The organism is Burkholderia sp. BCC0044 (assembly GCF_902832955.1).
GTDB lineage: Bacteria > Pseudomonadota > Gammaproteobacteria > Burkholderiales > Burkholderiaceae > Burkholderia.
In genome coordinates this window covers 448567-505979 of record NZ_CADFDO010000003.1, presented here as the reverse complement: position 1 = coordinate 505979, position 57413 = coordinate 448567, and the positions used below count along the sequence as shown (strand labels likewise).

The 57413-nt window shown below is 65.0% G+C and carries 52 protein-coding genes and 2 riboswitches (2 of these 54 only partly in view); of the genes, 32 read left to right on the top strand and 20 right to left on the bottom strand.

The genetic code is table 11. The features are described from left to right. The 5 genes from HWX14_RS19305 to HWX14_RS19285 all read right to left on the bottom strand — a co-directional run. Nucleotides 1–371, bottom strand: the 5' portion of a protein-coding gene (locus HWX14_RS19305; RefSeq protein WP_175884019.1) for a GNAT family N-acetyltransferase. It extends 220 nt beyond the left edge of the window; only the first 371 of its 591 coding nucleotides appear in the window; the start codon lies at nt 369–371; its stop codon lies beyond the left edge, outside the window. A 134-nt stretch (nt 372–505) separates the two neighbouring features. After that, nucleotides 506–1390 (bottom strand): helix-turn-helix transcriptional regulator, encoded by an 885-nt coding sequence (locus HWX14_RS19300; RefSeq protein ID WP_175884018.1) that lies wholly within the window; start codon nt 1388–1390, stop codon nt 506–508. 404 nt (nt 1391–1794) lie between these two features. After that, complete coding sequence (locus tag HWX14_RS19295) at nt 1795–3186, bottom strand: MFS transporter (RefSeq protein ID WP_175884017.1); 1392 nt, start codon at nt 3184–3186, stop codon at nt 1795–1797. A 211-nt stretch (nt 3187–3397) separates the two neighbouring features. Continuing rightward, complete coding sequence (locus HWX14_RS19290) at nt 3398–3766, bottom strand: hypothetical protein (protein WP_175884016.1); 369 nt, start codon at nt 3764–3766, stop codon at nt 3398–3400. 22 nt (nt 3767–3788) lie between these two features. Next, entirely contained in the window at nt 3789–4169 is a 381-nt protein-coding gene (locus HWX14_RS19285) for a helix-turn-helix domain-containing protein (protein WP_175884015.1), read from the bottom strand. A gap of 136 nt (nt 4170–4305) precedes the next feature. On the opposite strand from HWX14_RS19285, the gene gstA reads away from it, so the two are divergent. From gstA to HWX14_RS19255, 6 genes are all read left to right on the top strand, one after another. Next, a complete protein-coding gene (gene gstA / locus HWX14_RS19280) occupies nt 4306–4938 on the top strand; it encodes a glutathione transferase GstA (RefSeq protein ID WP_175884014.1) in 633 nt (210 codons plus the stop codon). 87 nt (nt 4939–5025) lie between these two features. Next, the gene (locus HWX14_RS19275) at nt 5026–5412 is read left to right on the top strand and encodes a hypothetical protein (protein WP_175884013.1); all 387 of its coding nucleotides are present in this window, start codon (nt 5026–5028) and stop codon (nt 5410–5412) included. Between the two features lie 91 nt (nt 5413–5503). After that, nucleotides 5504–6796, top strand: coding sequence for a TolC family protein (locus tag HWX14_RS19270; protein ID WP_175884012.1), 1293 nt, complete (start codon nt 5504–5506; stop codon nt 6794–6796). Between the two features lie 11 nt (nt 6797–6807). Further along, on the top strand, nt 6808–8349 hold the full coding sequence (locus tag HWX14_RS19265) for an efflux RND transporter periplasmic adaptor subunit (protein WP_175884011.1): 1542 nt from the start codon (nt 6808–6810) through the stop codon (nt 8347–8349). Continuing rightward, nucleotides 8346–11552, top strand: coding sequence for an efflux RND transporter permease subunit (locus HWX14_RS19260; protein WP_175884010.1), 3207 nt, complete (start codon nt 8346–8348; stop codon nt 11550–11552). Before HWX14_RS19265 ends, HWX14_RS19260 begins: the two co-directional genes overlap by 4 nt. After that, nucleotides 11549–11923 carry a copper-binding protein gene (locus HWX14_RS19255; RefSeq protein ID WP_175884009.1) on the top strand — a complete coding sequence of 125 codons (375 nt, stop codon included), beginning with the start codon at nt 11549–11551 and terminating at the stop codon, nt 11921–11923. Before HWX14_RS19260 ends, HWX14_RS19255 begins: the two co-directional genes overlap by 4 nt. A gap of 100 nt (nt 11924–12023) precedes the next feature. Here the strand turns inward: HWX14_RS19255 and HWX14_RS19250 are convergent, their stop codons facing one another. After that, the gene (locus HWX14_RS19250; protein WP_175884008.1) at nt 12024–13034 is read right to left on the bottom strand and encodes a sodium:calcium antiporter; all 1011 of its coding nucleotides are present in this window, start codon (nt 13032–13034) and stop codon (nt 12024–12026) included. 63 nt (nt 13035–13097) lie between these two features. Beyond that, nucleotides 13098–13271, bottom strand: a riboswitch (yybP-ykoY riboswitch). 116 nt (nt 13272–13387) lie between these two features. Between HWX14_RS19250 and HWX14_RS19245 the strand changes: the two genes are divergently transcribed. The 4 genes from HWX14_RS19245 (at nt 13388) to HWX14_RS19230 (ending at nt 16178) form a co-directional block, all read left to right on the top strand. Then, nucleotides 13388–13663, top strand: a complete 276-nt coding sequence (locus tag HWX14_RS19245; RefSeq protein ID WP_011548394.1) for a metal/formaldehyde-sensitive transcriptional repressor — start codon at nt 13388–13390, stop codon at nt 13661–13663. An 11-nt stretch (nt 13664–13674) separates the two neighbouring features. Further along, the gene (gene dmeF, locus HWX14_RS19240) at nt 13675–14682 is read left to right on the top strand and encodes a CDF family Co(II)/Ni(II) efflux transporter DmeF (protein WP_175884007.1); all 1008 of its coding nucleotides are present in this window, start codon (nt 13675–13677) and stop codon (nt 14680–14682) included. Nucleotides 14683–14684: 2 nt separating this feature from the next. Beyond that, the gene (locus HWX14_RS19235; protein WP_006479855.1) at nt 14685–14870 is read left to right on the top strand and encodes a DUF1289 domain-containing protein; all 186 of its coding nucleotides are present in this window, start codon (nt 14685–14687) and stop codon (nt 14868–14870) included. Between the two features lie 99 nt (nt 14871–14969). Beyond that, a complete protein-coding gene (locus tag HWX14_RS19230; RefSeq protein ID WP_175884006.1) occupies nt 14970–16178 on the top strand; it encodes an MFS transporter in 1209 nt (402 codons plus the stop codon). Between the two features lie 23 nt (nt 16179–16201). Here HWX14_RS19230 and HWX14_RS19225 read toward each other — a convergent pair whose 3' ends face one another. Beyond that, a complete protein-coding gene (locus tag HWX14_RS19225; RefSeq protein ID WP_175884005.1) occupies nt 16202–17611 on the bottom strand; it encodes a heavy metal sensor histidine kinase in 1410 nt (469 codons plus the stop codon). Next, a complete protein-coding gene (locus HWX14_RS19220; protein ID WP_175884004.1) occupies nt 17608–18279 on the bottom strand; it encodes a heavy metal response regulator transcription factor in 672 nt (223 codons plus the stop codon). The genes HWX14_RS19225 and HWX14_RS19220 overlap by 4 nt, the downstream gene beginning before the upstream one ends. A 232-nt stretch (nt 18280–18511) precedes the next feature. On the opposite strand from HWX14_RS19220, the gene HWX14_RS19215 reads away from it, so the two are divergent. The 10 genes from HWX14_RS19215 to HWX14_RS19170 all read left to right on the top strand — a co-directional run bounded on the left by HWX14_RS19215 (nt 18512) and on the right by HWX14_RS19170 (nt 28788). After that, nucleotides 18512–18868 (top strand): hypothetical protein, encoded by a 357-nt coding sequence (locus HWX14_RS19215; RefSeq protein ID WP_175884003.1) that lies wholly within the window; start codon nt 18512–18514, stop codon nt 18866–18868. Between the two features lie 89 nt (nt 18869–18957). Beyond that, complete coding sequence (locus tag HWX14_RS19210) at nt 18958–19239, top strand: hypothetical protein (protein ID WP_175884002.1); 282 nt, start codon at nt 18958–18960, stop codon at nt 19237–19239. Next, nucleotides 19236–20738, top strand: a complete 1503-nt coding sequence (locus HWX14_RS19205) for a TolC family protein (RefSeq protein WP_175884001.1) — start codon at nt 19236–19238, stop codon at nt 20736–20738. Before HWX14_RS19210 ends, HWX14_RS19205 begins: the two co-directional genes overlap by 4 nt. Before the next feature lies 1 nt (nt 20739). Beyond that, nucleotides 20740–22035: a copper oxidase gene (locus tag HWX14_RS19200; RefSeq protein WP_034175003.1), complete on the top strand. Its 1296-nt coding sequence runs from the start codon at nt 20740–20742 to the stop codon at nt 22033–22035. Nucleotides 22036–22101: 66 nt separating this feature from the next. Beyond that, the gene (locus HWX14_RS19195) at nt 22102–22449 is read left to right on the top strand and encodes a copper-binding protein (protein ID WP_175884000.1); all 348 of its coding nucleotides are present in this window, start codon (nt 22102–22104) and stop codon (nt 22447–22449) included. Between the two features lie 14 nt (nt 22450–22463). Then, on the top strand, nt 22464–22844 hold the full coding sequence (gene copC, locus HWX14_RS19190; RefSeq protein WP_175883999.1) for a copper homeostasis periplasmic binding protein CopC: 381 nt from the start codon (nt 22464–22466) through the stop codon (nt 22842–22844). Continuing rightward, nucleotides 22841–23782: a CopD family protein gene (locus HWX14_RS19185; protein WP_175883998.1), complete on the top strand. Its 942-nt coding sequence runs from the start codon at nt 22841–22843 to the stop codon at nt 23780–23782. The genes copC and HWX14_RS19185 overlap by 4 nt, the downstream gene beginning before the upstream one ends. Nucleotides 23783–23951: 169 nt before the next feature. After that, on the top strand, nt 23952–25766 hold the full coding sequence (locus HWX14_RS19180) for an ExeM/NucH family extracellular endonuclease (protein ID WP_175883997.1): 1815 nt from the start codon (nt 23952–23954) through the stop codon (nt 25764–25766). A gap of 699 nt (nt 25767–26465) precedes the next feature. Continuing rightward, a complete protein-coding gene (locus HWX14_RS19175) occupies nt 26466–28313 on the top strand; it encodes a peptidase S10 (RefSeq protein WP_175883996.1) in 1848 nt (615 codons plus the stop codon). 82 nt (nt 28314–28395) lie between these two features. Beyond that, nucleotides 28396–28788: a 2-oxoglutarate dehydrogenase gene (locus tag HWX14_RS19170; RefSeq protein WP_244130266.1), complete on the top strand. Its 393-nt coding sequence runs from the start codon at nt 28396–28398 to the stop codon at nt 28786–28788. 157 nt (nt 28789–28945) lie between these two features. Here HWX14_RS19170 and HWX14_RS19165 read toward each other — a convergent pair whose 3' ends face one another. Then, nucleotides 28946–30025, bottom strand: a complete 1080-nt coding sequence (locus tag HWX14_RS19165; protein WP_175883994.1) for a zinc-binding alcohol dehydrogenase family protein — start codon at nt 30023–30025, stop codon at nt 28946–28948. 110 nt (nt 30026–30135) lie between these two features. On the opposite strand from HWX14_RS19165, the gene HWX14_RS19160 reads away from it, so the two are divergent. Then, the gene (locus tag HWX14_RS19160) at nt 30136–30927 is read left to right on the top strand and encodes a helix-turn-helix transcriptional regulator (RefSeq protein WP_175883993.1); all 792 of its coding nucleotides are present in this window, start codon (nt 30136–30138) and stop codon (nt 30925–30927) included. A 93-nt stretch (nt 30928–31020) separates the two neighbouring features. Here HWX14_RS19160 and HWX14_RS19155 read toward each other — a convergent pair whose 3' ends face one another. The 7 genes from HWX14_RS19155 to HWX14_RS19125 all read right to left on the bottom strand — a co-directional run bounded on the left by HWX14_RS19155 (nt 31021) and on the right by HWX14_RS19125 (nt 41198). Further along, complete coding sequence (locus HWX14_RS19155) at nt 31021–32499, bottom strand: aminotransferase class V-fold PLP-dependent enzyme (protein WP_175884622.1); 1479 nt, start codon at nt 32497–32499, stop codon at nt 31021–31023. Nucleotides 32500–32665: 166 nt separating this feature from the next. Continuing rightward, nucleotides 32666–32980 carry a TrfB-related DNA-binding protein gene (locus HWX14_RS19150; protein WP_244130265.1) on the bottom strand — a complete coding sequence of 105 codons (315 nt, stop codon included), beginning with the start codon at nt 32978–32980 and terminating at the stop codon, nt 32666–32668. A gap of 18 nt (nt 32981–32998) precedes the next feature. Further along, nucleotides 32999–33256, bottom strand: a complete 258-nt coding sequence (locus HWX14_RS19145) for a PAAR domain-containing protein (RefSeq protein ID WP_175884621.1) — start codon at nt 33254–33256, stop codon at nt 32999–33001. A 216-nt stretch (nt 33257–33472) separates the two neighbouring features. Next, the gene (locus tag HWX14_RS19140; protein ID WP_175883991.1) at nt 33473–34474 is read right to left on the bottom strand and encodes a hypothetical protein; all 1002 of its coding nucleotides are present in this window, start codon (nt 34472–34474) and stop codon (nt 33473–33475) included. 171 nt (nt 34475–34645) lie between these two features. Continuing rightward, nucleotides 34646–35989, bottom strand: a complete 1344-nt coding sequence (locus HWX14_RS19135) for a virulence factor (RefSeq protein ID WP_175883990.1) — start codon at nt 35987–35989, stop codon at nt 34646–34648. 134 nt (nt 35990–36123) lie between these two features. Beyond that, entirely contained in the window at nt 36124–38295 is a 2172-nt protein-coding gene (locus tag HWX14_RS19130; protein ID WP_175883989.1) for a hypothetical protein, read from the bottom strand. A gap of 140 nt (nt 38296–38435) precedes the next feature. Continuing rightward, on the bottom strand, nt 38436–41198 hold the full coding sequence (locus tag HWX14_RS19125; protein ID WP_175883988.1) for a type VI secretion system Vgr family protein: 2763 nt from the start codon (nt 41196–41198) through the stop codon (nt 38436–38438). Between the two features lie 700 nt (nt 41199–41898). On the opposite strand from HWX14_RS19125, the gene HWX14_RS19120 reads away from it, so the two are divergent. From HWX14_RS19120 to HWX14_RS19085, 8 genes are all read left to right on the top strand, one after another. After that, complete coding sequence (locus tag HWX14_RS19120; protein WP_347879844.1) at nt 41899–42651, top strand: hypothetical protein; 753 nt, start codon at nt 41899–41901, stop codon at nt 42649–42651. A gap of 199 nt (nt 42652–42850) precedes the next feature. Next, a complete protein-coding gene (locus HWX14_RS19115; RefSeq protein ID WP_175884620.1) occupies nt 42851–43666 on the top strand; it encodes a MipA/OmpV family protein in 816 nt (271 codons plus the stop codon). A gap of 8 nt (nt 43667–43674) precedes the next feature. Further along, a complete protein-coding gene (locus HWX14_RS19110; protein ID WP_069618994.1) occupies nt 43675–44349 on the top strand; it encodes a response regulator transcription factor in 675 nt (224 codons plus the stop codon). Between the two features lie 51 nt (nt 44350–44400). Further along, nucleotides 44401–45753, top strand: a complete 1353-nt coding sequence (locus HWX14_RS19105) for an ATP-binding protein (protein WP_175883986.1) — start codon at nt 44401–44403, stop codon at nt 45751–45753. A 169-nt stretch (nt 45754–45922) separates the two neighbouring features. Beyond that, nucleotides 45923–46026: riboswitch (SAM-I-IV-variant riboswitch) on the top strand. 42 nt (nt 46027–46068) lie between these two features. Then, nucleotides 46069–46425 carry a hypothetical protein gene (locus HWX14_RS19100; protein WP_175883985.1) on the top strand — a complete coding sequence of 119 codons (357 nt, stop codon included), beginning with the start codon at nt 46069–46071 and terminating at the stop codon, nt 46423–46425. Nucleotides 46426–46913: 488 nt separating this feature from the next. Next, nucleotides 46914–48080: a dsDNA nuclease domain-containing protein gene (locus HWX14_RS19095; protein WP_175883984.1), complete on the top strand. Its 1167-nt coding sequence runs from the start codon at nt 46914–46916 to the stop codon at nt 48078–48080. Beyond that, nucleotides 48077–48556, top strand: a complete 480-nt coding sequence (locus tag HWX14_RS19090; RefSeq protein WP_175883983.1) for a hypothetical protein — start codon at nt 48077–48079, stop codon at nt 48554–48556. Before HWX14_RS19095 ends, HWX14_RS19090 begins: the two co-directional genes overlap by 4 nt. Continuing rightward, entirely contained in the window at nt 48553–50355 is a 1803-nt protein-coding gene (locus tag HWX14_RS19085) for a hypothetical protein (protein WP_175883982.1), read from the top strand. The genes HWX14_RS19090 and HWX14_RS19085 overlap by 4 nt, the downstream gene beginning before the upstream one ends. A 301-nt stretch (nt 50356–50656) precedes the next feature. Here the strand turns inward: HWX14_RS19085 and glmS are convergent, their stop codons facing one another. Continuing rightward, nucleotides 50657–52486 (bottom strand): glutamine--fructose-6-phosphate transaminase (isomerizing), encoded by a 1830-nt coding sequence (glmS, locus tag HWX14_RS19080; protein WP_175883981.1) that lies wholly within the window; start codon nt 52484–52486, stop codon nt 50657–50659. Nucleotides 52487–52642: 156 nt separating this feature from the next. Here glmS and HWX14_RS19075 point away from each other — a divergent pair, with 156 nt between their 5' ends. Beyond that, nucleotides 52643–53134, top strand: coding sequence for an Lrp/AsnC family transcriptional regulator (locus HWX14_RS19075; protein ID WP_175883980.1), 492 nt, complete (start codon nt 52643–52645; stop codon nt 53132–53134). A gap of 29 nt (nt 53135–53163) precedes the next feature. On the opposite strand, the gene panB is transcribed toward HWX14_RS19075, so the two are convergent. Next, nucleotides 53164–54018, bottom strand: coding sequence for a 3-methyl-2-oxobutanoate hydroxymethyltransferase (panB, locus tag HWX14_RS19070; protein ID WP_175883979.1), 855 nt, complete (start codon nt 54016–54018; stop codon nt 53164–53166). 78 nt (nt 54019–54096) lie between these two features. Here panB and HWX14_RS19065 point away from each other — a divergent pair, with 78 nt between their 5' ends. Continuing rightward, nucleotides 54097–54915: a helix-turn-helix transcriptional regulator gene (locus HWX14_RS19065; RefSeq protein ID WP_175883978.1), complete on the top strand. Its 819-nt coding sequence runs from the start codon at nt 54097–54099 to the stop codon at nt 54913–54915. Between the two features lie 13 nt (nt 54916–54928). On the opposite strand, the gene HWX14_RS19060 is transcribed toward HWX14_RS19065, so the two are convergent. Then, on the bottom strand, nt 54929–55468 hold the full coding sequence (locus HWX14_RS19060; RefSeq protein WP_175883977.1) for a methylated-DNA--[protein]-cysteine S-methyltransferase: 540 nt from the start codon (nt 55466–55468) through the stop codon (nt 54929–54931). Continuing rightward, on the bottom strand, nt 55465–56937 hold the full coding sequence (locus HWX14_RS19055; RefSeq protein ID WP_175884619.1) for a DNA-3-methyladenine glycosylase 2 family protein: 1473 nt from the start codon (nt 56935–56937) through the stop codon (nt 55465–55467). The genes HWX14_RS19060 and HWX14_RS19055 overlap by 4 nt, the downstream gene beginning before the upstream one ends. A 322-nt stretch (nt 56938–57259) precedes the next feature. Between HWX14_RS19055 and HWX14_RS19050 the strand changes: the two genes are divergently transcribed. Next, nucleotides 57260–57413 carry the 5' end (the start) of an MFS transporter gene (locus HWX14_RS19050; RefSeq protein WP_175883976.1) on the top strand. Its footprint extends 1139 nt past the window's final position, so 154 of the gene's 1293 nt are visible here — the first part of the coding sequence; the start codon lies at nt 57260–57262; the stop codon falls past the right edge of the window.

The window sequence follows — 57413 nt, the reverse complement described above, 5'->3', positions numbered from 1 at the left end:
TAGCTGCGCGCCCACGCTTCCGCGGCCGCGAGCAGGAGCTGCCCGATACCCTGGCGCCGGCAGTGGCGGTCGACGGCCAGTTCCGCGATCTCGGCCATGCCGTTCCAGCTTTCCTCGATCGCGACGAATCCGGCGAGCCGTTCGCCGGCCGTCGCGCGAAAGAGCGCCGTTCGGCCCGACGCTTCGCTCGCCCAGCCGGCCGGATCGAAGCCGTAGTCCTTGCGCCGCGGCGGCAGCGCGCGAAGATCGAGCAAGTCCTGATACGGCGCATTCAATTCCCACGCGATGTCGAACGAGAAATCGCATTCGTCCAGTTCGTCGGTGGCAAGCGCGATCGCCGGTTCGATGCTGACGTGTTCGGCTTGATCCATGGGTCGGTGTCCTGTGTTCGGCGGGAAGGCGTGATGGTATCCGTGATGCGATCGTTGGCGCGATGATGCGCGCCGAATCGCGTCCTTGTCCTTGCTTCGTTCATTGGACCGGGACGCCGACGCAGCGGCTCCGGTCAGCGCGGAATGGCCGGCGGTGCGCCGCCGTCGGGCGATCCGGCGGCGGGGAGTGCGGCGGTGGCCGAACCCCACGCGGCGAGTTCGCGCTTCGTGCGCACGCCGAGCTTCGCGAATGCGCGCTTCACGTACGACTCGGCCGACGCGACGCGCACGCCGAGAATCCCGGCGGTTTCCGGCACGGTCTTGCCGGAGAGCAGATGCTTGCAGGTTTCGTATTCGCGCTTCGACAGCTTCACGCCGTCGGCCGCGAGACGCGCATCGAATTGTGCAAGCGGATGGACGTCGGGCGTCGCGTGCGCGATGCGCCGCGCGGCGGTGGTCGACGCATGCAGTTCGAGCAGCGGAAACAGCATGTCGCTGATGCTGCGGAAGCGGTTCATCTCGGCGAGCGTGAACGGCGGTCGGTCGCGGCCGCGCTCCAGCGCGATCGAATGCTGCGAATAGCGGGTGCCGCGTGCGAGCACGCATTCATGCCCGATATGCACGTCGTCGAACAGCCGCTGGCGGAATTCGCCGGGCGGGATCGCCGCGATGTCGCGCACGACGAGCATCGTGCCCGTCTTGCCGCGCAGCCCCGCGAACAGCGGGTCGCTGTCGAGAAAGCGCTCGTAGTAGAGCGTCATCACGTCGGAGATTTCGGTAGACGCGGCGCCGATGCCGCTGCTGCCGATCCATTCGCAACGATAGCCTGTGGGCATCGTGCCATCGACGCGCGAGCGTTCGACGTGCGCGACGTCGAGCGGCACGATGTCGTTCAGCAGTTGCGTGAGGCGCGGCACGAAGTGCGGCGTGCCGACCGTTTCGATCAGCTCGCCCAATGCCTTGAACGACACGTTGAAGCGATCGTCGTCGCGGTGGAAGGAGTTCACGTTGAGCAGCATGCGGTTCCGAAGGGCCTGTTCCGCCCGTGACGCGCGTTCCGTTGATGCGAAAAAAGCATGTGTTGGGTGGCCATCGAAAGGCCCATCCGTTCGCTCCGTAGAACGTCGCGTGTCACCCCGAAGAGGGCATACCGGGGAAGTGTAAACGAGTCACTGCGCCTGCGCCTTTTTCAATCGAGCAACAAGCGATTCCGATGACCAGCCGGATCAGGGACATCCTGGCGCCGGGCGCACGCATGGGCGCGCCGACCTGCGCACCGTCGGCATCGATACCGATACAGGTGCGCCCGACTACGCAGCCGGCCATCCTCACGGCCTCGCATGTGACGGGTTTCGGCGGTTGTGACGACGCCGCGCGGGGCAGCGGTCAAGCAGGGCGGCGCCAGTGTGCCGCCCTGGTGCGTCTACGCGTCGAGGCGCTCGACCTTGCCGACGAGTAGCCCATACGACAGGCTGCCGGCGAGCGCCATCGCGGCGATGTAGGTGATCGCGCGCGAGAAGTCCGCGCCGTCGACCAGCAGCCCGATCACGATCGGCGTCGCGATCGCGGACAGGTTGCCGATCAGGTTGAACACGCCGCCCGTGAGGCCGAGCAGCCGCGCGGGCGCGAGCCCCGACACGAGCGACCACGTGATCGACGCGAAGCCGTTGCCGAAGAACGCGATCGTCATGAACGCGATCACCCAGCCGGTGGAGCTCACGTAGTTCGCGCCGATGATGCAGGTCGAGATCAGCAGCCCCGAGATGATCGGCAGCTTGCGCGCGAATCCTTGCGATGCGCCGCGCCGCATCAACCAGTCCGACAGCACGCCCGAGCACAGCACGCCGACGAACGCGGCGAGGAACGGCAGCGACGCGAGGAAGCCCGACTTGATGAAGTCCATCCCGCGATACTTGACGAGGTAGGTCGGGAACCACGTGAGGAAGAACCACAGCGTCGAATTCAGCGCGAACTGGCCGAGGTAGATTCCCCATAGCTTGCGCCGGCCGAGCACGACGCCGAGGTCGCGCCACGTCGACGGTGCGCGTTCGCTGCGCGCCGCGACGCGGTCCTCGAGATCGACGAGCCCGCCGCCGTCGCGGATCAGCGCGATTTCGGCCGCATTGACGCCGCGCAACGCGCGCGGCTCGCGATACACCGCATACCAGATTGCGGCCCATGCGATGCCGGCGAGGCCGGTCGCGACGAACACCATGTGCCAGCCGAGATGCACCTGCAGCCACGCGAGCACCGGCGTGAGGAACGCGAGGCCGACGAACTGGCCCGACGTGTAGCCGCCGATCGCGCTTGCGCGTTCGCGGGTCGGGAACCACGTCGTCACCACGCGGTTGTTGATCGGATAGGCCGGCGCTTCCAGTGCGCCGACCGCGAGGCGCAGCACGATCAGCCCGACGAACGAGCCGGCGAAACCGAGCAGCAGCGTCGCGGCCGACCACAGCGCGAGCGCGCCCGCATACAGCACGCGCGGCGACACCTTGTCGACGAGCCAGCCGCCCGGAATCTGCATCAGCGCATAGGTCCAGCCGAACGCGGAGAACACGAGGCCCGCGCGAACCGGATCGATGTGCAGTTCCTTGAACAGCTCGGGCGCCGCGATCGACAGGTTGCTGCGGTCGAGATAGTTGATCACGACCGTGACGAACAGCAGCGCGAGGATGAGCAGCCGCTTGCGGCTCGGCGGCGCGGCTGGGGCCGCGGCTGCGGTCGCGCGGGTGGCGGATTCGGATGAGGTACCCGTATGCGCGAAGGGCCGCTCCGGTGGGTTGGCATGGGTGCGTGACGCGGATTGGGCCACGGTCGTCTCCTGTGTTCTATGCGCCGGCCGGCGCTCGCGAACGAGGCGGCCGAATCGAATGGCATTGGAGCGAACGTTAGAGCCGTGGCGCGGCGTGCGTCAACATTTGGGCAGGCATCCCTATTAATGGGACGTCCGGCATTCAATATGTGGGAATGAGCGCCGACCGGCGCGGGTCGGCGTCGTCGCGAGGGAGCGCGAGGAGGACCGGTCAGCCGTGCGCGCTGTCGTCGCGATAGCCGTTCTTGCCGACGAAGATTTCCTTCAACGCGGCGCGCAGCGTGACCGGATCGTACTGACCGGGCGCGAGATGGATCACGTAACGCGTCTGGCCGTCGAGACGCGCGGCGATGCCCGGTTCGATCTCGACGTCGATCGTATCGTCAGTCAGCCGCACCGACAGATCCTTGACGCGTACGTTGAGCAGGTCGCGCACCATCACTTCGATCAGCGTGTCGTCCGGAAAGCGCGACAGCGCGAAGCAATAGTCCTGCTCCGTATCGTGACAGTAGATGTTGGCGAAGCTTTCGTCGTCGTCGAGGTCGGACGTGGCCGCGCCGACGGTAGCGTGAAGTTCCATAAACGTGGTTCCTGCTGAAGGGTTATTTGTGAGCGTGCATCGTCGTTTCGGTCGCAGCCGCGGCGTCGGACATCGCGTCGGCCTGCGCATCGCGCGCCTTCAGCCACAGCCCGAATTCGCGCATCACGTCGACCACCGGGCGCAGCCGGTCGCCGTCCGCGGTGAGATCGTACTCGACACGCATCGGCACTTCCGGATAGACGGTGCGCCGCACGAGCCCCGCGTCTTCCAGCGCGCGCAGGTCGAGCGTCAGCATGCGCTGCGAGATGCCCGGCATGTCGCGCCGCAGGTCGCTGAAGCGGCGTGGCCCGTCGAGCAGATACGACACCAGCAGCAGCCGCCAGCGGCCGCCGAGCAGGCGCATCGCTTCTTCAACGGAACATCCTGTCGCACTCGTTTTCATCGCGCCGAATCCTGGTCGGTAAATTTTTTGTGACTACGGCACAAACGACTGCCGTCTTCTCAGCACCGCGCCGATGCGAGATATTAGCGCCCGCGTCGCGGCGAATCGATACATGGACAACCCACGAAGGAAAAGCATGAAGCTCTATCACGCTCCCGGCAGCTGTTCGCAGGCGATCCGCATCGTGCTGCGCGAAGGCGGGTTCGACGCCGAGATCGTCAAGGTCGATGCGCGCAAGCATGTCGTCGACGGCGGCCGCGATTACTACGACGTGAACGAACTCGGCTACGTGCCGCTGCTCGAACTCGACGACGGCACGATGCTGCGCGAAGGGCCGGTGATCGCGCAGTATCTCGCGGATCAGCGCCCCGAGGCCGCGCTTGCGCCTGCTTACGGCACGCTCGCGCGCTACCGGCTGATGGAATGGCTGAACTTTCTCGGCACCGAGATCCACAAGGGCTTCATCCCGCTGCTGTATGCGGTGCAGGCGGGGAAGTACGTCGAGCCCGTGCGGCAGAAGCTCGACGGCCGCTTCGCGTGGATCGACCGTCAGCTCGACGGCAACACTTTCCTGACGGGCGACACGTTCACGGTCGCGGATGCGTACCTGTTCGCGCTGACCGGCTGGGGCAAGGCCGACTGGATGCGCTCGGTGTACAACGCGGATATCGACCTGAGCCGGCATGCGCATCTGCGCGCGTGGTACGAGCGGGTGCGCGAGCGGCCGGCCGTGCAGGCCGTGCTGGCGGCGGACAACCTGCTGCGATGACGCGCGGCGGCCGCGGCGGCGAGGGCGCATCATTTCGCCTTGGCGACGCAGCGCCATGCCGCAACGGGCCGCGCTATAATCGCCGCCATGAAACTGCTTCGGACCTTCATCCTGCTGCTGCTGTGCGCGGTGCTGCCCATCACTGGGCTGGCAGCCAGCGGCCTGACCGGTGAATGTCCGATGCAGCACGGGATGTCGATGGAGGCGGACACGGGCATGAACATGGCCATGTCCGCCGACATGAGCAACTGCGATTCGATGCAGCCGTCATCCGCCGATCACGCGAAGGCCAAAGCCAAGGGCATGGCCTGCAAGGTGACGGCCCAATGCCAGTTCGGCAGTCTCTACCACCCGGCCAGCCGCGTCGACGTCAGCCGTCCCGCTGCATTCGCCAGCACGATCGTCTTCCACTACACGCAGTCCGTCCCGGCTCGCGACCCGAACGGGTTGTGGCGCCCGCCACGCATCAGCTGATCCCGATTTGACCGGTTCGCCGCGCACGCGGTGAGGTTCGTCCTGCACGCAGGACGTGGAATCCCTTTGGGTTCCGATTTGGGGTTACACCATGTCATTCGCTTTCCGCACGCTGCGCATGCCGCGTGCATGTCGGCGCACGCCCGTACCGTGGGCCGCGCTGCTGGTGGCGGGCGCCGTTCACGCGCAGCAGTCGCCGCTGACGCTGGACGCCGCGCTGCAGTCCGCCACCGATCGTTCCGCGTCGATGCAGGCCGCGCAGGCTTCCGTGCTCGCGCGTTCCGAAGCGGCCGTCAAGGCCGGCCAGTTGCCGGACCCGATGCTCAAGGCCGGCATCGACAACCTGCCGGTCAACGGCGGGCAGCGCTTCACCGTTGGCCAGGACTTCATGACGATGCGCCGCATCGGCATCGAGCAGGAATGGGTGTCCGGCGACAAGCGGCGGCTGCGTACCGCGCTGGCCGACGAGCAGGTCGGCCGCGAGCGCGCCGGCTATCTCGTGCAACTGGCGGCCGTGCGCCGGCAGACCGCGACGGCGTGGCTCGATGCCGTCTATGCGAAGCAGGCGCTCGCGCTTCAACAGGCGCTGCTTGGTCACATGAACCATGAACTCGACGCGACGCAGGCGTCGTATCGCGGCGCGAAGGCGAGCGCGGCCGACGTCGTGCAGGCCCGCGCGATGCTTGCGCAGACGCAGGACCAGGTGCTCAAGGCGCAGCAGGCGTATCGCACCGCGCTCATCGCGCTGGGCCGCTGGACGGCGGCGCCCGTGACGGACGTGACGGGTACGCCGCCCGCACCCGAATCCTTCGTATCGTCGTTGCCGCCGGACGAGCTGCGCCTGTCGCAGCCGGCGCTCGTCGCCGCCGCGGACGATATCGCGGTGGCCGAAGCCGACGCCGCGGTCGCGAACAGCGAGCGCAGCCCCAACTGGACGTGGGAAATCGCGTACCAGCAGCGCGGCGGCGCGTATTCGAACATGGTGTCGGTCGGCGTCTCGATTCCGCTGCCGCTCAATCGCAAGAATCGCCAGAACCGCGACGTCGCCGAGAAAGCCGCGCTCGCGACGAAGGCGCGCCTGATGTACGAGGACACGCTGCGGCAGGTACAGGCCGACATCCGCACGCAATCCGACACGCTGGCGAGCGGCCGCGAACGTATCGCGAACCTGGGCGCCGCGCTGTTGCCGGCCGCCGGGCAGCGCGTACAGCTCGCGACGGCCGCGTACCGGGCCGGCACCGGGTCGCTCGCCGACACGTTCGCCGCGCGGCGTGCGCAACTCGAAGCGCAGTTGCAGGTGCTCGATCTCAGGCGCGAAGTCTCGCAGACCTGGGCGCAGCTCGAATATCAGGTCGTGCCGTCGGCGATGGCCGCCGCGCAGTGAAGGAGACGCTCATGACAAGGCAAACACTGATGCGTGCGGCGCTGATCGCGTCCGCCGGCGCGGCGCTCGTCGGCGCCGGCTATTTCGCGGGCGTCCGCCATGCGGCGGGTGGTGCGATGACGGCCGCCGTGCCCGTCGCTGCGCCGTCGGGCGTGCCGGCTCAGCAGGCCGCACGCAAGGTGCTGTACTGGCACGACCCGATGGTGCCGAACCAGCACTTCGACAAACCGGGCAAATCGCCGTTCATGGACATGCAGTTGCAGCCCGTCTATGCGGACGAAGGCGGTGCCGCCGCGGGCATCCGGATCGATCCGGGCCTGCAGCAGAACCTCGGCATCCGCTATGCGACCGTGCGCCGGCAGCAGACGGCGGCCGGCTTCGACGCGGTGGGCACCACGCAGTTCGACGAAGCGCGCGCGGAAGTCGTGCAGTCGCGCGTCACGGGCTACATCGATCGTCTGTATGCACGCGCGCCGATGCAGCGCATCGCGAAGGGCGCGCCGGTCGCATCGCTGTTCGTGCCCGACTGGCTCGCGCCGCAGGAGGAATATCTCGCGCTGAAGCGCGGCGGGATGGACGGCAGCCTGCTCGACGCGGCGCGCGCACGGATGCGCGCGCTGTCGATCCCGGACGGGATGATCGCGGCCCTCGATCGCACCGGCCGCGCGCAGACGCACGTCGTGCTGAGCGCGCCGGAGACGGGCGTCGTCAGCGAGCTGAACGTGCGCGACGGCGCGATGGTCGCGCCCGGGCAGACGCTCGCGAAGATCGCCGGGCTGTCGACGCTGTGGCTGATCGTCGAGGTGCCGGAAGCGCTCGCGTTGAACGTGCAGCCGGGGATGTCGGTCGACGCGACGTTCGCGGGCGATCCGGCCCGGCATTTCAGCGGACGCATCCGCGAAGTGCTGCCCGGCATCAGCACGGGCAGCCGAACGCTGCAGGCGCGCGTGGAGATCGACAACGCGTCGCTGAAGCTCACGCCCGGCATGCTGATGCGCGTACGGGTCGCCGCGAAGGACACGGTGTCGCGCCTGCTCGTGCCGTCCGAGGCCGTGATCGCGACCGGCCGGCGCACGATCGTCATCGCGAAGCACGGCGACGGCCGGCTCCAGCCGGTGGCGGTGACGGTCGGCAATGACGTCGGCGGCGACACGGAAGTGCTCGACGGGCTGAACGAAGGCGACACGGTCGTCGCGTCGGGGCAGTTCCTGATCGATTCGGAAGCCAGCCTGAAAAGCGTGCTGCCACGGCTCGAGCAGGCGGCAGGGGCAGGCTCGGCCGCATCGCCCGCATCGTCCGCATCGTCCGCGACGGCAACCGCGCCGCTCTACGAAACCACCGGCAAGGTCGAGAAAGTCACGGCCGACGACATCACGTTCTCGCACCAGCCGGTGCCGGCGCTCGGCTGGGGCGCGATGACGATGGCGTTCGGCAAGCCGTCGGCGCACGCGTTTCCGGACGTGAAGCCCGGGCAGACCGTGCGTTTCGCGTTCACGCAGACCGACGACGGCTACCGGCTGACGAAGGTCGAGCCGCAGGGAGGCCAGCGATGATCGCGCGCATCATTCACTGGTCCGTCCATCACCGGTTCCTGGTGCTGCTGGCCACCGTGCTGCTCGCGGCATGGGGCGTGCATTCGCTGCGACAGACGCCGCTCGACGCATTGCCCGACCTGTCGGACACGCAGGTGATCGTGAAGGCGTCGTATCCGGGCAAGGCGCCGCAGGTCGTCGAGGATCAGGTGACCTACCCGCTGACGACGACGCTGCTCGGCGTGCCCGGCGCGAAAACCGTGCGCGCGTACTCGTCGTTCGGCGACGCGTTCGTCTATGTGCTGTTCGGCGACCGCACCGATCCGTACTGGGCGCGCTCGCGCGTGCTCGAATACCTGAGCCAGGTGCAGAGCCGCCTGCCGGCGGGCGCGACCGTGTCGCTTGGGCCCGATGCGACCGGCGTCGGCTGGGTCTACGAGTACGCGCTCGTCGATCGCACCGGCCATCACGATCCCGGGCAACTGCGCGCGCTCAACGACTGGTTCCTGAAGTTCGAGCTGAAGGCCGTGCCGGACGTATCGGAAGTGGCGAGCATCGGCGGCATGGTGCGCCAGTACCAGGTCGTGCTCGATCCGGACAAGCTGCGCGCATACGGCATCACGCAGGCGGCGGTCGCGGAGGCGCTCGGCAAGGCCAACCAGGCATCCGGCGGCTCGGTCGTCGAGTTGGCCGAGTCGGAGTACATGGTGCGGTCGTCCGGCTACCTGCGCACGCTCGACGATTTCCGTCACGTCGTGCTGCGCACCGACGACACCGGCACGCCGGTCCTGCTCGGCGACGTCGCGCGCATCCAGGTCGGCCCGGCGATGCGGCGCGGCATCGCGGAACTGAACGGGCAGGGCGAGGTGACGGGCGGCGTCGTCGTGATGCGCTCGGGCAAGAACGCGCTGACGACGATCGACGCGGTGAAGGCGAAGCTCGCCGACCTCAAGCGTTCGCTGCCGGCCGGCGTCGAGATCGTCACGACCTACGATCGTTCGCAACTGATCGCGCGTGCGGTCGACAACCTGACGGACAAGCTGATCGAGGAATTCGTCATCGTCGGTGTCGTCTGCGCGGTGTTCCTGTTCCATCTGCGCAGCGCGCTGGTCGCGATCCTGTCGCTGCCGCTCGGCGTGCTGGCCGCGTTCATCGTGATGCGCTACCAGGGCGTGAACGCGAACCTGATGTCGCTCGGCGGGATCGCGATCGCGATCGGCGCGATGATCGACGCGGCTATCGTGATGATCGAGAACGCGCACAAGCATCTGGAAGCGTACGACCGCGCGCATCCCGGCGAGCCGATCACCGCCGCGCGCCGCTGGGAACTCGTCGCGGCGTCGGCGGCGGAGGTCGGCCCCGCGCTGTTCTTCTCGCTGCTGATCATCACGCTGTCGTTCGTTCCGGTGTTTTCGCTGGAAGGTCAGGAAGGCAAGCTGTTCGCGCCGCTGGCGTTCACGAAGACCTACACGATCGCCGCGGCCGCCGGGCTGTCGGTGACGCTGGTGCCGGTGCTGATGGGCTATCTGGTGCGCGGCCGCATTCCGCACGAGCACGCGAACCCGATCAACCGCGTGCTGATCCGCCTGTACCGGCCGCTGCTCGAAGCGACGCTGCGGCGCCCGTGGGCCGCGATCGGCGTCGCGGTCGTCGCGCTCGTGCTGACGGCCGTGCCGTTGTCGCGGCTCGGCGGCGAATTCATGCCGCCGCTCGACGAAGGCGATCTGCTCTACATGCCGACCGCGCTGCCTGGCATCTCGGCGGACAAGGCGAGCGAACTGCTGCAGCAGACCGACCGGCTGATCAAGACCGTGCCCGAGGTCGACACGGTGTTCGGCAAGTCGGGCCGCGCCGATACGGCGACCGACCCGGCGCCGCTCGAGATGTTCGAGACGACGATCCGCTTCAAGCCGCGCAGCGCGTGGCGGCCCGGCATGACGCCGGAGAAGCTCGTCGACGAACTCGACCGGACGGTGAAGGTGCCGGGGCTGTCGAACGTGTGGGTGCCGCCGATCCGCAACCGGCTCGACATGCTGTCCACCGGGATCAAGACGCCGGTCGGCGTGAAGATTTCCGGGCCGGACCTGGCGGGAATCGACGCGATCGCGACGCAGGTCGAGGCAGCCGTGAAGCGCGTGCCGGGCGTGACGTCCGCGCTCGCGGAGCGGCTGAACGGCGGCCGCTACATCGACGTCGACATCGACCGGCTCGCCGCCGCGCGTTACGGGCTGTCGGTGGCGGATATCCAGTCGGTCGTGTCGTCGGCGATCGGCGGCGAGGACGTCGGCGAAGTGATCGCGGGCCGCGAACGCTTTCCGATCAACATCCGCTATCCGCGCGAGATCCGCGATTCGCTCGAGAACCTGCGGCAACTGCCGATCGTCACCGCGCGCGGCGCGCAGATCCGCCTCGGCGACGTCGCGCGTGTCGCGATCGCCGACGGGCCGCCGATGATCCGCAGCGAGAACGCGCGGCTGTCCGGCTACCTGTACGTCGATCTCCGCGGCGCCGACCTGAGCACGGCCGTCCGTGCGATGCAGCAGGCCGTCGCGCGACAGGTTGCGTTGCCGCCCGGCTATTCGATCGCGTGGTCGGGGCAGTTCGAGTATCTCGAACGCGCGGCGGCGACGCTGCGCACCGTCGTGCCCGTCACGCTCGTCGTGATCTTCGTGCTGCTGTTCGTCACGTTCGATTCGGCGGCCGACGCGCTGCTGCTGATGTCGACGGTGCCGTTCGCGCTGGTCGGCGGATTCTGGCTCGTGTGGGCGCTCGGCCATGCGGTGTCCGTCGCGACGTCGGTCGGTTTCATCGCACTGGCCGGCGTGGCCGCCGAATTCGGCGTCGTGATGCTGCTGTACCTGAAGGGCGCGCTGCAGCGCCGGCTCGATGCCGGCGAACCGCTGACCGATGCGTTGCTGCTCGACGCGATTCGCGAAGGCGCGGTGCTGCGGGTGCGGCCGAAGGCGATGACGGTCGCCGTCGTGCTGGCCGGGCTCGTGCCGATCATGATCGGCCACGGCGCCGGTTCCGAAGTCATGCAGCGCATCGCCGCGCCGATGGTCGGCGGCATGGTCACGGCGCCGCTCTTGTCGATGTTCGTCATTCCCGCCGCGTGGCTTCTGCTTCAGCGCCGTCGTGCGCGAAGCGCGGGCCGCACGCGGCATTCCGATGCAGTTCCTTCCGGCACGAACGTGCCATCCCTTCCCACCGGAGAATCACGATGAAGATGAATCAATTGATCGCCACTGCAACCGCAACCGCTGTCGTCGCGCTGAGTGCTTTCGCGGTACCGGCGTTTGCCGCCGGCGAGATGTCGGGCATGGACATGTCCGGCATGAAGATGTCGTCGGACGGCGCAGCGGAACCGAACGCCGCGCTGACCGACGCCGAAGTGAAGAAGGTCGATGCCGCGAGCGGCAAGATCACGCTGAAGCACGGCGCGCTGCAGAACGTCGGGATGCCGCCGATGACGATGGCGTTCAAGGCGAAGGATGCGGCGATGCTCGCGCAAGCGCATGCGGGCGACAAGGTCAAGGTGCGGATCGAGAAGGTCGACGGCACGTTGACGATCGTCAAACTCGTCAAGGGTTCCTGATCGTCGGGATGCGGGCGTTGCCGTCGCCCGCATCCGGCGCCATGCAAACGCGCCGTGCCGACGTGTTGGTCGGCCGGCGCGCCCGTCCGGCGCTCAGCGCTCAACGCGTCAGCGTCAGCGCCAGATACCCCGCATACCCCGCGCCGTTCGCGAGCAACGCCCAGATCGCGAGCCCGCGCGTGCGCGCATTGACGCGCAGCCACGCGGCGGCCGCAAGCGTGATGATCACGCCGGTCAGCACTTCGGGGCGCGGCTCCCACGGCGTCAGCATGATGCCGATCGCCGGCAGCAGCGTGCCCTGGAACACCATCGCGCCGGTGATGTTGCCGAACGCGAGCGTGTCCTTCTTGCGGCGGATCCACAGCACGCTGTTGACCTTCTCCGGCAGTTCCGTCGCGATCGGCACGATGATCAGCGACAGCAGCAGCGCCGACACGCCGAGCACGTGCGACACGCCTTCCACGCCGTGAATGAAGCCCTTCGCGCCGCCGACCAGCAGCGCGACGCCGATCAGCAGTTGCAGCACGATCGTCGCCAGGTTGGTCGGCAGGCCGATGCGCGACAGGAGCATCGCGTGCGGCGCCTCGGTGCCGTGCCCGGCATCGACGAGCCCGGTCGACGCGCGGAACGTCAGCACGACGTACATCACGTAGAGGCCGACCAGCATCGCGGCGAGCAGCGCGCGCACGGCCCAGTTGTGATGCGGGACGAACATCGCGACGGTCGCCAGCGAGAATGCGGCGAGGAAGGTATTCATGTCGCGCACGAAGCCCGTGCGTTCGGGCGCGATCGTGCCGCGCAGCCCGCGCGAGCGGATCACGGCGAGCGCCATCAGGAACGTGGTGAGCGTCGCGAGCATCAGCGGCGCGCCGAGAATCGCGCCGACGCCGATCTCCTCGTTGACGGCCTGACTCGACGTGCCGCCGGCCAGCGCGAGCAGCGGCACCATCGTTTCGGGCAGCGCGGTGCCGACGGCCGCGAACAGCGAGCCGGTCACGCCTTCGGAAATCTTCAGGCGTTCGCCGAGATGTTCGAGCGCATTGGTGAAGATTTCGGCCGCGACGAGGATGACGATCAGCATGAACGCCAGTTCGACGAACATGAAGGTCATGCGGCACCTCCGCGGGCAGCGGTGGCGTGGGAGCGATGAGCAGGAAGGAACATGGGGACTCCGTGATCGGACGCTGACGAACCATGACACATCCGCCGGCGTCCGACCAGGAACGACGCGATGTGCCGATGGTCTCGCCAAGCCGATCAGGCCGAACGCGCCACGGCCGCAGGCCGAGTGTGTTGACGCGTTCGCTTTCCGGGGACGGAAAGCAGGCTACTCCCCAAAGACGGAAAGCAGTCTAGCCGAGCGGTTTTCTTTCGACAAGCCTTCGTCTCGAAAAAATATACCCCTCCGCCCTATAGGGATAGCTGTCAGGAGATATACTCCCCTACCCTATACAGGAGCCATCGATGAGTCATACCGTTCGCGAAAAACAGAAGCTGCTGAATCGCGTGCGCCGCATCAAGGGACAGGTCGAAGCGATCGAGCGGGCGCTGGAAGACGAGCGCGGCTGCAACGACGTGCTGCAACTGATCACGAGCTGCCGCGGCGCGATGAACGGGCTGCTGGCCGTCGTGCTGGAAGACCACATCCGGTCGCATCTCGTCGATGCGGACACGCCCGACGCACACGAGGGCAGCGCGACCGAGCAGCTGATCGAGGTCGTCCACAGCTATTTCAAGTAACCGGATCGAACATGAACGAATTCAAGAGCCCGACGACCGGCGGCGTGCACAGCCACGCGTTTCTGGGCGCCGCGCACGCGCGCAACGAGCGCAAGACGTGGATGGTCATCGGCCTGTGCACGGCGATGATGATCGCCGAGATCGTCGGCGGCACGCTGTTCGGCTCGCTCGCGCTGGTCGCCGACGGGCTGCACATGTCGACGCACGCGGGCGCGATGCTGATCGCCGCGCTGGCCTATACCTACGCGCGCCGGCACGCCGACGATCCGCGCTTCGTGTTCGGCACCGGCAAGTTCGGCGACCTGGCCGGCTTCACGAGCGCGATCGTGCTCGCGATGATTGCGTTGCTGATCGGCTATGAGGCGATCGTGCGCCTGCTGGCGCCGGTGCCGATTCACTTCGACGAAGCGATTCCGATCGCCGTGCTGGGGCTCGCGGTGAACCTCGCCAGCGTGTGGCTGCTGAGCGGCGATCACCATCATGGGCATGGTCATCATCACGCGCATGGGCACGACCACCACGATGACCATGACCACGATGACGCGCACCACGTGCATCATGCTCACGAGTCGCACTCGGCCGCGCATCGCGATCACAACATCCGGTCGGCCTACGTTCACGTGATCGCCGATGCGGCCGTGTCGGTGCTCGCGATCGTCGGGCTACTGCTTGCACGCGCGTTCGGCTGGGTCTGGATGGACCCGCTCGCGGGCATCGTCGGCGCGCTGGTGATCGCCAACTGGGCGTACGGGCTGATGCGCGACACGGGCGGGATCCTGCTCGACGTCAACGTCGATCGCAAGCTGACCGACAACGTGCGCCGCGCGATCGAGGCGCTCGGCGACAAGGTCAACGACCTCCATGTGTGGCGCGTGGGCCCCGGGCACATGAGCGCGATCGTGTCGGTCGAAGCGGGCGACGCCGCACGCGATGCGCGTTTCTACCATGCGCTGCTCGCGGGCTTCGACGGCGTGTCGCACGTGACGGTCGAAGTGATGCCCCCCGCGAAGGCGGCCTGATCGTGGCCGTGAAATCGCCGTGTATCGAGCTGTGCGCGTTCGATGGCCGCACCGGCTTTTGCGTCGGCTGCCTGCGCACCCGCGACGAGGCGCGCGACTGGAAGAAGCTGACCGACCATCGCCGGCACCAGATACTGAACGACCGTACGCGCCGGCAGGCGAAGCTTCGACGCGACGCGGCGGAATAGCAAGCGCGCACGCGTTCCCGCGGCGTGCGGTCAGGGTCACGGGCGTGCGGTAGCATCAGGGGCATTCAGCTTCAGGATTCCCGAACCGGGGAGCGACCCATGCAGACCGACTCATCGACCGGCATTCTTCGGCAGATTCCCCGCAGCGTGTGGGTGCTCGGCTGCGTCAGCCTGCTGATGGACGTGTCGTCCGAAATCATCCACAGCCTGTTGCCGATGTTCCTGATGGCGGGCCTTGGCGCGAGCGCGACGACGATCGGCCTGATCGAGGGGATCGCCGAGGCAACGTCGCCGGTCGTCAAGGTGTTCTCCGGCACGCTGAGCGACTACCTGCGCAATCGCAAATGGCTCGCGGTCGCCGGCTACGCGCTCGGCGCGCTCAGCAAGCCGCTGTTCGCGATTGCGCCGACGATCGGCGTCGTGGTGACCGCGCGGATCGTCGACCGCATCGGCAAGGGCATTCGCGGTGCGCCGCGCGATGCGCTCGTCGCCGACGTCACGCCCGTTCACCTGCGCGGCGCCGCGTACGGGTTGCGCCAGTCGCTCGACACGGTGGGCGCGTTCCTCGGGCCGCTGCTGGCCGTCGTCATCATGCTGGTGTGGCGCGACGATTTCCGCCTCGCGTTCTGGCTGGCCGTGATCCCCGGCGTGCTGGCCGTGGCGCTGCTCGCGTTCGGCATCGACGAACCGGCGCGTGCGCCGGGCGAGAAGCGCGTGAATCCGATCCGCCGCGCGGTCGTCGCGCAACTCGGCGCCCGCTACTGGTGGGTCGTCGCCGTCGGCGGCGTGTTCGCGCTGGCGCGTTTCAGCGAGGCGTTCCTGGTGCTTCGCGCGATGGGCAGCGGCGTGCCCGTCGCGCTCGTGCCGCTCGTGATGGTCGCGATGAACGTCGTGTATGCGTTGTCCGCTTACCCGTTCGGCAAGCTCGCCGATACGACGAGCCACACGAAACTGATGGTGATCGGGCTCGTGTTGCTGATCGCCGCCGATATCGTGCTGGCGCACGGCGCGCACTGGCCGACCGTGCTCGTCGGCGTCGCGCTGTGGGGGCTCCATATGGGGATGACGCAAGGGCTGCTCGCGACGATGGTCGCGCAGGCCGCGCCAGCCGAATTGAGAGGCACGGCGTTCGGCGTGTTCAACCTGATCAGCGGCATCGTCACGCTCGTATCGAGCGTCGTCGCGGGCGTGCTGTGGGATCGGGCGGGCGCCGCGGCCACGTTCTACGCGGGGGCCGTGTTCAGCGCGGCGACCATCGTGCTGCTCGTGTGCGTTCGTACGTCGTTCGGCGCGGTGCAGGATCGTTAGCGCCGAACGCGGCGGCACTTAGGCTAACTATCTGTGCCGCTCGGAAAGTACAGCGCGAACGTCGTGCGCCCGTCGCGGCTCGCGACTTCCACCTTGCCGCGATGCAACTCCATGATCGACTTCACGATCGCGAGCCCGAGCCCCGCGTTGCGCGCCGCGCCGTGCCTCGACGAATCGATCCGGTAGAAGCGCTCGAAGATCCGCTCGACCTGTTCGGGCGGAATCGCCGCGCCGCGATTCGTGACTTCGACGACCGCGTAGCCGCCTTGGGCCGACACGGCCAGCTCGATCGTCGACGCGGCTTCCGCATGTTCGAGCGCATTCGACGCGAGGTTGCTCACCGCGCGCCGGAACAGCGTCGCGTCCGCGACGACCGGCGCTTCGCCCTGCACGTCGATGCGCACGCCGGCTTCGTCGGCGAGCGCCTGGAAATACGACGCGAGCCGGCGCAATTCGCTGCCCGCATCGAGTCCGACGGTCTTCAGGTGCTGCCGCGCATTGTCGGTGCGCGCGAGAAACAGCATGTTCTCGATCATTCGCTGCAGCCGTTCGCATTCCTCGATGTTCGATTCGATCAGCGCTTCGTATTCGTCGGCCGTGCGTGCGCGCGACAGCGTGATCTGCGACGAGCTGATGACGTTCGCGAGCGGCGTGCGCATGTCGTGCGCGAGATCGGACGAGAACTGCGACAGCCGCACGAACGCGCGTTCGAGCCGGTCGAGCATCCGGTTCACCGACGTGGCGAGCTCGCGCAATTCGACCGGGCCGCCGCGCGCGTCGAGGCGTGCGTTCAGGTTGTGCGCCTCGATGCGCGACGTCTGCCGGCCGAGGCTTTCGACCGGGCGCAGGCCGCGCGACGCGACCGCGTAGCCGAGCGCGCCGACCAGCAGCGCGCCGACGGCCGCCGCGAGCCAGATGTCGACGCGATAGCTTTCTAGCAGCGATTGCCGATCGGTTGCCGTGCGGGCGAGCGCGACCTGGATCGCTTCGCCGGACGGCAGCGTTTCGCGCGCATACACGCAGCGCGACGTGCCGATGCCGGGCGGCGCGCACGTGAACGGGCCGTCGGCGCTGCCTGCCGGATGCGGTGCAGCGATCACCGATGCGAGCGTGTTGCCGGCTTCGTCGGAATGCTCGACGAGCGGGTGGTTTTGCGCATCGTAGATGCCGAGATAGACGCCCGGATGCGACAGCAGCACGTCATGGAACACGGCCGGATCGGCGCGCAGCGCGGCCGTCGACCCGCTGGCGCGCGCGAGTTGCAGGAACTGGTTGAGCTTGCCGGAGATCTCGATGTCGTCGCGCCGCGTCAGCTCGGCGGACAGCGAGCGGTACAGATACGCGCCGGTCAGCGCGAACACGAGCGCCGCGACGGCGGCGAATGCGAGCGTCAGGCGCCGCAGCAGCGAATACGAAGCAGGGCCCGCGGTCACGAACGATCCTCGAGTACGTAGCCCATGCCGCGGATCGTGTGGATCAGTTTCGTCTCGTACGCGTTGTCGATCTTCGCGCGCAGGCGCTTGATCGCCGCGTCGACGACGTTCGTGTCGCTGTCGAAATTCATGTCCCAGATCTGCGACGTGATGAAGGTGCGCGTCAGCACCTCGCCCTCGCGTTCCGCGAGCAACTGCAGCAGCGCGAATTCCTGCGCGGTCAGGTCGATGCGCGTGTCGGCGCGCCGCACGCGGCGCTTGAGCAGGTCGATTTCGAGATCGGCGACGTGCAGGATGTCGCGCACGTTGCGCGGCGCGCGCCGCAGCAGCGAGCGGATGCGCGCGAGGAATTCGGCATACGCGAACGGTTTGAGCAGGTAATCGTCGGCGCCGAGTTCGAGCCCGGCGACCTTGTCCTCGATCGCATCGCGCGCCGTGAGCAGCAGCACGGGTGTCTGCTTCTGCGCGCGCAGCCGCCGGAGCACCTCGAAGCCGTCGAGTTCCGGCAGCATCACGTCGAGCACGACGAGATCGAAATCCTCGTGCAGCGCGAGGAACAACCCGTCCTGGCCGTTTTCCGCGACGTCGACCGTGTAGCTCGCCTCCATCAACCCCTTCCGGAGGTAGGACGCCATCTTGGGTTCGTCTTCGACTATCAGTATCCGCATGGTGAGGCAGGCCGTCCGTGATTCCAGCCGGTCAGTGTAACGCCAGAGCGTACGGCGCCGCGCGTGCGCGAACGATGACCGGCGGATGACGGAATTGTCATGAAAACCCGGTCATGTTTCGGCCATGTCGTCGTCACTGCGGCGGCGATAAGCTGCGGCCGTCTTGTCCCCGGAGCGCGCCGTCGTGCGACGCGCCGGCCCTAACGATCATTGCCTGCCTGATTTCGCATCCATGTCGTACTGGCGCACCTTTCTCGTCGTCGTGTTGCTGGCGCTGAGCCTGCCGATCCAGTCGTTCGCGGCTGTTTCGATGCAGTGCGCGGGCGTAGCCGTGCAGCATGAGGACAACGCACCGCACACGATGCCGGCCGCGCAGGACGGCCATCAGGATCACGGCGATCACGCGCGGCATGCGTCGTCATGTGCCGCGTGCGTGTCCTGCTGCTTCGGCACCGGCATGGCGGGCGCACCCACGGTGCCCGCCGCGGCGAGCGCCCGCGTCACGACCGTCGCGCCGCCGCGTTCGGCCGGCGGCGTGTCGTTCCTGACCGGCGGCATCGACCGGCCGCCTCGCCGGATACCCGTCTAGTTCCTGTCCGCGGCCGACCCGCCGCGATCCGCCATGTGTTCCGGTCACCGCATCACGCCGTGCCGGACGACTTACGACGAGACATGTTCATGCGATTGATCACTGCGGCGCTGTGGGGCGCGGCGGCCCTCGTGCCGTCGCTCGCGCCCGCGCAAACCCCGTTTCCCGATCCGGCGGACGCCGCCGCGTCGGTGCCGGACGTCACCGTGACGTCCGCGTTCGACGGCTATCGGCCGTATCGGGATGACGAAGGCCCGGGCTGGAAACAACTGAACCGGGATGTGATGGAGCGGCCCTCGAAAGGGCGCACGACTGCCGGCGCGGCCGGCAACGGCGCCACTCATTCGACGCACGGAGGGGCAGCGCGATGACGACGCTCGCGATATCGCCGAGGATCGGCGCAGCGGCGATCGTGCTGGCGTTCCTCGCGGGCTGCACGGCGTTTTCGAAGGACGGCGGTTTCGACGCCGTGTCGTCCGCCGCATCGGAGCGCATCGGCAAGGACGCGGTGCTGGTGCGGACCGACGCCGACCGCGAAGCGGTCGACCAGCGGACGAAGGAGTTGCTCGGCAAGCCGCTGTCGATGGACGACGCGGTGCAGGTCGCGCTGCTGAACAACCGCGGCTTGCAGGCGTCGTATGCGGAACTCGGGCTGTCGGAGGCCGACCTCGTGCAGGCCGGCCGGCTGCCGAACCCGCGCTTCGCGTTCAGCCGCACGCGTGCCGGCGACGGCGAGCTGACGCTCGGCCGCACGTTCTCGGCGAACGTTTTCGCGCTGCTGACGATGCCGCTCGCGACGCGGATCGAGCGCCGCCGCTTCGAGCAGACCAAGCTCGAAACGGCCGATGCGATGCTGAAGGTCGCGGCCGACGCGCGCCGCGCGTATGTCGAGGCCGTCGCCGCCGAGCAGGCCGCGAACTATGCGCGGCAGGTGCGCGAGGCCGCGAGCGCGGCCGCCGAACTCGCGCTGCGCATGCGGCAGGCCGGCAACTTCAGCCGCCTCGACTACGCACGCGAACAGGCGTTTCATGCCGACGCGGTCGCGCAGCACGCGAAGGCGCGGCAGCAGGCCGTCGCCGCACGCGAGAAGCTCACGCGCGCGATGGGGCTGTGGGGCGAACGCACGCGGTACGCGTTGCCCGAACGCTTGCCCGACCTGCCTAAAGCGCGCCCTGATCTGCCCGATCTCGAACGCTTCGCGATGAGCAACCGCCTCGACATCCAGGCCGCGAAGCTGCAGACGCAGGGCGTCGCGTCGTCGCTCGGCCTGAGCAAGGCCACGCGTTTCGTCAACGCGGTCGAGCTCGGCTACGTGAACGACTACGAGACCGGCAAGGGCCACGAGCACGGTTACGAGATCAGCGTCGAGATTCCGCTGTTCGACTGGGGCGGCGCCAAGGTCGCACGCGCCGAGGCGATCTACATGCAGTCCGCGAACCGGCTCGCGAAAACCGCCATCGATGCACGCTCCGAAGTGCGTGAATCGTACGCGGCATACGTGACGAGCTACGACGTCGCGATGCACTACCGCGACGAAGTCGTGCCGCTGCGCAAGACGATCTCCGACGAACTGCTGCTGCGCTACAACGGCATGCTCGCGAGCGTGTTCGAGCTGCTGACCGATGCGCGCGAACAGGTCGGCGCGGTCAACGGATACATCGACGCGCTGAAGGACTACTGGCTCGCGGAAACCGATCTGCAGATGGCGGTCGGTGGCCGGTTGCCGTCGTCGGGTGCTACGCCGCGCGCGACGAACGCTGCCGAATCAGCACCCGAATCCGCTTCGAAGGCCGACGCTGCGCCGCAGCCGGCGTCCACTCCCGCGGCGCCGTCGGCGCCCGCCACGCAACCGCATCCGGAAGGTCATTGACATGGTGTCCCGTCGACAATTTCTCAGCGGCTCGGGCGCCGCGCTGCTCGGTGCGGCGATGGTCAGCAAGGCTGGCGCCGCATCGCTGCCCGACGCGCCCACGATGGCGAAAGCCGGCACGCAGCCGCCGCTCGTGCCGCCCAACGGCCGTCCGTACACGCCCGTCGCGACGCTGAACGGCTGGTCGCTGCCGTGGCGGATGAAGAACGGCTGGAAGGAATTCCACCTGACGGCCGAGCCCGTCGTGCGCGAGATGGCGCCCGGCATGAACGCGAACCTGTGGGGCTACAACGGCCAGTCGCCGGGCCCGACGATCGAGGCCGTCGAAGGCGACAAGGTCCGCATCTTCGTGACCAACCGGCTGCCCGAGCACACGACGATCCATTGGCACGGGCTGCGGCTGCCGAACGGGATGGACGGCGTCGGCGGCCTCACGCAGCCGCACATTCCGCCCGGCAAGACCTTCGTCTACGAATTCCAGCTCGAAGCGCACGGCACGTTCATGTATCACCCGCACGCCGACGAGATGGTGCAGATGGCGATGGGGATGATGGGCATGTTCATCGTCCATCCGAAGGCGCGCGGCACGATGCCGGTCGATCGCGATTTCGTGTTCCTGCTCGCCGCGTACGACATCGACCCGGGCAGCTACACGCCGCGTGTGAACGAGATGACCGACTTCAACATGTGGACCTTCAACTCGCGCGTGTTTCCGGGCATTGATCCGCTGCCGGTGCGTGCCGGCGACCGCGTGCGGATTCGTTTCGGCAACCTGACGATGACGAATCACCCGATCCACCTGCACGGCTACAGCTTCGAAGTCGCGGGCACCGACGGCGGCTGGATTCCGCCGGCCGCGCGCTGGCCCGAAGTGACGGCCGATGTCGCGGTGGGCCAGATGCGTGCGATCGAGTTCACCGCCGATCGTCCGGGCGACTGGGCGTTCCATTGCCACAAATCGCATCACACGATGAATGCGATGGGCCACCAGGTGCCGAACCTGATCGGCGTGCCGCAGAAGGATCTCGCGAAGCGGATCGGCAAGCTCGTGCCCGACTACATGGCGATGGGCAGCACGGGCGGCGCGATGGGCGGCATGGAGATGCCGCTGCCCGACAACACGCTGCCGATGATGACCGGCACGGGCCCGTTCGGGCCGCTGGAGATGGGCGGCATGTTCACGGTGCTCAAGGTGCGGCAGGGGCTTGGCCGCAACGACTATCGCGATCCGGGCTGGTTCCGGCATCCGAAGGGCACGGTCGCGTACGAATACACCGGCGAATTGCCGGACGGCTGAAGCAGCACGCGGCGGCCGCGTCGATGCGGCCGTCGATTTCCATTCACTCACACGGGAGTCGACACGATGAAGAGAGGACTGGTTTTGATGGCGACGGGGTGCGCGCTGGCGTTCTCGGCCGCGTCGTACGCGGCCGGCGACATGGCCGGCATGGACATGAGCGGCGGCGCGAAGCAGGGCGCGGCGGCGGCGCAGCGCATGTCGCACGGCGAGATCCGCAAGGTCGACATGGCCGCCGGCAAGCTGACGATCAAGCACGGCCCGCTGGAGAACCTCGGGATGGATGCGATGACGATGGTGTTCAAGGTCAAGGACCCGGCGATGCTGTCGCAGGTCAAGGTGGGCGATACGATCGACTTCGTCGCCGAGGACGTGAACGGCGCGCTGACCGTCGTCGAACTGAAGAAGCCGTGATGCGGAGCGTGAACATGACCAGCACGATTTCCGGATGGCTCGCCACGTTCGCCGCGGCGGCCGCCCTCTTCGCGATGAACCCGGTCGCGGCCTCGGCGCACGGCAAGCTCGAAGGCGCCGTGCCAGCGGCCGGCAGCACGGTCGACGCGTCGCCTGACACGGTCCGGCTCACGTTCAACGAAGACCTCGAACCGACGTTCAGTTCGGTGAAGGTATCGGACGCGAGCGGCAACACCGTCACGCAGGACAAGGCGAAGATCGATGCGTCGAACCCCCGGGTGATGACCGTCGCGATACCGAAGCTTGCGGCCGGTGCGTACGCGGTGCAGTGGGCAGTCATGACGGCCGATGCGCATCGCACGAAGGGCACCTACACGTTCCGGGTGAAGGGATGAACGACGGCATCGTCGGCCTGCTGCGGCTCGTGGCCGTGGCGATCCAGAACGCCGGGTTCGCGGTCGTCGTCGGCGCGTTGCTCGGCCGGCACTGGCTCGCGCGCGGCGCATCGGTGTGGCAACACGACGTCGGGCGGCGACTCGCCGCGACGCTGCGCAGCGCGTCCGTCGTATCGCTGCTCGCGAGCATCACCGCGTTCTGGGCGCACTGCGCGCTGATGAGCGAAGTGTCGCTGCTCGACGCGGGGCCGGCGGTTTATTCGATGCTCGCGGGCACCGGGTTCGGCCATGCGTGGCTGGCCGGCACCGTATTCATGCTCGTCGTCGTGCTGCTGTCGTTCGTCACGCATGCGAACGACACGCGGTTTCCGTTCGCGATGGCGGCCGCGCTCGCCTGTGTCGCGCTGGCGCGCAGCAACGGCGGGCATCCGGTGGACGCCGGGCTGTTCAGCGTGCCGGTGTGGATCGACTGGCTGCATCTGCTGGCGATCAGCGCGTGGGTCGGGCTCGTGCTCGTGACGGCATTCGGCGTGATGTCGCGGCTCGCCCGCATGCCTGCGAGCGAACGCGCGACGGGCGCATCGTTCGTGCAGTCGTTGTCCGATGCATCCACTTACGCGCTGGTCGTGCTGTTCGCGACCGGCGCGTACAACGGTTGGCGCGGCGTCGCTGCGCCCGCCAACCTGTTCGCGTCGACGTACGGGCAGATCCTGCTGCTGAAGCTCGTGCTCGTGCTGATTGCCGCGATGCTCGGCGGACACAACCGGTTCTTCGGGATGCCGAAGCTGCTGGCCGCGTTGAAGGACCCGGCCGCCGTGATGCCGGCGGGCTCGCTGAAACGATTTGGCACGGTGTTGCGGATCGAGGCAGTCGTGCTCGGCGGCGTGCTGATGGTGGCGGCCGTGCTCGTGTCGAGCGCGTTGCCGGGGACGGTCTAGCGGCGGGGCTTCGTCTTCGGAAGATCGGCTGCATTGTCGAGACTTGACCGAACGACGCATGGCGATCGCGGCGTGATGACGACAATTACATCGGCCTGTCTCACGATTACCAAAAACTGTCACCGAGCGCCGCTAAGCTTTCGCCACCCTCACAACCGGGATTCCCGCCATGCGCTCGACAATCCGCCTGTTTGCCCCGCTATTGCTGCTCCCGACGCTCGCCGCGCCGGTAATTGCCGCGACCGCCGCGCCCGTCAGCCCGAACTGCGGCGGCAGCACGACGCCGATCGCCGATATCCAGGGGCCGGGCGCGCCGTCGCCGCTCGCTGGCCAGAACGCATCGATCGAAGCGGTCGTCACCGCCGATTTCGGCGGCACGGACGGCTTCGGCGGCTTCTTCGTCCAGCAGGCCGACGCGCAGCGCCGCAACCAGCCGGGCGTGTCGGAAGGCCTGTTCGTCTATGCGCCGAAGGTGCGCGCGAAGGCCGGCGATCTCGTGCACGTGACGGGCAAGGTCGAGGAGAAATACGGGCAGACGCAGCTCACGCTGCAGGGCGCGATCGCGGTGTGCGCGAACGGCCAGACGGTCACGCCCGCGACGCTTACGCTGCCGGTCGACAGCCCGAACGCATTCGCCGCGTACGAAGGGATGCTCGTGCGCCTGCCGCAGACGCTGAGCGTCACCGACAACTACGAGCTCGGCCGCTACGGCAGCGTGATGCTCAGCAACGGCCGCCTGCGTACGCCGACGAGCGTCGTGCCGCCCGCGCAGGCGCAGACGCAGATCGATGCGAACGCGCGCAACCGCCTGATTCTCGACGACGGCTCGAACAAGCAGAACCCCGCGACCGTGCCGTATCCGGCGCCGGGCCTGTCGGCCGCGAACACGCTGCGCGTGGGCTACACCGTGCGCGACGTCGAAGGCGTGCTCGAAGTGCGTTACGGCGCATGGCGCGTGCAGCCGCTGCCCGGCGCGGCCGTGCCGGCGTTCGACAAGCGCGAGAACCCGCGCACCCACGCCCCGGCGCGCGATCCGAAATCGAACCTGCGCGTCGCGTCGTTCAACGTGCTCAACTACTTCAACGGCAACGGTCTCGGCGGCGGCTTCGACGATCCGAACAATCGCGGCGCGAAGACGTTCGAGGAATTCCAGCGCCAGGAAGCGAAGATCGTCAGCGCGCTGAAGGCGATCGACGCCGACGTGATCGGCCTGATGGAAATCCAGAACAACGGCTACGGCGAACTGAGCGCGGTGCGCCAGCTCGCGGCGAAGCTCGGCAATCAGTGGCGCGTGGTCGATCCGGGCACGTCGCGGCTCGGCGGCGACGCGATCGCGGTGGCGCTGATCTACGACAGCCGCAAGGTCGAACCGGTCGGCCGCGCGGCGACGCTCGCGATCGACGACAAGAACCGCCAGCCGCTCGCGCAGTCGTTCCGGCTGGTCGACGGCAACAAGCAGGCGCTGACGGTGGCCGTCAACCACCTGAAATCGAAGAACTGCCCGGACGCCGCGAACGACGATCTCGACCAGGGCGATGGCCAGGGCTGCTGGAACCCGACGCGCACGCGCGCGGCGGCGAAGGTCGCCGACTGGCTGGCCGGCAACCCGACGGGCGTCAAGAGCCAGGGCGTGCTGCTGATCGGCGACTTCAACAGCTACACGTACGAAGACCCGATCCGCACGCTCGAATCGCGCGGCTACCGCAACCTCGTCGCGCGCTGGATCGGCGCGAACGCGTACAGCTACGTGTACAACGGCGAAGCCGGCTACCTCGACCACGCGCTCGCGACGCTGCCGCTCGCGTCGCACGTGAAGGCCGTGCACGAATGGCACATCAACGCGGACGAGCCGCTCGCGCTGCAATACACGCTCGCGTACAAGTCGGCGGAACAGCAGAAGACGTTCTACGCGGCCGATGCGTATCGTTCGTCGGATCACGATCCGGTGCTGATCGACATCGCGCTGCCGGGCGGCGGGAAGTAATCATGGTGTGAGTTTTTACGACGGGCGCGATGTGCGGCAATGCCGGACGTCGCGCCCGCCCCGAAAGCCGTTCGAATACCGGGTAAATAATTCCGCGAATAATTAATCGAACCGGTATTTTATGGATGATGCAGTGCACATCGGTACTTCGATTGAAGCGCGATTGAAGTGGAGCGAATCATCGAATGACGTGCGTATTCTGCTGCATTGCCTTAATCGATTGGCGATAATAAAATTGAAAGAATAATCCTGTCGATCTGAAGGCTTGAGATGTGCTGCGCTAATACGCGAAAGGCTTCTGCGTTGTGCGTGAAAAGCAGGATATTCGGCACGACATTGCCGCTAAAAAACAGCTTGCACGAATAATTCCGTTTTCTTTCAAATTCCAGACACTATCCGCCCTTCGCATCATTGCGGGAATTTTAATATCCGAATGATCTTTGACAACGCGGCGCAGCACCGCCTATTTTTGTCATGTCGTAAATTTCGGTAATACAAAAAAGTTGGCCAAACTGCAGGGGGCGCGTCCGAGCACCATTCTCGCCAGCAGTTTGCTGTGTCTGTATCAAGTTCAGTCTCTGAGAAGTCCGATCCCCAACCGCCGACTGCCGACCGTGCAATGCGAGTGGCGGGTAGGCCTGCGCGTGTCGCAGGCGTTGGCGGCCTTTGTGATGCGGTATCCGAAGCCAAAGGAAAGAGATGAAACCAGACAGGAGCAGTACCGGCGGCCGCCGTATTCGTCGCGGCCGGCTGGCCGGGCTAGGCGCATTGACCGTCATGACACTGGCGCTCGCGGCGTGCGGCGGCGACGATTCGTCGTCCGTCGGCGCGTCGAGCCTCGCGCAGGCCACCGCGAGCCAGCAGGCCAGCGCGCAGGCGGCCGGCACCCAGGCGCCGGCCACCAACCAGCCGTACGTCGACCCGGTCGCGTATTCGATGAACGCGACCGACGGCCTCGCGCCGTCGCAGGTGTCGGAGAAGGCCGCCATCATGCATTACCAGTGGAAGGGCGGCGGCAAGACGATCGACTACACGACCACCACCGGCCACCTGACCGCGCAGGACGCGAACGGCAATCCGGAAGCGTCGATGTCGTATGTCGCGTACACCGCGCCCAGCACGAACGGCAAGCCGCGCCCGGTCACGTTCGTCTACAACGGCGGGCCCGGTTCGTCGTCGATCTGGCTGCGGCTCGGCTCGTTCGCGCCGACCCGCGTGGCCACGCCCGATCCGCTGTTCGGCAACAACTGGCCGAACTATCCGCTCGTCGACAACGCGGACAGCCTGATCGACACCACCGACCTCGTGTTCATCGACCCGCCCGGCACCGGGCTGTCGGAAGCCGTGTTGCCGAACACCAACCAGAAGTACTGGGGTTCCGACGTCGACGTGAACATCATGCGCGACTTCATCCAGCGCTACCTGAACGTCAACAGCCGCGGCACGTCGCCGATCTATCTGTACGGCGAATCGTACGGCACGCCGCGTACCGACATGCTCGCGCTCGCGCTCGAATCGGCCGGCGTGCACCTGACGGGCATCGTGCTGCAATCGGCGATCCTGAACTACTTCGCGGACGCGGTGGAAGCGGTGGCGATCACGCAGTCGACCGAAGGGCTGCTGCTCGACACCGATACCGTGGCCGGCTATCTGCCCGGCTACGCGGCGGTCGCGGCGTACTTCAACCAGGTGTCGCCGGCGCCGGTGAACCAGGGTCTGTACGCACTGCAGACGGAACTGTTCACGACGCTGATCTACAGCCAGTTGCAGAAGTACTCGCAGTCGTGGGTGTTGAGCCAGCTCGGCATTCCGGACGCGCTCGGCACGCCGGTGTTCCCGAGCGACGCGACGCTCAGGCTGTGGTCGATTCCGTCGAGCCTCACGCAGCAGGCGCTGCGCGGCTACTTCAATGCGAATCCGTTCGGCACGAGCCTGCTGCCCGGCACGACGATCGGCCGGTATGACGGGCGCGTGTCGTTGCCGAACTCCGACCCGCGGCTGCAGAACGACGGCGATCCGTCCGACATCCTGATCTCGCAGCCGTTTACGAACGCGCTCGCGACGCAGATGCCGGATTACCTCGGCTACACGGCGCCGAACGCGACGTACCTGCCGCTGAACGACAACATCATCGAGGTCTGGGACTTCTCGCACGACGGCCAGCCGATGCCGGACACGATCCCCGATCTGCTCGGCGCGCTGCAGCTCAACCCGAAGCTTCGCGTGCTCGCGGAGAACGGCTTCCACGATCTCGCGACGCCGTTCTTCAACACGGAGAAGCAGCTCGCGCGGCTGCAGACGGTGAAGGGCCTGAATCCGAAGCTGCAGGTGAACTTCTTCCAGGGCGGTCACATGATCTATCTGGACGACGTCGCCCGTCCGCAGATGAAGCGGGATTTGCAGACCTTCTACAAGGGCGCGCGGATTCCGACGGCGCTGACGCTGCACACGCTGCCGCCGCCGTGGCCGGATGAAAACCCGCCGAGCGTGCCGACCGGCAGCGCGCCGGGCGCGATGGCCGCGACGACGCTGGCGGCAGCCCCTTGAGCGACGGAGTCCTTATCAAAGGAACCCTCTCTTCATCCATTGAATGCGAGCGATCATGTCCCTAATCCAATTGATGCGGCGTATGTCTCCGTTGATCGTGCTCGGTGCCGTGATGAGCAGTGCCCACGCGTTGCCGCCGCAGGCGGTGGCGCCGGTGAAGCTGCCGCACGGCGGGCGCGGTGTCGACGGTCCGTTCTTTCCGGCCACGCGGGCGGCGCCGGTATTGCCGTCGACCGGCGCGACGTTGCAGCAGCAGGCGCAGCAGCGTGTCGACGCAAGGCTCGGCGGCAATACGTTGCTGAGCAACGGCGCGGCCGTGACGAAGGCGCAGGCGCAGAGCAGCGGGCTCGGCTTCGTGTCGAAGCATTTCGACGAGATCGATGCGAAGCACACCGGCCGCGTGACGATGAGCGACGTACGGCAGTTCATCCAGCAGCGGCAGGTGCAGGCGCAGCAGGAACAGCAGGACGAGTGACGTAGCAAGGCAGGGCGGCGGCCGGCGCGGCTTTCGGTCGCGCAGGCCGCCGAATGGCCGGCGGGTGCGGGCGCGGGAGAACACGGCGGCCGTCGTGACCGATTCCGCCAGCGCCCGGGCTGGGTCGATAGACGCCTGGGCGCGCGCGGCGTGCCGGCTACGGCGCGATCACCGTCATCCTGAACGGCCCGCCGTGCTCCGCCGCATGCGCGACCGCGTCGTTCGCATCGTCGAGCGCGAAGACCGTCACGTCGAATTGCCCGAGGTCGAGCAGCCCGCCGCGAACGAGCCCGGTCATCAGCGTCACCGCTTCCGTCGGGTACATCCATTTGCCGCGCAGCGTGATGTCGTTGCGCATGATCCACGGATACGGCAGCTCGAGCCCGGCCCCGCCGAGCATGCCGACGCCGCCCATCAGCACCACGCGCCCGTACGGACGCACGGCCATCACGGCCGCCCGCACCGTCGTCGCCGGCACCGACGGCGGCATCAGGTCGATCACACAGTCGATCGGCCCGGGGGCCGCGTGTTGCATGCGGATGCGGTCCGCGGCTTCGTCGCCGGTCAGCGCGACCGTGCGCACGCGTTCGCCGAAGCGGCGTTCGAGATCCGCGAGCACGCGCGCATTGCGGCCGGGCGCGACCACGCACCGCGCGCCCATCGCCAGCGCCACCGCGATGCACGCGCTGCCGAAATTGCCGGTCGCGCCGCTGACGAGCAGGATTTCGCCGGCGCGCAGGTCGGACGCGAGCAGCCCGCCGTACGGCACGAGCAGCGTATTGAGCGCGCACCAGTGCGCGGCGTCGGCCGGCGCGATCGCGCCGATGCGCACCGCGTTCTCGGTCGGCACGCGCAGCCGCTCGGCGAACGGGCCGTCGTGAAAGTAGCGTTGCAACTGCTTGCCGCCTTCGCCGCGCGCGCTCCAGCCCTGCAGCACGATGTCGGGCATCCGCGCGTCGTCGCGCGAGCGCACGGTCGGATCGCAGAATACCCAGTCGCCTGGCTGCAACTGCGTCGCGTCGGGGCCGGTTTGCCGGACCCGGCCGATCGCGCCGCAACCGGGCACCATCGGTAACTCGATCGGATAGCGGCGCTCGCCGCTGAACACTTCATGCGCATAGGACAGCACCGGCGTCGCGACGACGTCCACGACGACTTCGCCGGTGCCGAGCACGGGGTCCGGCATCGTTTCGATCGCGAGCGGCTGGCCGAGCGACTTCAGAATCGCAGCTTTCATGACGCTTCCCGAGGGGTGAGGACGCGTCGATTCTGGCAGGCTTAGAATCGGCAACAAGGCCCGGCGCGAGCCCAGGATCGGCCGATACCACCCTGCTCGGAGCGAACCCGATGACCGTCACCACGCGAACCCCGTTCGGCGATTTCCTGCGCTCCCGGCGCAAGAAGCTGCGCCCGGACGCCGTCGGCCTGCACGACGGCCCGCGCCGGCGCACGCCCGGCCTGCGACGCGAGGAAGTCGCGGAACTGGCCGGCATCGGCGTCGACTGGTACGTGCGGCTCGAGCAGGGGCGCGACGTCAATCCGTCGGATACGACGCTCGACGCGCTGGCACGCGCGCTGCGGCTCGACAAGGCCGAAGCCGCCCACCTGCGCACGCTCGCGCGGCGCGATGGGGCGCGTGCGTTCGTGCCGGAACGCGTGCCGCCGGCCATCGCGCGGCTCGTCGCGCATCTTCAGCAGCCTGCCTACGTGACCGGCCGGCGCTGGGACATCCTCGCGTGGAATGCGGCCGCGGCCGATCTGCTCGGCTTCGATCGGCTGGCGCCAGCCGATCGCAACATCCTCGTCTACATGTTCGTCGAGCCGCATGCGCGTGCGCTGTTCGCCGCGCGCTGGGCCGACGAGGCGCGCCGGATGATCGCGCTGTTTCGCACGAACCATGATCTCTACGCGAGCGACCCGGCGTTCGTCGCACTGGTCGCGCGCTTGCGCGCCGGCAGCGGCGAGTTCGCGAAATGGTGGGATGCGCACGACGTGCGCAGCGGCGTGTCGGGCGAGAAGGTGCTCGTCCATGCGCAACGCGGCGCGCGGCGCTACGAGTACGCGACGTTTCAGGCGAACGACGATCCCGCGCTGAAGCTCGCGATCTATACGCCGGTGAACGGCGATGAACAGACGTGATGCGGAAGTGACGGGCGCCACCTGGCGGCCACGCGGCGAAGCATCGGCTTCATGCGTGAGCGCAGGTGGTTGGGTGTAACGGCGGTGGGCGGCTTATGCCGTGCGTCGTTCGGACAGCCGATTCCACAGCAGGCCGGAGCGGCTGCCGCTGCGGCAATACGCGAGCACCGGCTTCGGCAGCGTGTCGACCAGTGCGCCGAACGCGTCGACTTCCGCGTCGCCGATGCCGTCGCGCTCGACCGGCAGATAGCGCGCATCCATGCCCAGTTCGCGCGCGGCAGCGGCGATCTCCTCGAACGCCGGCTGATCAGAGCCTTCGCCGTCCGGCCGGTTGCAGATCACCGCGCGGAAGCCGGCATTGCGGATCGCCTTCAGATCGGCCGGCGTGATCTGCCGCGACGCGGCGAAGCCGGTCGTTGCCGCCGCTCGACATTGCTCGATCGCCCGCGCGAAACAAGCGATCGCGAAGTCGACGTCCTGCTCCGTCGTGAAACGCCCGAAGCTGATGCGCACGGTGCGACCGGCCGTTTCCGCATCGAGCCCGATCGCGGTCAGCACGTGGGACGGCGCGCCGCTGGTCGAATTGCAGGCGGAGGTGGACGACACGGCGAGCGCTTCGCCGAGCATGAACGGGAAGAAGCCCGGCGCATGCACCGTCAGGCTCAGCGTGTGCGGGATGCGGCGGGCGGCGGCCGCGTTCTGCGTGACGTCGCCGAGCGCGGACAGCGCGCCGGTGAGCCGCGCGCCGAGCGCCGCGATCCGTGCGGCTTCGCCGTCGAGTTTTTCAGCCGCGAGTTCGCATGCGACGCCCATGCCGACGATCTGATGCGTGGCGAGCGTGCCCGAACGCAACCCGCGTTCGTGGCCACCGCCGTGAATCTGCGGCGCGATCCGGTTCGCGATCTCGCGGCGGACGAACAGTGCGCCGATGCCCTTGGGGCCGTACACCTTGTGGGCGGACATCGACATCATGTCGATGCCGAGCGCGCGCACGTCGATCGGCGTCTTGCCGAGCGCCTGCGCGGCGTCGACGTGGAGCAGCGCGCCGGCGGCGTGCACGATGCGGGCGATCGCGCCGATGTCGGTCAGCGTGCCGATCTCGTTGTTCACGAGCATCAGCGACACGAGGCCGGTGTCGGGGCCGATCGCGGCCGCCACGGCGTGGGCGGTGATTTCGCCGCGGGCGTCGGGCGTCAGGAAGGTGACCTGCATGCCTTGCTTCGACAGGTTCGCCATCGTGTCGAGAATGGCCTTGTGCTCGAGGCGGCTCGTGATCAGATGGCGCTTGCCGGTCGCGTTTTCCGCATAGCCCTTCAGCGCGAGGTTGTTCGATTCGGTGGCGCCCGACGTCCAGACGATCTCGTCGGCGTCCGCGCCGATGAGGGCGGCGACTTGCGCGCGGGCGTGCTCGACCTTGTCTTTCGCGAGCCGGCCGGCGGCGTGCGAGCTGGATGCGGGGTTGCCGAAGATGCCGTCGAAGCCGAGGCAGGCCGTCATCGCTTCGATCACGCGGGGATCGGCGGGGGTCGTGGCTGCGTAGTCGAGGTAGTGCAGCGCGGTGGGTTCGCTCATGTCCGTCTCTGGCTGATTGCGTAGTGACGGAAATGATACGGGGGACAGAAGGGAAAAAGGATCCAAAGTTGGCTGAAGATGCGGCTCGAAGTGGAATTACGTTTTCTATATGTGGGAAATAGGGGAATTTGTTTCTCCGTGGCTTCGCTGGCCGGAATCGTCGCGATTACGTCGCCGCGTGGGGGCCGGGTTGGGTCGATAGCCGGTGCGCATCCCGCAACCATGCCAGCAGCGCCTGCTCGTACCTCGACGGAATCGTGACCGTGAGCGTCGTGAGGCGGGCGGCGTTGCATGGCAGTTCCAGATAGCGTCGCCAGGCTTTTCGCACAAGCTGCGACATCGCGGAGTGCGTCATGCCGAGTTCGGCGGCCAGCGCCCGTTGTGATCTGCCCTTCACGAAAATCTCGTGCAAGGCCCACTGGTTCAGCGGCTTGATCCGCGTGTCCTGCATCCGCAACAGCCGGAACTGTTCGTCGGTCATGCGTCGGGTCGTCGGCATTCAGACCCGCCCCGAATGTTGAAGCGACGAGATCAATTCCGCGCCGCACGAAGTCTTGTGGCCGTCGAACGCGGCGGGGCGGCCTTCGATGTCGAAGGCCGGGTCGCCTTCGGCAATCGTGCAGGCGCCATGAATCGGACACGAGCACGCGTCGCCGATACGAGCGACCGCGCGCCCCATCACCGTGCTTTTTCGGGCGCCGGATTCGACTCGGCCGCCGTGGGTGTGCGTATCTTGTACCCGGATAATTCCCCGCATAGGATTCCGTCCTTCAATGGTTTGAGGTCTGACGCGGCGATCACGTTCGGGTGAAGCAATCTGCCGCACCGGTGTGTATCACCATGAATAGCCCAGCATGCCGTAATTTGTATCGTGTCGGCGGCCCGACCACGGCAGGTTGCCACCGAAGTGATTGATCCGGCCGATGGCGAAACGCAGACGATCCGACCCAATAATTATTGGGCAGCATCCCGACTATTGAATTGGCTCGCAATTCTTTCGATCTTCCTCCGATGGTCCGCGGTGTTGGGCCGCATCCATCCAACCCAGATTAAATTGGGTATAGCTGTAGTGACATAACAGCGTGGGCTTTCCAGCGACGCTTTTGTCATCGACGGTTAAGGCGTCAAGTGTGAGAGGCACAGAAGGAAATGTAACATCAGCTAACGCGATTTGATTGGCTCTATACTTGATATTGAACTTTCCAACCCAATATTCCGCCGCCTTGCCTGATACGACACGATAGCCGGTCGGCGCTGTTTTTGGTGAAACATAATACAAGGCCATCGACTGATGTAGCCGCACATCATCGCCCCTCGAAAATCGAAATAGGTCGCTGGGAACAAATAGATCGGTCGGATAATTCTTTCTTTCATAATGCGGTTTCGGTTGTCTAGCAAAAATCCATTGATGCTCGTCATCGTAAACGACCAACTGAATATCTATAGCCACAGGGCTGGCGAGAGAGTTGTAATCTTCAATCTGCCTGTAACGCCGCGCCCCGTCCGGATCGCGCCCTTTATCGGCAACAAGGTCATCGGGAATTGCAAACACGATTTCTGGGTAGTTATTGAATGCACCCATGAAACGATATTTGGTGCCGGGTGCATAGGCGGAGATTGGGCGGCGCATGGGTAAATTCGTACCCTGGACTGTCCAACTAATCGAACGTGCATCCAGAAGGGTTTTCCAATCGGGTTTTGTTCCGCTCTTCAACGCGACCAGATTTTGCCATTTACAGTCGCTGCTTCGATCATAGCAACTATTATACAAATAAAGACTGATGCCCTCGTTTTTCAGCGTCAACCACGGACGTGGTTCAGCCGGAAAGCTATAAATTTTCTCGTAAGATTTAGTTGAAAAATGCGGCACAATCATCGGTGGGCAACCGGCTAGCAACACACTTATCGGCAGCGCCACGATCAATTTTATCTTTTTCAAATATTTGGATTTTAATGTCCGGAGCATGCTATTCATACCATTCCGCTATTTTCATATCGTCATTGTTAATCTGGAATCATGGTGGTGACGAAAGGAAACACCATGAGCGCCACCAAACCGGGCGCGATAGCAAATGGCTGCACTCGACTCCTGTTACTAGACGCGGCGGTTACGTTCACATGCAGCGCGCCGCCAAGCCGATGTGCATCACCACGAATAGCCTTGCATGCCGTAATTTGTGTCGTGTCGGCGGCCCCACCACGGCAGGTAGGCATTGTTGCCGCCGCGTGCGCGGAACCAGTCCTTGTCGGGGTCGATCGGCGTGAGTTTCGACGGTGGCCGGACGACGACTGCGACCGGGTGATCCGGATCGGTCGTGCCGGCGACGAGTGCGTTGCCGCCGAAGTGATTGACCCGGCCGATGGCGAGCGCGACGTCGGTCAATGCGCTGCCTGTTCCCATGTCGCCGAGTAGGGCGGCCGTGTTGAAGGTCTGTTTGCGGTGGTCGTATTCGGGGAGGGTTTCGGTCAAGGTCTGCGCGAGCATCGCAAGACGTGCCGATGATGCGTCGCTGCCTTTACCTGCGTCGTGGACGATGTAGTTGAGGTCAGGGACCGAGATGCCGGCGTTGCGTGCCGCTTCGTCGATGGTCGCCTTCCACGCCTGCACGGCGCGCGTCGTGCCGACCTTCTTCGGAAAATCATGCGTGTTGCCGGTTGCGGCCTTGCCGATCCAGGCGAGGGGCTCACGCTCGGTGTTAAAGGTTGGGCCGGCGAGGAACAGCACGACAAGGTTCTCGTTGATCTGTGCATCCGTGGGCGGGAAGTTGGGTGCGTCCCAGTTCACTACCCAGACGCTCTTGTCGGGGTTCGCCCGCAAGTAGTCCAGTGCGTTGTTCAGGGATGTGAATCCGGTGTTGGGGCCGCATTGTGTGACTTGTACGTCGGGGAGCTCGTTGCGGCTCCACATCGTTTGAAAATACCGATTCCCGATCGAAAACGTCCTTCTAATCGAGTCCTGCAAGTAGCTTTGCGATTCGGCCGCGTCGAGTCGTTCCGGAATCGCAAGCTCGACACGGATGCCAGCCAACTCACGCCAGTTCTTTTTATCGTCAGGTTTGACCGTGTAGAAGTATTTCGCGTTGCTCGCGTAGCGTGAGTGAAGCAGCAGCGGGAACTTGGTCATGTACTTGCTATAGAAACCTCTGAATGTTTCTACGCCTTCGTTGCCGTATGCAATACCCGCTACCGACTGGAGCGTCGTAAAGGACTTCGGATCGGTCCGCACCATGTCGTCGTTCTTGTTCGGAGACGCGAGTCCTTGCGTCCACAGCAGTTGCCATTCTGTCGGGTAGTCCATGCGTTGCAACGGATTCAACCAGATCAAACCTACGACCTGCGCGACGAATGGCTTCGCTGCTTCTTCCGCAGAGGGTCCCGCATGCGTTACAGGTTCCGTCGAAGGTGCCGCGTGCGCCGGCCGTACCGTGGCCGTGGTGAACAGAAGCACCATGAGCGCAGCCAGGCTGGGCACGACTAAAAATCGTTTCATCCAATCTCCTATTTCCAGTTGTGTCGGGTCTGGCTGTTCTACGTGCGCCATTAACGACGCCATGAGTACGGCCGTGATCATCCATGCTGCGAGCGCAACAGCGGCACGTCGCGGCCATGTAGCGATTAGTGCCTTCATATCGTGCCTCCGACCTTCAGATAGAACTGACCTTCTCGTTCATCCGTGATCGTGTCCGGCATCTTGCCTTCACTGCTCTCCGCATGTACCCATTCATGTATCGGAAGCCCGTCAAGCTCTCCGCGCATAAAGTACTGTGTGTACTTCTTGTTTAGGCTATCGTTGGGAATACCGTCTCCCATCCGCCAATCGGCTTCAATCCGTAGTGCTTTCATTTGCTTGGGCGTCAGATAGCAAACCCCGATCGCCACGTCGTACGCAAGTGCCTTTCTGGCATGCTTCGGATTGGTCATCGTCGTGGAGTGATTTGTCGGGCTGTTGGTCGAGCCACGATCGAGCCAATCCACAATCTGTTTATCGCGCCATTCCTTGTAGCCATCCGGCATTTCGCTCTTGCCGTCCTCGCCGATCACGTGGCCGTCGCCATCGAGCCATTCCGTATTCAGCGTGCGCCGCGCTTCCATCCGCATCAACGCGCGGTCCTCGTAACGCTGTCCGGCTTCGCTCTCTGCCGTACCTTGCGCGACGCTGTCATTGTTCTTCGCCTTGTACTGATCGTAGGGATCATCAGCGCGCTTGTCGGCGTCTGTCTTGCTTGCGTCTCGCCATGCGGCCGGCGGATCGTTGCCTTCGTTGAAGTCGCTTTTCGCATTGCCGTCCTTCGTTTCGATGGGCTTGCCGAACCGCAACGCTTGCGGCGGGAACGGTTCGTCGAGTGCCGGCGCGTCCGCTACCACGGTCCAGCCCTTCGGCGGAAGGGCGTTCACGCGGAACATATTCAATGCCGAGCTGATCTGGGTCACGAAAAACATGATCGGCGCGGATGCAAGCGTGGCCGCCACCCCGAACACGGACTCGTTTCCCTTGAGCGCACCGATGAGATTGAACTTGGCAGGCGGCGAAGGCGGATACCAGAATCCCGACGTCGTTCCCTTTTTGTTATGCCGCCAGTCATCTTCCCAATACTGATAGCGCTTCTGCACGCCAACCTGGAAGCCGGAGGCAAAGACGCGCTGCGTCAGCACGCCGGGGACGCTGATATCGTTCAGCTCGTTCTTGTCGATGCCGCGCCAGCCGATGCCTTGAACCGTGACCGCCGAAATCACCTGGTCGTGTGGACAGCAATACGCGGTGACGCGACCATATGTCGATTCGTTCAGGCCGTGGCGAGCCCGATCCTCTTGTGCCGCATAGGACCGCTTGCTGCTCGGCGATACCCGTTCGTTCGCCATGTCTTCATCGATCTTGCCGGCGGGCAGTTCGTGGGCTTTGCGGGTGCCGATGATCGACAGAAACTTGCCGAACGTTTTCGTGCGCGCGGCGTAGGTCTGCCGTCCGCGACGACCGCTGCCGTCCCTGGTCGCGCGTTGCGACCAGGTATCCATGAACGTATCGGATGGATTGGGGCCGTCTGCGCGCGCAAGGCTGTACGGCGCATTCGCCAGTACGTAGGCATCCGCCACGCAATGCCCGCTACGTCCCCACGGATCTTCGACATCGGGCAGTGCATCGCCGAAGAACGCCGCCGTCAGGCCCACGATGTTGCCCTGGCTATGACACACGACGGTAATCGGCACATCGGCCTGCATGCGGCGAATCGACTCGATCAGCCTCGCAAGGCGCAACGCCGCGAGCACGCCATATGCGCGGGGCGGCGCGCGATACAGCGGCCGGTTGGTCGGGTTGATCCCCTGGACGGTCAACCATCCGGCCGCACGGTCGTCGAGGCCGCCGTGCCAGAGATCGGGCAGGCTCGCGCAGCCATTCGTGAACGGACCGCCGCCCCAATAGTCCTTCTCGTTCAGGAAAATCTTGTCGCCGTACTCTTTCAGTTCTGCGGCGGTTGCCCGATAGCCCCATCGGAAATGAATGACGGGCGAGAAGGACGGGTCAGATTTGATGTAGTTACCGGACCAAAGCTTCGGATTCAAAAACCCGTCCGGCGTCACGCTTTCCGTGTACTTCGCCAGCACCAATTGCCCGGCGTCGATGCCGTGATACATCAATTGATCATCCAGCCGCCCGAGCCGACGATTCAGGCCCTCGCACAGCCCTTGCTCGGCGGCCTCGAACCATTCGCCTTCGGAATTCACACCATGGACGAAGATGACGATACCGGGCAACGGCATTTGCTTGATGCAGATCAGCCGAGTGTCTTTCGTCCACATCGCGACTCCGTCGCTCCGGCCGACGACGATCTGAGGTGGCTCCGGGCACGTCGCCCGTCGCGCCGTGCTCGTCGGTGCGTGCGTCCTCTTCCGGCCGAGGATCGAGAGATGAGTCAATCATCCGGACTCCTGCGCTTTCGTTAAACATTCTTCTTGATGAACTTCACCGCCAGCCTTTCGAACCGGTCGGTATCGACTGCCGGCAGTTCCCCGGCCGTGTCGGTCGTCAAATTCGACAGCGTCCCCGATGCCTTTTGAATCTGTCCTTCAAACCCCGGTGCCGCGTTACCGTCCGTCGGTCGAATCAGCTTCGGGACGCGGCCGAGCGGACTTTGATCGAATGTCGGCAGGTCGACGCTCATGCTGGCCGGGCCGTCCCATACATGACCATCGGATTTCACGGTGAACTTGCCGGGGCATCCCAGTTCGATATCGCGACCATGCAGCTTGAGATATGCGCCGTCGGACGTGACGAATACGATTTCGTCGCTTGCCGTGCCGGCAAGCCTGCCGTCGGCCGCGGTCAACTGGATGTTTTTGCCGGACTCGATTTGCGTGTCGTCGTGCTGCGATTGAAGGGCCACTTTCCCCTGATGCGCGATCGCCGATACGCCGTCGCCGTGCGCGAACATCGCGACGCCACGTCCGGCATGCAGATTGATTCGCTCGCCGCTCGTGATTTGCATGTGTTGCTGCGCGATCTGATCGATGTTCTCGCCCGCATACGTGACGTGCGTTTTCGGCGTGACGTTCAGCGACCCGGCTTGCGCGCCGAACGCCATGAACGCGGATGCGTCGCCGGTGGCGCCGGATTCCGATCCGCCGGGTTTCCAGTGACGGAATGCGTTGGCGATGTTGTCCTGGCCGGCCGTGTCGGCGGATTGCCCGCCATGCTGGCCGGCGTAATCGCCGAGCGACTTGAACAGCGCCGAGCATTGATCGAGCAAGCGAATCAACTCATCGCGATCGAGCTGACCGCCCGTTGCATGCGAACGCGCATAGGTCGTCAACAGCATGCCTTGGGCGGCGCGCAACGCCGCGGCGGCGTCGGTGCGCAGCTCCGCGCCTTCGCCCCGATCGCTCCCGTGTCCGTCCTTGCGCGGCTGCGTCAGGTAGCCGAGATTCAACTGGGTATGCGCATGTCCGCTTGCCAACTGCGCGGAGATTTGCGACGGCGTATCGTCCAGGCGAAGCTGGTTGTGCCGGCGGCCCTTGATTTCCCGCGTCTTGATCCCGGACACGTATCGATTGCCCGGCAGCGCGCCGGTATCGCTGAAAGCGGTGGGTGGGTTCACGCCGTTGCTCAACACGCCGATGATCACCAGACGGTCCGGATCGCCCGACAGGTTCCCGAGCAGGACCTCCATGCCGACGCGCGGCAGGAACAGTGCACCGAAGCATTCGCCCGCGAGACTCGCCGCGACGCGGATCGGCGCACTGTCGCCGGCCAGACCGTTCGTTCCGGCGCCTTGCGCGTGAGCATGGTCCGCCGGATCCAGCCCGTGAATCAGCACACGCACGCGGCCGGCCTTGTCGCAAAACACCTCTTCGCCTTGCGTGCCGACGATCGTGCCGGTCAGCAGGTGAACCGGCGGCACGTCGATCGCCGGCTCGTAGGCCGGCTTGAGCGGCACACCGCGTTGCACGCACGTGAAACTGTTCTCGTAGCGCGTGTCCGTTGGTCCCGATGCATCGGGTGGCGGGACGGTTGGCGTGAGATTGCGGCTTGCCGCGAATAGCCCGCTTGTGCGGCTCGACAGGTCTGTGGGCAGGTTGTTCCAGATAACGTGTCGAATCGACGTGACGACGAACCGACGACGATCGATCGACTTCATGTCCAGCTCGGGGTCGCCCGCCAGCGTGAACCCGTGTCCCACTAGCATGTCGCGCACGGTGCCGATGCCGTCGAAGCGCGCGGCTGCGAACTGATGGGCCAGCATCCGGTCGTGCGCGATGCGCGCGTGATCGTTCCACGAGTCGCCGACGTGCGGGATGTCGATCGCGACGTCGGTCAGCAGGCGCGCAAGATCATTCCCCGACTCGCCCTGGTCGATGCCGGTGACGGCCTCGAAGTCGTCCACACGCGCGGTCTTGTAATCCCACGACGGGCGGCGGACCTTGCCGGGCGACAGGCGCTGGTCGTACGCAAAGAGCGTGACGGTGTCGCGTTGCTCGACGCCGGCGTCGCGCGGGTGAAGGCGGACGGTGCCGGCCGGCGCGTCCGGCAGACGATGCGGATCGTCGCAGAACACGAGCGTGTGAATCGGCCGCTCATCGGTCACGCCGCGTCTTCCGTCGGCCGGCGCGGCCTTCGCAAAGACCGTGATGCCTTCCCGGCGCAGCAGGCGCCGGATGAAGCGTGCGTCGGATTCGTTGACCTGCCGGGTCAGTTCGCGTGCCGGATAGCGATCGGCCTGCAACGTCGACAGGTCGAAATCGAACGCTCGCGCGAGTGCGGGGCTACGCTGTTTCCACTCGTTCATCAGCGTCGCCAGAATGTCCGGCACGCTGCGCGAGCGGAACAGGCGGGCGTTCGTGCGACGGTCCATCAGCGACAGCGCGTCGCACACATGCAGCTGATACACGGTCAGTTCGCCGTCGGATTGACCGGTTCGCACTTCGTGCACGATCGCGTTGATGGCCCGGATGTTGCCGCGATCGGTCGTCAGCCGGACCGATACAGGCAAACCGAGAAACAGCGCAGGCGGCAGATGATCGTAGGTCGACACGCAGGTCAGTTGCCCTTCGATACCCGACATCAGCCCCTCGCGGATATCGGCGTGATGGAGCGCCAGCAGATGGCCGACCGCGCGTTGCGCCTGCCCGAAATGAAGGGAGACCGGACGCTTGTTCAGGTCGACCCGACCCGACGCAAAGTTTCGCAAAGTTGCTGCTATCGACATAACGACGATCTCGTTATTTTTTGTTCCGGATTCGGATGGGTTCGAATCCGCCTCTCAGGGTGACCAGGCGACGGCACTCGGAATTTCGGTGCGAAGAATAGCAAGCTATTTCTATCTTTAACGGATATTTTTATTTTGAGATTTTGAAAAATTCATTTTGAAACAATGGTTAATGATTTTTTGCTTGGAGTGGATTTTTTATTTAAATGAGAATATGTCGAGTCGAATGTTGTGAGTTAGTATTTGTCATGCCTCGTTTTCCCATATCGTTGGCGTGGGGTTTTTTTTGTTCGGACATGATTGAATTGGAATTTGAAAATTCAGAATTGTCCCGACTCAAAATGAGCAGCGGTACGTCACGCCATTGAAACCGGTGCGAGCGGGCTTGCGCACTGGCGCGCGATGTGCGGCGCGGCACGCGTTTGCGGATGCTCGATGGGCGCCGCTACTCGCTTTCCATCGGTTGTTGTCGCCAAGGCAACACGGTAGTGTTGACCATTGACATGCTGCCGGGCCGACAAGGAACCTGTGGCGAGGCGTGCCGGCATCGACGAATTTCGAACGGCAGGTGCGTTGCCGATCATTCCACCCTATAGTGCTCGTCGTTGAGCGATCTGGACGCAATCGGGGGTTCGTCGTGTTTCACCGGAAATTCAAATTGGGTTGTTCGCGCTTCGCGTGCATCGTCGCCGTGACGACGATGCTGGCGCCCGTCGCGGCGCATGCACAGGTGGAGGCCAGCGACGGCACGACGCACGTCGCGTCGGCTGTCGATCACGACGCGTCCCAGGCACGACCGATTGTCGGCGACGACCCGGTTGCCATCCGGGACGCGCTGCAGAAGGTGCACATCGGCACGCTCTCACCTTCGTTGCGCGATCGCGTTCGCGGCGCGGTCGCCGGTGCCGCCGGCCGGCACGGCCCGACGAATCTCGACCTGGCGGCCATCGGCCTGGATCGTGACGTGACGTTCGTGGTGCCGGTGCGGTACGGGGTGAGATACCGGTCGCGGCGGCAACTGCTGACGCTGGATGTCGACCTGTTCGATGCGGAGCGCGACGGCCGGGCAGGCATCCTGCTGCACAAAGTGACGACGGGGCCGCGAGGGCGCGGGCTCGTGATTGCACCGGAAGCGAAGGCAAAAGGGTACATCCAGCACGTCGACATCATCGAACTCGAGGCCGGACAAGGGAAAAAGAACACGATTCGGAGCCGCATGCAGCTTTCGGCCGCCGAGTACGCGCAAACGCATGGCGACTTCGCACTCGTTTTTTCCGGACGCCTGGTTCGGCCTTACCTGACCGAACAAACCGAACATGCCGACCCGAGTATCGAGGAGCCGACGGACATTTCGACGAGGATCGCCACGTTGCACATGGATCTTCGTGACATCTGGCTGGTGAGTCCGTCGAGCGGCGTCGTGGTGTCGAAGAAATTGCGGTTGTCGAAGTAGCGGGGTTCGGCGGGCGGGAAGGGAATCGCCGCCGCGATGCGTCATGCGCGCATGTCACGTTGCCGAACGTGCACAGTCTGAGCAACGTCAAACCAAAGTCGGTCCTGTCCTTGGACGATATTTTTCCTGGTAAGTGAGCGGTAAGTCGACTGGTCCTACAGTAGCCCCCGTTTCGACCGTCGACTCCAGGAAAACGATTGTGAAAATTGCCTCCCGCTGCGAACGCCCGTTATTGCTGATTGCCGCTTCACTCGCACTTTCATCTGTTTCCGCGTGGGCGGACGACGGCATGAGCCCGCCCGATCCCGACAATACGGGGCTGACCATCCTCAACAACGCGACCAACGTCACGCATTGGGGACTGGGCGCCGGCGTCGGCATCGAGCCGTCGGCCTACAGGGGCGATGGCACCCGCGTATTGCCTTTTCCGCTGGTCTACTTCGACAACAAATGGGTGCAGGCCATCGGCACCACGGTCGATCTGAAAATCGGCAACTGGAGCGGCGTCAATGTCGCGCTGCGTGGCCAGTTCTCGCTGTTCGACGGATACAGTGGCTCGGACGCCCCGATCCTGAACGGCATGGAAAAGCGCAAGGGCGCGTTGTGGTACGGGCCCGCACTGTCATGGAGCACGAGCTTCGGCACGTTGTCGGGTAGCTTCCTGCTCGGCGGAAACAAGGGCGAGCGCGCGAAAATCGGCTTCGAGAAGGCGTTCGCGTCAGGCGCATTCTCGATCACGCCACATGTCGGCGCGGAATGGCTGAGCAACAAATACGTCGACTACTATTACGGCGTGCGACCATCCGAGGCGCGCGCGTGGCGCGCCGCCTACAGCGCGGGTTCGGCCGTGAACGTGTCGGCCGGCACCCGTTTCGACTACCGGCCGACGAAGCAGCAGACGATTTTTCTGGACGTGGGCGTGTCGCGTCTCGGCGACGGCATCACCGACAGTCCGCTCGTCGGCAGGCGGTTCATTCCCGAGGCCCGGATCGGCTACATGTATCGGTTCAAGTGAGTGCGAGCATGCCAAGAGTGGCGATTGTCGAGGATCACGAGCGCCTGGCCGGCCTGTTGTCCCAGGCGTTGGCCGCGGCGGGTATCGAATCCGATCGGTTCGGCAATACCCGGGAAGCCGCTTACGGTATCGACCGGGCCGACTACGCGCTGCTGATCGTCGACCGCGGATTGCCCGACGGAGACGGCCTGACGTTCCTGCGCACGCTGCGCGCGGCGGGCCGCATGATGCCTTGCCTGATGCTGACGGCACGCGACGCGTTGCATGACCGCATCGACGGACTCGAAAGCGGCGCCGACGACTATGTGACCAAGCCGTTCGAAATGAGCGAACTCGTCGCTCGCGTACGCACGCTGATGCGGCGTCCGGCGCTGCTCACGACGCTCGTTGCATCGTTCGCGGATGTGACCGTGGACCCGCCGCAGCGCGCGATGCGCTGTGGCGACCGGACGGTGCTGCTGGCGCCGGCCGAGCTGCAGGTCATGCTCTGCCTGATCGAAGCGGCGGGCCGGACCGTCCGGCATGCGGTACTCGAGCATGCCGCATGGGGGTTCGCGGAGGCGGTCACGCCGAACGCGCTCGAGGTGACCGTGCACCGCTTGCGCAAGAAACTGACGGCGATCGGCGCAACGATGCGGCTCACCAATATCCGCGGCGCCGGCTTCGCGCTGCGGGACGCGTGACGATGCTTCGCCGCGTTTCGCCCGTTGCCGCTCCCGGGTAAAAAAAACGCCATGTTCCGTCATTGGATCCTGCGCCTGTCGACGCGTCTGTGGGTGACCAACGTTGTCTTGTTCGCCATCAGCCTGGCGCTGCTGTCCGCGCTTTCCGTCTATTTTCTGGATCGATATCCCGAGTTCCTGGGAAGGCGCCAGCAGATGGAGAGCATCCGTCATATCGTGGCCGGGATGCGTTTCGATGCGACCGGGCGCCCGGCATCCGTGCGATTGGGTGAGCATCCGGCGGTGATGTTCCGGCTCTTGCCGGCCGACGTGAAGTATCGGGTGCTCGATGCGACGGGGAAGGTGTTGCTGGCGTCGGTGTCTTCGAGCGACGATCGACCGTGGCTGACGGAGGACCTCGCGACGGTGGCAGGCAAGGTGCTGCCCACCACGATTGACGGCAAGGCGTACACGGTCGCGACGCAGCGCGCGTTGAACGCAAGCGTCGTCTATTACGTGCAGGAGGCGCAAAGCAGGCAACTCGCCGATGCGCTCGTCAGGACGCGGATCGATCCGATACCGAAGACCGTCGCTTATGTGCTGGTCATTGCGACCGTCATTTTCGGACTGACGCTGCCGTTGACGATCGGTCACGTGCTGAAGCCGTTGCGGGAGGTATCGCGTGCCGCGCGGGAGATCGAGCCGCGCAACCTGAAGACGCGGCTGTCGTCGGCCGGGATTCCCAGCGAGATCAAGCCGCTGATCGATGCATTCAACGACGCGCTGACCCGGCTCGAGAATGGCTTTGCGGTGCAGCAGCAGTTTCTGGCCGACGCCGCGCACGAGTTGCAGACGCCGCTCACGCTGGTCAGAGGGCAGATCGAGCTGCAGCCGGACATCAGCCAGAAGGCGCTTTTGCTTCGCGAGATCGACCTGATGGCGCGGCAGGTCAAGCAGCTGCTGCATCTGGCTGAAGTCAGCGAAGCGCAGAACTTCAGTTTCGGCGACGTGAACGGCGCCGAGGTCACGCGAGATGTCGTGAGCCTGCTGGCCGGCAAGGCCGATGCGAAGCAGGTGACGCTTCATATCGAAGCGCGCGATTCCGCGTCACCGATACGCGCGGACGGCGGGGCGCTTTTCATCCTGCTCAAGAACATTCTCGAGAATGCGATCAATGCGTCGCCGTCGGGCGGTGTCGTCGTGCTGACCGTTCTCGAGACGGCGATTCATGTTGAAGATGAAGGGCCGGGTATTCGGCGGGAGCATCTGCCGCTGCTTTTCGACCGATACTGGCGGGCGCCGGATTCGCGCTATGACGGTGCGGGCCTCGGGCTGGCAATCTGCAGGGAGATTGCCGAGGCCCATCAATGGAAACTGACGGTCGATGTGCTGATGACGGGGACGCGGTTCAGTGTGTGGTTTTAGGCGGACATGACGGGATTCCGACCCTCATACGAGGCGGGGGTCCCGTCGGTTACCTCCGTGGGGTAGACGGAGGCGCCAGTCCCACTGAAACGTTGCGTTTCACAGACTCCTTGTTTGCCGTCGATTTTTCGATATAATGAAACCACGTTCGGAATGTCGAACGTGAGAAATCAAGCATCCAGAGTCGGGTTTCCCGACGCCAACCTGCCCTCCCGGGCAAGGTGGACGCCCTCGAGGCGATGCGGCCGATTGACGGCAACGAAACGGGAGCAGCATGGCTGGCACCGGTTCGATCACCATTCATCCGGAGCAACCATGAGCCAAGTTTCCTCCGCTTCCCATCCGACGGTCTGTGAAGACTGGTCGCATTTTCTTCCCGGTTTTACGTTGACGCATACGGTTCATCTCGTTTCGAGACGGAATCCGGGCATCGTTTCGACTGCGGCTGCGGTGCTCGAAGGTGAAACGGCGACGGTCGATCGGTGGGCCATCACGCGCTGTGGCGACGTTCTCGAACAAAAAATCGTGCTCGGTGAGATGACGGAAGGGCAAGCGGTAAGGCTGCGTGAGCGGCTTGCGGCGGTGGAGGGTGTGCTGCGGACGAGGGTCGAGCATCATTTCGTTCGGGCGGGGGCGCGGGCGTCCGGGAACGCGTCGGACGCTAGCCATTAGGCGATGCATAAGCGTCGTGGCTGTATCGGGTGATGTACAAGTTTGGACTAGACCAAACAGACAGCGTCAGTTCATCTGACTCAGTTCGGCCAGGAGCGGCCCTTGGAAGAAAAAATCTGAGCGTTCGCTATAAGCAGGGAGGCGCCGGACAATCAGTTGCGGTGATGACCAGTGCCATCAAGGCAGACTGTCGACTCGCGGCACCGCGATGCAGCTTACCCGAAAGAGTTCAGTGCGTTGCGTGACTTCTGGCCCCAGGCTGCGGCAGCAGAGAAAATACTGTATATTTATACAGTATGAGATCTCTCTTCCAAATGAGCCAGAGTTGCGATTGGAACGACCTTGGGAAAGGGCGAGGTGGCAGTGCGGCCGCTTACACGAGGACTTGGTGCCACATTTCCTACTGGGCCGGTAAAACGTATCGTGGGCGAGTACGCGCAAATGTGATACAAAACGTGCATGCGAAATTCGGGGGCAAAGCGAAACGCATGGACGTCATCCATGAAAAAAAACCGCGCGAGACAGTTGGTCGCAACACGGTTGCAAGGTTCCGTATGCAGTTCCAAGCAGCTGCCTATGCGGCGCTTGAGATCCTGAGCGGCAAGGAGATCGACCGGGTCTACTGCGATTATCACGACGACTTTGTCGTGCGCAGGACCGTAGCGGGTGTGGTCGACTACCACTTCTTCCAAGTGAAAACCAAGGGTAAGGCAAACCAGCAATGGGATGTCGCGGAGGTGTTCTCTCTCAAGAAGACAGGTGCGCTGGATACAGAAGAGAAGTTGGAGGCGATCCGCAACAGCATCGCGGGCAAGCTGTTCGTCCACACTGTCGAATTTGGCGACCAGTGTCGTGAAATCACGGTTCTGAGCAACGTTCACTTTAACGACGATGTTCACGATGTCGTCACGGACCTTTCCGCTGGCACGTCTAGCAAGAAGTACATCCGTCAGCTCATCGAAAAGTTCGCTGAAATCGTTTCGCCTGACAGCCCACTGTCATCGGAGCAAATTGATGCGGCTCGAAAGAAGCTCTCCTTGCTGCCGAACGTTCAGTACATCGGCGACACGCTCGAAGCGTTCAGTATTGCCGCGCACAATGCTATCTGGAAGCACAGCGAGATTGAGTTGCATCAACACGAGGTTGAGCGCCTCGCAAGAAGCTTGGTGACACTTGTCGAGGAAAAGTCCTGCTCTCCCATCGGTGGGCTATCCAAGGCAGACATCGATCTAGCAACTGGTGTCGGCCTGGAAGACCTACTTGATGTCCTGAGCATTTCCACCCAGGTGTACCAAACCCTGCGGCAAGGGGGCGACCCTGGGGCCATCAAAGCGGCGTCTATTCTTCAGCGGAAGCTGCAGGAGGCGGGTGCCACTGATTCCATGATAGAGGCGGCCTCGCGAGCGAAGGTCACTTGGGACGTTTGGGTTAGAAGTGCGCGGCATACCTTCCCGGACTTCACGTTCAATGTTTTGCTCGATGAAGTCGACAAGAAGTGCAAAGCCTGGCTGCTTGGAGGAGGCGTCTTGGGAGACCTTGAGAACTTCGTTCAAGCAACGCTGGATTCCCCCATCGCTAAGAAGTTCACGGCACTAGATACGGACCTGATGTTCGGAGCCTTCTGTGCTGCCGTCGTTAGGAGAGCAACGCGATGAACTCGCCAGAATTCTTCAGCGAAGCCAGGCGGCTCGGCCTCAAGCTGAACCTCTCCGGCGAAGGATCTTCGCCAATGCACACGCTCGACAATGAGGCTCTGTTCCAGTTGCCCCTGCTCGCCATGACTATCTTGGCAATCTCGAAGGCTCAGTCCAAGCCTCAACTGCCAGAGATTGGGCAATTGGTCGGCGAGTGCCTGGAGCGGACTGTCGCCGGCTTCAAAGGATCTTCTCAGGACATTGGCTGGTCCGGCAACCTGCGGATCAGGACCATCAAGGCGTTAACGTTCTTAGAGTCGACGGGGCTAGTCACCATCGACGAGGTGACACGCCGAATAACCGCCACCGACTTGGGAAAGAAGGTCTACAACGGCGCCGTCGAGGAGGAAAGCCTCTTGTCCTTCTCAATGAAAACCGTCGAGCTCAGCTATCAGTACATCCGGGATGAAGCTAAAGCTAGAGGAGAAGTAAATTGAGGCTGAAGTCACTGCAGATCGAATCTCTGGGCGACGTGGGTTGGGAAAGCCCGCTCTTGGAGTTTGGCTACAGGACCACGATGCTGTTCGCGCGCAACGGCAGCGGCAAGACCCCTGTCGTCCGTGCGCTTGCGTCCGCGCTGGGGTTCCCCAACAACTTTCGGACCGACATCCTTGAGAAATGCAACGCGGTTGTCTTGCGCGCGGAGTCTGAAGGGAAACCGCTCACGATCCGCCGCACAATCGACGCGACGAACGAGGGGTTTTACGCCACGATTGATTTCGATGGCGAGCAAACCGAACACCATTCACAGGGTTCCTTCTCGCTCGCGCTGTTTCAGCTTCTTGGGCTGAAGCCGCCACGGCTAGTGTCGACAAAGGGCGAGGAGGCACAGCCCTACATCGCAACCCTGTTGCCGCTGTTCTACCTCATACAAGGCTACGGATATTCAGCTGCCTACCGTGCTCCAAGCACGTTCATCGCAGACCAATTTGCGGAGATGGTGCGGTTCGCCTTCGGGCTGAACCCAAAGCACTCCTATGAGGTTAAGAAGACCCTTATCGAAGAGAGGAGTGCCCTAGAGGCACAGACACGTAAGATCGTTGCTGCACAGCGTGTGCTTGAGTACCAGAGTCGCGGTGTGGACGATAGCGATGCAAACCAAGCTGTGCTGCAGCGGACGGCTGAAAACCTTACACAGCAGATTGACGGACTTCGTGCGTCCGTGGACGCGAGGGGGACCGCGAACTCGACGCTCACTGAACTCCTGCGTCAGAAGGACATCCAAATCCGAGCTCGGCAATTAGAGCTCTTCGAGCTGCAGAATCGTGTCGCTGGCATCGAGACCATCCGTGCGGAAATTGATGGCGAGGTCAAGACCCTCGGGCTGAACGAAGAGGCCCGGCGTGTCTTCACATCGTTCCAGGAAATCTGCCGCGCGCCGAACTGCGGGTTGTTTTTGGGTAGCACGGAATCGTACGGGAAGAACTTGCTGTATCTCAAGGACCAGATCAAGGACCTCGAGCGGAACAGCCAGCGTGCCGAGATTCGGGTTGAGCAATTGGAGGAGCGGCTTCAGGAGCTCGGCGCGGAGCGCCAGACGCTCGTTGACAACCTCGAGTCGCCCAATACTTCGGACGTCGACCAGTTGGTGACAGCTGTGCAGGCCTTAACCAAGCAACTTGTCGGCGTGCAGGGCGAATTGGGCCGAATCTCTGGGTTGAAGGAAGAGCGCTCAAAGCTATTCAAGCTGGAGCGAGAACGCGATCGTATCCAGGATCGCATTGATGGGTTGTCCAACACCGGTAGGGCAGACAATGAGTTCAACAAGCTTCGACTGACCCTGCGCGAACTCACCGTAAAGTGGATGCAGACGCTTGACACGCAGAACGTGTCGACGAACGTCGACATTGACTTGAATCTTCGCTTTACGTTCGGAGGCGAAACGCTTGATGTCATCGGCAGCGGCGGCAGCAGCAGCACGACGATCAGGCTAGTCCTCGCAATACACGCGGCACTGCTGGAGGCGTATCTGTCTGATAAATCTCGCCCATTCCGCTTCCTGATCCTCGACACTCCGAAGCAGGAGGAACTCCACACCGCCGACCTAGCCCGATACCTGACGGAGCTCGAGAAGATGTGCGAGGCAAACGATGCCCAGCTTCTCTTTTCGTCCACGGAGTATGACCATCCAACCGGGCCGAAGGACAAGCGTTGGCTGCCGAGCTACCGCGGACCGGACAAGCCGATGTACCTTGGCAAGCGAAGCGATCTGCTAGCAGACGATGAGGTCGTGTGATCGAGCAACTGAGCTAAGTCATATGGCGTCGACGAATGCGCGCAGGATGGCAGGATGCGGATTGCTGCATCCAGCGGTTTGAATGGCAGCTTGCTCTGAAAGCAGACATTTCTCAACGAACCCGAACGAGTACAACGAGGCGGCAGCGATCATCGACGCCGCCATCTTTCCGAGTCAGCAACGGATCGATTTCGGCGCTTGATGAAGTGACGGCCAAGCAAGCTCAGACCTGATCTGACGCTGACTGAGAGATCAGATATTGACTTGCGCAGGTGATAAGGGAGGGGGAAATGATTCTCCCTCACTCCACCGTCACCGACTTCGCCAAATTCCTCGGCTTATCAATATCCGTCCCCCTTGCCAACGCCGCGTGATACGCGAGCAATTGCATCGGCACCGTATGCAAGATCGGCGACAACGGCCCGTAGTACTCGTTGAGCCGAATCACCTCGATCCCTTCACTCGGCACCAACCCACAGTCCACATCCGCGAACACGAACAGCCGTCCATTCCGCGCACTGACCTCATGCATGTTCGACCTGAGCTTTTCAAGCAGCATGTCATTCGGCGCAACCGCGATCACCGGCATTTCATTGCTGACGAGCGCCAGCGGCCCATGCTTCAGCTCCCCCGCCGGATAAGCCTCCGCATGAATATAAGAAATCTCCTTCATCTTCAGCGCGCCTTCCAACGCGATCGGATAATGCATCCCGCGCCCGAGAAACAGCATGTTGTCGCGTCGCGCGAGCAACTCCGACCACGCCATGATCTGCGGCTCCAGCGCGAGCACCTTCGACATCGCATCGGGCAGATGCCGCAGCGCCCGCAGATGTTCCTTCTCCTCATCGTCGCTCAACCGCCCGCGCACCTGCGCCAGCGACAGCGTCAACAGGAACAGCGCAACGAGCTGCGTCGTAAACGCCTTCGTCGAAGCCACGCCGATCTCGACTCCCGCACGCGTCACGAACTGCAGCGCACATTCACGCATCAGCGCACTCGTCGCCACGTTGCAGATCGCGAGCGTATGCATCATCCCGCTGCGTTTCGCGACATGCACGGCCCCGAGCACGTCGGCGGTTTCACCGCTCTGCGACACCGCAACCACCAGCGTGCGCGGATTCGGCACGCTGTCGCGATAACGAAACTCGCTGGCAATCTCGACGCTCGCCGGCAACTTCGCGATGCTCTCGATCCAGTACTTCGCGGTCAGCGCCGCGTGATAGCTGCCGCCACACGCGAGCAGCAGCACCGAATCGACGTCGTTGAACACGCGCCACGCGCCGTCGCCGAACAGTTCGGGCATGATCGACGAAACGTCGAGCAGCGTATCGGCCACGGCCTGTGGTTGCTCGAAGATCTCCTTCTGCATGTAGTACCGATACGACCCGAGATCGGCCGCGCCGCTATGCGCGGCGACGCGTTGCACCGCGCGCTCGACGCGCTGGCCGTTCGCATCGACGATCCAGTAGCGATGCAGTTGGATATCGGCGACATCACCGTTCTCCAGGTAGGCAATGCGATCGGTGATACCCGACAGCGCAATCGCATCGGATGCCAGAAAATTCTCGCCTTCGCCGACCCCGACGACGAGCGGCATCCCGTCGCGCGCGCCGACGATCCGGTGCGGCTCGTCGCGGCACATCACCGCGATCGCATAGCTGCCGCGCAGTCGCGCCACCGCAAGCCGTACTGCCTCGAACAGGTCGCCGTCGTACAGATGGTCGATCAAATGCGCGATCGCCTCGCTGTCGGTCTGGCTCGCGAACACATAGCCGTGCGCCTGCAGTTCCGCACGCAGTTGATCGCAGTTCTCGATGATCCCGTTGTGCGACAGCGCGATGCGCGCATTCGCGTCGCTCGGCGAGAAGTGCGGATGCGCGTTGAGCGTGACGGGCGCGCCATGCGTGGCCCAACGCGTATGCGCGATGCCCGTGTAACCGGACAACGCCTGCCCGGCGATCTCGCGCTGCAGGTTCGCGACGCGATCGACGCTGCGGGCGCGCGCCAGCGCGCGATCGCGGTAGACCACGACGCCGCACGAATCGTAGCCGCGGTATTCGAGCCGCTTCAGGCCGTCGACCAGGTTCGGCAAGATGTCCCGCTGGGCCACCGCCCCGACAATTCCACACATATCGCGCTCCCTAAATGTCCTGTCTGGATCAGTGAGAGCGATGGTAGAACCCCTGAAATGGAATTAAATTTCAAAAAATCATTAAATATGAAACAGGCGGATGGTTGTCTATCATGTTGAAATTAAATTTCACTCACTGACCGGAAGGAGTGGCCGATGGCCGGCATCACCCTCGACGAACTCGACCTGCGCATTCTCGCGATCCTGCAGGACGACGCGTCGGTGTCCAACCTGCAACTGGCCGAGCGCGCGCTGTCGTCGCCGCCCACCTGCATGCGTCGCGTGCGCCGGCTGACGGAGGCCGGCGTGATCCGCCGGCAGGTCGCGGTGCTCGACCCGGTCGCGATCGGCACGGGCGTCACAGCGCTGATCGAGATCAGCCTCGACCGGCAGACGGCCGAAGACTACGACGCGTTCGAAGCGTACGTGTGTGCGGAGCCGGCCGTCACGCAGTGTTATCGCGTGTCGCCGGGGCCCGATTTCGTCGTGATCGCCGATCTGGCCGACGTCGCCGAATACGACGAATTCGCGCGGCGGCTATTCACCGGCGCGTCGAACGTCCGCAACGTGCGAACGTTTTTCTCGACGCATCGCGCGAAATTCGAAGCGAATGCGCGAGTCGCGCATGCGATGCGCAAGCGCACGTAGCGTGAGGTAACCGCGTCGTTCGTCCCGCATCACGCAGCGGTGGCCGCGTCCGCCAGTTGCAGCGGCTTGCCGTACCCGAAGCAATGTGCGGGCTCGGGAAATACGCGCTGCCGCACATCGTGCGCGTACTGGCGGATCGCGCCGCGCATCACCGCATTCGCATCCGCGTACCGCTTCACGAAGCGGGGCGTGTACGCATCGAACGCGCCGATCATGTCCTCGGTCACGAGCACCTGCCCGTCGCATGCGGGCGACGCGCCGATGCCGATCGTCGGGATCGTCAGCGTCTCGGTCAGGTGGCGCGCGAGCGCCTCGGCCGTGCCTTCGATGACGACGCTGAATGCGCCGGCCCGCTCGCCCGCGCACGCGGCGTCGAACACCTGCGCGGCCGAACGCGGGTCCATGCCCTGCGCGCGGAAGCCGCCCGTCGCGTTGGCCTGCTGCGGCATGAGGCCGACATGCGCCATCACCGGAATGCCGCGATCGGTCAGGAAGCGGATCGTGTCGGTCATCTCGCAGCCGCCTTCGAGCTTCACGGCCTGCGCGCCGGTTTCGGCGAGGAGCCGCGCGGCGGAGCGATAGGCTTGCGCGGGCGATTCCTGGAACGTGGAGAACGGCAGGTCGACGACGACGCACGCCTGCGCGGCGCCGCGCACGACGGCCGCCCCGTGTGCAATCATCATGTCGAGCGTGACGCGCAGCGTATCGGGCATCCCGTACAGCACCATGCCGACGGAGTCGCCGACGATGATCACGTCGGCCACGTCGTCGACGAGTTTCGCCATCGGCGCCGAATACGCGGTCAGCGACACGAGGCTGCCGATGCCTTTGGTCGAGCGGATCGCGGTAACGGTCTTGCGGGTGATGCGGGTATGAGCGCTCATGGGCGGAAGCCGTGTGAAAAAAGGAGCCGCCACGGTAGCATCGCGTTCGTTCGTGCAATGACCTTCGGAGGACGTCTTATGTTGCTGGCGGGACAACCCGGCGACCCTTACGCGGTGCCGCCGATGGCGCGCCTGCCGAGGCCGCTGTACGTGCGCGCGTTCGGCATTCCCGGCAACGCGAGCGTCGACGCGCACAGTCATCCGTGGGCCCAACTGATGTATGCGACGAGCGGCGTGCTCGAGGTGTCGACGCCGTCGGGCCGGCAACTGCTGCCGCCGCACTATGCGATGTGGATTCCGCCCCACGTGCCGCACGCGGTCTCGACGCGCGATTGCGTCGCGTTCCACAGCCTGTATCTCGACGAGGCAATCGCGCGCAGCGACGTGCACGACGATTGCACGATCCTCTGCATGACGCCGCTGCTGCGCGAGCTGGTGATCGCGACCGGCGAGTTGCCGGTGCACTACGACGAGGCGGGGCCGGACGGTGCGCTCGTGTGCCTGATCGCGGACCGGATCGCCCGCATGCAGCCGGCGCCGCTCACGGTGCCGATGCCGCGCGATCCGCGCCTGCTGAAAATCGCGCGCGCGTTGCATGCGGTGCCGGGCGATACGCGCAGTCTCGACGAATGGGGCCATCAGGTCGGTGCGACGCGGCGCACGCTGTCGCGGCTGTTCCGGCAGGACACGGGGCTGTCGTTCACCGAATGGCGGCAGGCCGTGCGGCTGCTCGCGTCGCTGCCGCTGCTCGATGCGGGCGCGCCGATCGGTCTGGTGGCCGCGCAACTGGGTTACGACTCGACGTCGTCCTTCATCGCGCTGTTCCAGGCGAAATTCCGCGTGACGCCCGGCGCGTATGCGAAGCGTGAAGCGCGCCGGCCGGTGTTGAGCGCGTGATGCGCACCTTCCATCAGAACGCGAGCGCCTGCTGCACCGGGTGCCCGGCGCCGCGCGAAAACCCCGCCCCTTCGAGCGACAGCAGCGCACGCTTGCGGTCGATACCACCCGCATAACCGGTCAGGCTGCCGGACGCGCCGACCACGCGATGGCACGGCACGATAATCGATACCGGATTGCGGCCGACCGCGCCGCCCACGGCGCGCGCGCCGCTCATCGGCAATCCGACGCGCTCGGTGATGTCGCCGTACGACACGAGTTCGCCGAACGGAATCGCGAGCAGTTCCTTCCATACGCGTCGCTGAAACGCGGTGCCGCGCAGGTGGATCGGCACCGAGAACGTGTCGCGCGCGCCGGTGAAGTACTCGGCGATTTCTTCCGCGACCCGGCGGGCGACCGGCGACCTGGCGAGCGCGTCCGCGTCCGCTTCGCGCACGATCGCAAGCGACGGGAAGTATTTCTGGCCGACGAAATACAGGCCGGTCAGCGCATCGTCTTCGATGCGCACGGCGATGTCGCCCAGCGGGCTCGGAATCAGGTGAGCGGGAGTCATCGCGATACATCTCCTTGAAGGCGCCACACATGCAGTGCGGCATACGCGCGCCACGGCGCCCAGCGCGCCGCCGCGTGCGGCGCGGAGAACGGCAGGCGCGCGGATTCGGTGCGGGCGGGCAGCCACGCGTCGTCGGCGGGGAACGCGTTCGGCCAGGCCATCGCGCGCATCGCGACGTACTGCACCGCGCGTTCGTCGAAGCCGGGCAGCGCGCGCAGCGCGGCGAGCGTCGCGTCGAGCGGCGCCATCGGTTCGAGCGCGAGCGTGCCGTCGTCGACGGCGCGGGCGAGCGACACGATCGCGCGTGCCGTGTCGCGCTCGATGCCGATCGTTTCGAGGGCCGAAGGCGGCAGCGCGGCCAGCGTCGCGGCGCAGGGCAGTGCGTGCGTGAGGCCCGGCGGCGCGCCGTCGACCGAGTGGCCGAAGCGTTCCGCGATCCGTGCGAGCAACGGCGTATCCGTCTGCGCCGACGCAAGCTGCTCGCCCGCGATTGCACGGATCGCGATCTCGAGACCGTCGAACGCGCCGGGCACGCGCAGGCCCGGCGAGCCGCTCGCGAGATCGCCGAGATGCGCATCGATCACGTCGGGTCGGCTGTCGAGATCGAACAGCCGGCGCACGCGTGCGAGCACGGCCGGCACGACGGGTGTCAGCGCAGGCGATACGGTGACGGCCAGCGCAAAGCGCTGCGGCACGTGCGCGACGGACAGCCAGCCCGTCGCGCGGCCGCCATCGTTCCGGTTCGGCAGGTCGACGATGCGCGCATAACCCTGCGCGTCGATCCGCTCGACGCCGTCGATCTGCCGCTGCGCGAGAAAGCGCATCAGGTCGGCCCACGCGAACGGCGGCCGGTACGGCAGCGGAAAGGTCATGTCGCCGTCGGCGGCTGCGCCGGCCCCTTTGCGCAGCCGCAATGGATTGAGGCCGTAGCGCTCGCGGAACAGGTCGTTGAAGCGCCGCACGCTGCCGAACCCGGCCGTCGACGCGACGACGGCCACCGGCAGCGCGGTATCGGTCAGCAGCCGCTTGGCCATCAGCAGCCGCTGCGTCTGCGCGAACTCGACCGGCGACACGCCGAACTGCGCGCCGAAGATCCGGCGCAGATGGCGTTCGGTCACGCCGACGCGCCGTGCGAGCGCATCGACGGAATGCGCGTTCAGGAAACCGTCGTCGATCAGCGTCGCGGCCGCGTCGGCGAGATTGCCGGACAGGTCGAGCAGCCCGTGGCCGGGCGCCAGTTCGGGGCGGCAGCGCATGCAGGGCCGGAAGCCGGCTTTCTCGGCGGCCGCGGCGGTCGGGTAGTAGCTGCAGTTTTGCGCCTTCGGCGGCTTCACCGGGCACACGGGGCGGCAGTACACACCGGTCGTCGCGACGCCGACGAAGAACCAGCCGTCGAAGCGGCGGTTCCGCGAAAGCAGGGCGTCGTAGCAGGTGTCGGGATCGAGGCGCATGCGACGACTGTAAACCATCCTCGCCGTCGATTCTGGCTGAAATCGGACATGTGTTTCGGCCGCCGCGCGCCTGCCGCGCCGCAGCGGGAAAATCAGGGAAAAACGGTTAATACCACTCTGCGAAACAGTCGTCTCTTTTACCGCGACGAATTTGAGATGACTCATCGAAATCCCCGACTGACACGGCGCCAGCAGGCGGCCTATCCTTTGAAAAACGTTTTCCAGATGGGTTGGTGAAAAGGGCCTGTGCGTCAGCGCGTGGGCCGTTCGCCCCGGCGCCGGTCGCCGGTCAACGAACTTCGTGCGGCGCGACGGGCGCGACCGCACATCGGAGACATTCATGCAATCTGCCGTCGTCGGCGCCGTGCGCGCGGCCGCCAGCCGCTACCGCTGGACCGTGTGTGCGCTGCTGTTTTTCGCGACCGTCATCAATTACATGGATCGGCAGATCCTCGGCCTGCTCGCGCCGATGCTCCAGCACGACATCGGCTGGA

What these genes read in the sequence shown, in the direction of transcription:
- HWX14_RS19055 (WP_175884619.1), bottom strand. Translation starts at nt 56,937, where the DNA reads ATGGTTTACAGTCGTCGCATGCGCCTCGATCCCGACACCTGCTACGAC.
- HWX14_RS19175 (WP_175883996.1), top strand. Translation starts at nt 26,466, where the DNA reads ATGAAACCAGACAGGAGCAGTACCGGCGGCCGCCGTATTCGTCGCGGC.
- HWX14_RS19250 (WP_175884008.1), bottom strand. Translation starts at nt 13,034, where the DNA reads ATGACCTTCATGTTCGTCGAACTGGCGTTCATGCTGATCGTCATCCTC.
- HWX14_RS19075 (WP_175883980.1), top strand. Translation starts at nt 52,643, where the DNA reads ATGGCCGGCATCACCCTCGACGAACTCGACCTGCGCATTCTCGCGATC.
- gstA (WP_175884014.1), top strand. Translation starts at nt 4,306, where the DNA reads ATGAAGCTCTATCACGCTCCCGGCAGCTGTTCGCAGGCGATCCGCATC.
- copC (WP_175883999.1), top strand. Translation starts at nt 22,464, where the DNA reads ATGACCAGCACGATTTCCGGATGGCTCGCCACGTTCGCCGCGGCGGCC.
- HWX14_RS19160 (WP_175883993.1), top strand. Translation starts at nt 30,136, where the DNA reads ATGACCGTCACCACGCGAACCCCGTTCGGCGATTTCCTGCGCTCCCGG.
- HWX14_RS19270 (WP_175884012.1), top strand. Translation starts at nt 5,504, where the DNA reads ATGTCATTCGCTTTCCGCACGCTGCGCATGCCGCGTGCATGTCGGCGC.
- HWX14_RS19065 (WP_175883978.1), top strand. Translation starts at nt 54,097, where the DNA reads ATGTTGCTGGCGGGACAACCCGGCGACCCTTACGCGGTGCCGCCGATG.
- HWX14_RS19120 (WP_347879844.1), top strand. Translation starts at nt 41,899, where the DNA reads ATGCTGGCGCCCGTCGCGGCGCATGCACAGGTGGAGGCCAGCGACGGC.
- HWX14_RS19205 (WP_175884001.1), top strand. Translation starts at nt 19,236, where the DNA reads ATGACGACGCTCGCGATATCGCCGAGGATCGGCGCAGCGGCGATCGTG.
- HWX14_RS19155 (WP_175884622.1), bottom strand. Translation starts at nt 32,499, where the DNA reads ATGAGCGAACCCACCGCGCTGCACTACCTCGACTACGCAGCCACGACC.
- HWX14_RS19185 (WP_175883998.1), top strand. Translation starts at nt 22,841, where the DNA reads ATGAACGACGGCATCGTCGGCCTGCTGCGGCTCGTGGCCGTGGCGATC.
- HWX14_RS19200 (WP_034175003.1), top strand. Translation starts at nt 20,740, where the DNA reads ATGGTGTCCCGTCGACAATTTCTCAGCGGCTCGGGCGCCGCGCTGCTC.
- HWX14_RS19260 (WP_175884010.1), top strand. Translation starts at nt 8,346, where the DNA reads ATGATCGCGCGCATCATTCACTGGTCCGTCCATCACCGGTTCCTGGTG.
- HWX14_RS19265 (WP_175884011.1), top strand. Translation starts at nt 6,808, where the DNA reads ATGACAAGGCAAACACTGATGCGTGCGGCGCTGATCGCGTCCGCCGGC.
- HWX14_RS19135 (WP_175883990.1), bottom strand. Translation starts at nt 35,989, where the DNA reads ATGAAACGATTTTTAGTCGTGCCCAGCCTGGCTGCGCTCATGGTGCTT.
- HWX14_RS19145 (WP_175884621.1), bottom strand. Translation starts at nt 33,256, where the DNA reads ATGCGGGGAATTATCCGGGTACAAGATACGCACACCCACGGCGGCCGA.
- HWX14_RS19100 (WP_175883985.1), top strand. Translation starts at nt 46,069, where the DNA reads ATGAGCCAAGTTTCCTCCGCTTCCCATCCGACGGTCTGTGAAGACTGG.
- HWX14_RS19285 (WP_175884015.1), bottom strand. Translation starts at nt 4,169, where the DNA reads ATGAAAACGAGTGCGACAGGATGTTCCGTTGAAGAAGCGATGCGCCTG.
- HWX14_RS19220 (WP_175884004.1), bottom strand. Translation starts at nt 18,279, where the DNA reads ATGCGGATACTGATAGTCGAAGACGAACCCAAGATGGCGTCCTACCTC.
- dmeF (WP_175884007.1), top strand. Translation starts at nt 13,675, where the DNA reads ATGAACGAATTCAAGAGCCCGACGACCGGCGGCGTGCACAGCCACGCG.
- HWX14_RS19255 (WP_175884009.1), top strand. Translation starts at nt 11,549, where the DNA reads ATGAAGATGAATCAATTGATCGCCACTGCAACCGCAACCGCTGTCGTC.
- HWX14_RS19230 (WP_175884006.1), top strand. Translation starts at nt 14,970, where the DNA reads ATGCAGACCGACTCATCGACCGGCATTCTTCGGCAGATTCCCCGCAGC.
- HWX14_RS19290 (WP_175884016.1), bottom strand. Translation starts at nt 3,766, where the DNA reads ATGGAACTTCACGCTACCGTCGGCGCGGCCACGTCCGACCTCGACGAC.
- HWX14_RS19090 (WP_175883983.1), top strand. Translation starts at nt 48,077, where the DNA reads ATGAACTCGCCAGAATTCTTCAGCGAAGCCAGGCGGCTCGGCCTCAAG.
- HWX14_RS19095 (WP_175883984.1), top strand. Translation starts at nt 46,914, where the DNA reads ATGGACGTCATCCATGAAAAAAAACCGCGCGAGACAGTTGGTCGCAAC.
- glmS (WP_175883981.1), bottom strand. Translation starts at nt 52,486, where the DNA reads ATGTGTGGAATTGTCGGGGCGGTGGCCCAGCGGGACATCTTGCCGAAC.
- HWX14_RS19300 (WP_175884018.1), bottom strand. Translation starts at nt 1,390, where the DNA reads ATGCTGCTCAACGTGAACTCCTTCCACCGCGACGACGATCGCTTCAAC.
- HWX14_RS19130 (WP_175883989.1), bottom strand. Translation starts at nt 38,295, where the DNA reads ATGTGGACGAAAGACACTCGGCTGATCTGCATCAAGCAAATGCCGTTG.
- HWX14_RS19180 (WP_175883997.1), top strand. Translation starts at nt 23,952, where the DNA reads ATGCGCTCGACAATCCGCCTGTTTGCCCCGCTATTGCTGCTCCCGACG.
- HWX14_RS19140 (WP_175883991.1), bottom strand. Translation starts at nt 34,474, where the DNA reads ATGAATAGCATGCTCCGGACATTAAAATCCAAATATTTGAAAAAGATA.
- HWX14_RS19060 (WP_175883977.1), bottom strand. Translation starts at nt 55,468, where the DNA reads ATGACTCCCGCTCACCTGATTCCGAGCCCGCTGGGCGACATCGCCGTG.
- HWX14_RS19245 (WP_011548394.1), top strand. Translation starts at nt 13,388, where the DNA reads ATGAGTCATACCGTTCGCGAAAAACAGAAGCTGCTGAATCGCGTGCGC.
- panB (WP_175883979.1), bottom strand. Translation starts at nt 54,018, where the DNA reads ATGAGCGCTCATACCCGCATCACCCGCAAGACCGTTACCGCGATCCGC.
- HWX14_RS19170 (WP_244130266.1), top strand. Translation starts at nt 28,396, where the DNA reads ATGTCTCCGTTGATCGTGCTCGGTGCCGTGATGAGCAGTGCCCACGCG.
- HWX14_RS19110 (WP_069618994.1), top strand. Translation starts at nt 43,675, where the DNA reads ATGCCAAGAGTGGCGATTGTCGAGGATCACGAGCGCCTGGCCGGCCTG.
- HWX14_RS19105 (WP_175883986.1), top strand. Translation starts at nt 44,401, where the DNA reads ATGTTCCGTCATTGGATCCTGCGCCTGTCGACGCGTCTGTGGGTGACC.
- HWX14_RS19210 (WP_175884002.1), top strand. Translation starts at nt 18,958, where the DNA reads ATGCGATTGATCACTGCGGCGCTGTGGGGCGCGGCGGCCCTCGTGCCG.
- HWX14_RS19195 (WP_175884000.1), top strand. Translation starts at nt 22,102, where the DNA reads ATGAAGAGAGGACTGGTTTTGATGGCGACGGGGTGCGCGCTGGCGTTC.
- HWX14_RS19165 (WP_175883994.1), bottom strand. Translation starts at nt 30,025, where the DNA reads ATGAAAGCTGCGATTCTGAAGTCGCTCGGCCAGCCGCTCGCGATCGAA.
- HWX14_RS19215 (WP_175884003.1), top strand. Translation starts at nt 18,512, where the DNA reads ATGTCGTACTGGCGCACCTTTCTCGTCGTCGTGTTGCTGGCGCTGAGC.
- HWX14_RS19275 (WP_175884013.1), top strand. Translation starts at nt 5,026, where the DNA reads ATGAAACTGCTTCGGACCTTCATCCTGCTGCTGCTGTGCGCGGTGCTG.
- HWX14_RS19125 (WP_175883988.1), bottom strand. Translation starts at nt 41,198, where the DNA reads ATGTCGATAGCAGCAACTTTGCGAAACTTTGCGTCGGGTCGGGTCGAC.
- HWX14_RS19150 (WP_244130265.1), bottom strand. Translation starts at nt 32,980, where the DNA reads ATGACCGACGAACAGTTCCGGCTGTTGCGGATGCAGGACACGCGGATC.